56 protein-coding genes (2 of these 56 cut by a window edge) are annotated in these 54,929 nt (G+C 70.0%); 8 read left to right on the top strand and 48 right to left on the bottom strand.

The annotated features are described in order from the left end of the window. From B5F73_RS04900 to B5F73_RS04855, 10 genes are all read right to left on the bottom strand, one after another. Positions 1-601, bottom strand: the 5' portion of a protein-coding gene (locus tag B5F73_RS04900) for a purine-nucleoside phosphorylase (protein WP_087227142.1). 590 nt of this gene lie to the left of the window's left edge; 601 of the gene's 1,191 nt are visible here — the first part of the coding sequence; the start codon lies at positions 599-601; its stop codon lies beyond the left edge, outside the window. Positions 602-605: 4 nt separating this feature from the next. After that, complete coding sequence (locus B5F73_RS04895; RefSeq protein ID WP_087227139.1) at positions 606-1,493, bottom strand: hypothetical protein; 888 nt, start codon at positions 1,491-1,493, stop codon at positions 606-608. Between the two features lie 84 nt (positions 1,494-1,577). Beyond that, positions 1,578-2,141, bottom strand: a complete 564-nt coding sequence (locus B5F73_RS04890) for a hypothetical protein (protein WP_087227138.1) — start codon at positions 2,139-2,141, stop codon at positions 1,578-1,580. A gap of 20 nt (positions 2,142-2,161) precedes the next feature. Further along, positions 2,162-2,944 (bottom strand): NYN domain-containing protein, encoded by a 783-nt coding sequence (locus B5F73_RS04885; RefSeq protein ID WP_087227136.1) that lies wholly within the window; start codon positions 2,942-2,944, stop codon positions 2,162-2,164. 34 nt (positions 2,945-2,978) lie between these two features. Then, positions 2,979-3,410, bottom strand: a complete 432-nt coding sequence (locus B5F73_RS04880) for a hypothetical protein (protein ID WP_239379807.1) — start codon at positions 3,408-3,410, stop codon at positions 2,979-2,981. Beyond that, the gene (locus B5F73_RS04875) at positions 3,407-4,477 is read right to left on the bottom strand and encodes an NAD(P)-dependent oxidoreductase (protein ID WP_087227134.1); all 1,071 of its coding nucleotides are present in this window, start codon (positions 4,475-4,477) and stop codon (positions 3,407-3,409) included. The genes B5F73_RS04880 and B5F73_RS04875 overlap by 4 nt, the downstream gene beginning before the upstream one ends. Before the next feature lie 55 nt (positions 4,478-4,532). After that, complete coding sequence (locus B5F73_RS04870) at positions 4,533-5,588, bottom strand: DegV family protein (RefSeq protein WP_239379805.1); 1,056 nt, start codon at positions 5,586-5,588, stop codon at positions 4,533-4,535. Beyond that, the gene (gene raiA, locus B5F73_RS04865; protein ID WP_204206262.1) at positions 5,578-6,171 is read right to left on the bottom strand and encodes a ribosome-associated translation inhibitor RaiA; all 594 of its coding nucleotides are present in this window, start codon (positions 6,169-6,171) and stop codon (positions 5,578-5,580) included. The genes B5F73_RS04870 and raiA overlap by 11 nt, the downstream gene beginning before the upstream one ends. Positions 6,172-6,287: 116 nt before the next feature. Continuing rightward, positions 6,288-7,229, bottom strand: coding sequence for a transporter substrate-binding domain-containing protein (locus B5F73_RS04860; protein ID WP_087227130.1), 942 nt, complete (start codon positions 7,227-7,229; stop codon positions 6,288-6,290). 353 nt (positions 7,230-7,582) lie between these two features. Then, positions 7,583-8,314, bottom strand: a complete 732-nt coding sequence (locus tag B5F73_RS04855; protein ID WP_087227127.1) for a phosphoribosyltransferase family protein — start codon at positions 8,312-8,314, stop codon at positions 7,583-7,585. Positions 8,315-8,688: 374 nt separating this feature from the next. Here B5F73_RS04855 and B5F73_RS04850 point away from each other — a divergent pair, with 374 nt between their 5' ends. After that, the gene (locus B5F73_RS04850; protein WP_087227125.1) at positions 8,689-9,246 is read left to right on the top strand and encodes a hypothetical protein; all 558 of its coding nucleotides are present in this window, start codon (positions 8,689-8,691) and stop codon (positions 9,244-9,246) included. On the opposite strand, the gene B5F73_RS04845 is transcribed toward B5F73_RS04850, so the two are convergent. The 17 genes from B5F73_RS04845 to B5F73_RS04765 all read right to left on the bottom strand — a co-directional run bounded on the left by B5F73_RS04845 (position 9,243) and on the right by B5F73_RS04765 (position 27,599). Next, entirely contained in the window at positions 9,243-9,674 is a 432-nt protein-coding gene (locus B5F73_RS04845; protein ID WP_143803138.1) for a hypothetical protein, read from the bottom strand. The genes B5F73_RS04850 and B5F73_RS04845 overlap by 4 nt on opposite strands. Positions 9,675-9,689: 15 nt before the next feature. Further along, entirely contained in the window at positions 9,690-10,703 is a 1,014-nt protein-coding gene (locus B5F73_RS04840) for a TatD family hydrolase (protein ID WP_087227121.1), read from the bottom strand. A 9-nt stretch (positions 10,704-10,712) separates the two neighbouring features. Continuing rightward, positions 10,713-11,573, bottom strand: a complete 861-nt coding sequence (rsmA, locus tag B5F73_RS04835) for a 16S rRNA (adenine(1518)-N(6)/adenine(1519)-N(6))-dimethyltransferase RsmA (RefSeq protein WP_087227119.1) — start codon at positions 11,571-11,573, stop codon at positions 10,713-10,715. Positions 11,574-11,579: 6 nt separating this feature from the next. Further along, positions 11,580-13,187 carry a methionine--tRNA ligase gene (metG, locus tag B5F73_RS04830; RefSeq protein ID WP_087227117.1) on the bottom strand — a complete coding sequence of 536 codons (1,608 nt, stop codon included), beginning with the start codon at positions 13,185-13,187 and terminating at the stop codon, positions 11,580-11,582. Positions 13,188-13,272: 85 nt separating this feature from the next. Further along, positions 13,273-14,127, bottom strand: a complete 855-nt coding sequence (rsmI, locus tag B5F73_RS04825) for a 16S rRNA (cytidine(1402)-2'-O)-methyltransferase (RefSeq protein ID WP_087227115.1) — start codon at positions 14,125-14,127, stop codon at positions 13,273-13,275. Next, on the bottom strand, positions 14,127-15,170 hold the full coding sequence (locus B5F73_RS04820) for a cellulase family glycosylhydrolase (RefSeq protein WP_087227113.1): 1,044 nt from the start codon (positions 15,168-15,170) through the stop codon (positions 14,127-14,129). Before B5F73_RS04820 ends, rsmI begins: the two co-directional genes overlap by 1 nt. Positions 15,171-15,282: 112 nt before the next feature. Further along, the gene (locus tag B5F73_RS04815) at positions 15,283-15,705 is read right to left on the bottom strand and encodes a 6-carboxytetrahydropterin synthase (RefSeq protein ID WP_087227111.1); all 423 of its coding nucleotides are present in this window, start codon (positions 15,703-15,705) and stop codon (positions 15,283-15,285) included. Between the two features lie 12 nt (positions 15,706-15,717). Then, positions 15,718-17,181 (bottom strand): regulatory iron-sulfur-containing complex subunit RicT, encoded by a 1,464-nt coding sequence (gene ricT, locus B5F73_RS04810; RefSeq protein ID WP_087227109.1) that lies wholly within the window; start codon positions 17,179-17,181, stop codon positions 15,718-15,720. Continuing rightward, positions 17,160-18,302 (bottom strand): DNA polymerase III subunit delta' C-terminal domain-containing protein, encoded by a 1,143-nt coding sequence (locus B5F73_RS04805; RefSeq protein WP_087227107.1) that lies wholly within the window; start codon positions 18,300-18,302, stop codon positions 17,160-17,162. Before B5F73_RS04805 ends, ricT begins: the two co-directional genes overlap by 22 nt. Beyond that, entirely contained in the window at positions 18,299-18,913 is a 615-nt protein-coding gene (gene tmk / locus B5F73_RS04800) for a dTMP kinase (protein ID WP_087227105.1), read from the bottom strand. The genes B5F73_RS04805 and tmk overlap by 4 nt, the downstream gene beginning before the upstream one ends. A 125-nt stretch (positions 18,914-19,038) precedes the next feature. Next, entirely contained in the window at positions 19,039-20,865 is a 1,827-nt protein-coding gene (locus B5F73_RS04795) for a sugar-binding domain-containing protein (protein WP_087227103.1), read from the bottom strand. Between the two features lie 201 nt (positions 20,866-21,066). After that, complete coding sequence (locus B5F73_RS04790) at positions 21,067-23,568, bottom strand: DNA topoisomerase I (RefSeq protein WP_087227101.1); 2,502 nt, start codon at positions 23,566-23,568, stop codon at positions 21,067-21,069. A gap of 12 nt (positions 23,569-23,580) precedes the next feature. After that, positions 23,581-24,369: a twin-arginine translocase subunit TatC gene (gene tatC / locus B5F73_RS04785; RefSeq protein WP_087227099.1), complete on the bottom strand. Its 789-nt coding sequence runs from the start codon at positions 24,367-24,369 to the stop codon at positions 23,581-23,583. A 3-nt stretch (positions 24,370-24,372) separates the two neighbouring features. After that, entirely contained in the window at positions 24,373-25,011 is a 639-nt protein-coding gene (locus B5F73_RS09530; protein WP_087227097.1) for a twin-arginine translocase TatA/TatE family subunit, read from the bottom strand. 41 nt (positions 25,012-25,052) lie between these two features. Further along, positions 25,053-25,370: an STAS domain-containing protein gene (locus tag B5F73_RS04775; protein ID WP_087227095.1), complete on the bottom strand. Its 318-nt coding sequence runs from the start codon at positions 25,368-25,370 to the stop codon at positions 25,053-25,055. A gap of 25 nt (positions 25,371-25,395) precedes the next feature. Beyond that, positions 25,396-26,166, bottom strand: a complete 771-nt coding sequence (locus B5F73_RS04770) for a tetratricopeptide repeat protein (protein WP_087227093.1) — start codon at positions 26,164-26,166, stop codon at positions 25,396-25,398. 143 nt (positions 26,167-26,309) lie between these two features. Then, complete coding sequence (locus B5F73_RS04765) at positions 26,310-27,599, bottom strand: aminotransferase (protein ID WP_087227091.1); 1,290 nt, start codon at positions 27,597-27,599, stop codon at positions 26,310-26,312. Between the two features lie 97 nt (positions 27,600-27,696). Here B5F73_RS04765 and B5F73_RS04760 point away from each other — a divergent pair, with 97 nt between their 5' ends. Continuing rightward, positions 27,697-27,954: a hypothetical protein gene (locus B5F73_RS04760; RefSeq protein WP_087227089.1), complete on the top strand. Its 258-nt coding sequence runs from the start codon at positions 27,697-27,699 to the stop codon at positions 27,952-27,954. Between the two features lie 104 nt (positions 27,955-28,058). Here the strand turns inward: B5F73_RS04760 and B5F73_RS04755 are convergent, their stop codons facing one another. The 3 genes from B5F73_RS04755 to B5F73_RS04745 form a co-directional block, all read right to left on the bottom strand. After that, positions 28,059-29,066, bottom strand: a complete 1,008-nt coding sequence (locus tag B5F73_RS04755) for a formamidase (RefSeq protein ID WP_087227087.1) — start codon at positions 29,064-29,066, stop codon at positions 28,059-28,061. A gap of 348 nt (positions 29,067-29,414) precedes the next feature. After that, positions 29,415-30,215 carry a YebC/PmpR family DNA-binding transcriptional regulator gene (locus B5F73_RS04750; protein ID WP_087227085.1) on the bottom strand — a complete coding sequence of 267 codons (801 nt, stop codon included), beginning with the start codon at positions 30,213-30,215 and terminating at the stop codon, positions 29,415-29,417. A 368-nt stretch (positions 30,216-30,583) separates the two neighbouring features. Beyond that, positions 30,584-31,225: an ECF transporter S component gene (locus B5F73_RS04745; RefSeq protein WP_239379804.1), complete on the bottom strand. Its 642-nt coding sequence runs from the start codon at positions 31,223-31,225 to the stop codon at positions 30,584-30,586. A 103-nt stretch (positions 31,226-31,328) separates the two neighbouring features. Between B5F73_RS04745 and B5F73_RS04740 the strand changes: the two genes are divergently transcribed. Continuing rightward, positions 31,329-31,754: a hypothetical protein gene (locus tag B5F73_RS04740; protein WP_087227081.1), complete on the top strand. Its 426-nt coding sequence runs from the start codon at positions 31,329-31,331 to the stop codon at positions 31,752-31,754. On the opposite strand, the gene B5F73_RS04735 is transcribed toward B5F73_RS04740, so the two are convergent. From B5F73_RS04735 to B5F73_RS04725, 3 genes are read right to left on the bottom strand one after another with little or no spacing between them, the layout of a single operon-like run. Next, entirely contained in the window at positions 31,649-33,145 is a 1,497-nt protein-coding gene (locus B5F73_RS04735; protein ID WP_087227079.1) for an ATP-binding cassette domain-containing protein, read from the bottom strand. The genes B5F73_RS04740 and B5F73_RS04735 overlap by 106 nt on opposite strands. After that, a complete protein-coding gene (locus B5F73_RS04730; protein ID WP_087227077.1) occupies positions 33,142-34,014 on the bottom strand; it encodes a hypothetical protein in 873 nt (290 codons plus the stop codon). The genes B5F73_RS04735 and B5F73_RS04730 overlap by 4 nt, the downstream gene beginning before the upstream one ends. Before the next feature lie 9 nt (positions 34,015-34,023). After that, entirely contained in the window at positions 34,024-34,470 is a 447-nt protein-coding gene (locus B5F73_RS04725) for a DUF4430 domain-containing protein (protein WP_087227075.1), read from the bottom strand. Between the two features lie 304 nt (positions 34,471-34,774). Between B5F73_RS04725 and B5F73_RS04720 the strand changes: the two genes are divergently transcribed. Together B5F73_RS04720 and B5F73_RS04715 are read left to right on the top strand one after the other, a co-directional pair. Beyond that, positions 34,775-37,834: a hypothetical protein gene (locus B5F73_RS04720; protein ID WP_087227073.1), complete on the top strand. Its 3,060-nt coding sequence runs from the start codon at positions 34,775-34,777 to the stop codon at positions 37,832-37,834. Positions 37,835-37,936: 102 nt separating this feature from the next. Further along, positions 37,937-38,896 carry a calcium/sodium antiporter gene (locus tag B5F73_RS04715; protein ID WP_087227071.1) on the top strand — a complete coding sequence of 320 codons (960 nt, stop codon included), beginning with the start codon at positions 37,937-37,939 and terminating at the stop codon, positions 38,894-38,896. Here B5F73_RS04715 and B5F73_RS04710 read toward each other — a convergent pair. The 11 genes from B5F73_RS04710 to B5F73_RS04660 all read right to left on the bottom strand — a co-directional run bounded on the left by B5F73_RS04710 (position 38,893) and on the right by B5F73_RS04660 (position 47,391). Continuing rightward, the gene (locus B5F73_RS04710) at positions 38,893-39,531 is read right to left on the bottom strand and encodes a helix-turn-helix transcriptional regulator (protein WP_087227069.1); all 639 of its coding nucleotides are present in this window, start codon (positions 39,529-39,531) and stop codon (positions 38,893-38,895) included. The two genes, B5F73_RS04715 and B5F73_RS04710, sit on opposite strands and share 4 nt — an antisense overlap. Positions 39,532-39,802: 271 nt before the next feature. Then, entirely contained in the window at positions 39,803-40,438 is a 636-nt protein-coding gene (locus B5F73_RS04705) for a LysE family translocator (protein ID WP_087227067.1), read from the bottom strand. An 18-nt stretch (positions 40,439-40,456) separates the two neighbouring features. After that, entirely contained in the window at positions 40,457-41,209 is a 753-nt protein-coding gene (locus B5F73_RS04700; protein WP_275531486.1) for an amino acid ABC transporter ATP-binding protein, read from the bottom strand. After that, positions 41,209-41,883, bottom strand: coding sequence for an amino acid ABC transporter permease (locus B5F73_RS04695; protein ID WP_087227065.1), 675 nt, complete (start codon positions 41,881-41,883; stop codon positions 41,209-41,211). Before B5F73_RS04695 ends, B5F73_RS04700 begins: the two co-directional genes overlap by 1 nt. 81 nt (positions 41,884-41,964) lie before the next feature. Continuing rightward, a complete protein-coding gene (locus tag B5F73_RS04690; protein ID WP_087227063.1) occupies positions 41,965-42,774 on the bottom strand; it encodes a transporter substrate-binding domain-containing protein in 810 nt (269 codons plus the stop codon). Positions 42,775-42,913: 139 nt separating this feature from the next. Further along, on the bottom strand, positions 42,914-43,858 hold the full coding sequence (locus B5F73_RS04685; RefSeq protein WP_087227061.1) for a 2-dehydropantoate 2-reductase: 945 nt from the start codon (positions 43,856-43,858) through the stop codon (positions 42,914-42,916). Between the two features lie 13 nt (positions 43,859-43,871). Then, positions 43,872-44,165 carry a HigA family addiction module antitoxin gene (locus tag B5F73_RS04680; protein ID WP_087227060.1) on the bottom strand — a complete coding sequence of 98 codons (294 nt, stop codon included), beginning with the start codon at positions 44,163-44,165 and terminating at the stop codon, positions 43,872-43,874. Further along, positions 44,152-44,433 carry a type II toxin-antitoxin system RelE/ParE family toxin gene (locus B5F73_RS04675; protein WP_087227058.1) on the bottom strand — a complete coding sequence of 94 codons (282 nt, stop codon included), beginning with the start codon at positions 44,431-44,433 and terminating at the stop codon, positions 44,152-44,154. The genes B5F73_RS04680 and B5F73_RS04675 overlap by 14 nt, the downstream gene beginning before the upstream one ends. Before the next feature lie 125 nt (positions 44,434-44,558). Further along, entirely contained in the window at positions 44,559-45,005 is a 447-nt protein-coding gene (locus B5F73_RS04670) for a hypothetical protein (protein WP_087227056.1), read from the bottom strand. A 10-nt stretch (positions 45,006-45,015) separates the two neighbouring features. Further along, the gene (locus B5F73_RS04665; protein ID WP_087227054.1) at positions 45,016-46,017 is read right to left on the bottom strand and encodes an aldo/keto reductase; all 1,002 of its coding nucleotides are present in this window, start codon (positions 46,015-46,017) and stop codon (positions 45,016-45,018) included. A 177-nt stretch (positions 46,018-46,194) separates the two neighbouring features. Then, complete coding sequence (locus B5F73_RS04660; RefSeq protein ID WP_158094764.1) at positions 46,195-47,391, bottom strand: MFS transporter; 1,197 nt, start codon at positions 47,389-47,391, stop codon at positions 46,195-46,197. Positions 47,392-47,575: 184 nt separating this feature from the next. On the opposite strand from B5F73_RS04660, the gene B5F73_RS04655 reads away from it, so the two are divergent. Continuing rightward, positions 47,576-48,574 (top strand): VanZ family protein, encoded by a 999-nt coding sequence (locus tag B5F73_RS04655; RefSeq protein WP_087227050.1) that lies wholly within the window; start codon positions 47,576-47,578, stop codon positions 48,572-48,574. On the opposite strand, the gene B5F73_RS04650 is transcribed toward B5F73_RS04655, so the two are convergent. Further along, on the bottom strand, positions 48,571-50,577 hold the full coding sequence (locus B5F73_RS04650) for a TetM/TetW/TetO/TetS family tetracycline resistance ribosomal protection protein (protein WP_087227048.1): 2,007 nt from the start codon (positions 50,575-50,577) through the stop codon (positions 48,571-48,573). The genes B5F73_RS04655 and B5F73_RS04650 overlap by 4 nt on opposite strands. Positions 50,578-50,754: 177 nt before the next feature. On the opposite strand from B5F73_RS04650, the gene B5F73_RS04645 reads away from it, so the two are divergent. Beyond that, the gene (locus B5F73_RS04645; protein WP_087227046.1) at positions 50,755-52,251 is read left to right on the top strand and encodes an ATP-binding cassette domain-containing protein; all 1,497 of its coding nucleotides are present in this window, start codon (positions 50,755-50,757) and stop codon (positions 52,249-52,251) included. Between the two features lie 4 nt (positions 52,252-52,255). Here B5F73_RS04645 and B5F73_RS04640 read toward each other — a convergent pair whose 3' ends face one another. Together B5F73_RS04640 and B5F73_RS04635 are read right to left on the bottom strand one after the other, a co-directional pair. Next, on the bottom strand, positions 52,256-52,948 hold the full coding sequence (locus B5F73_RS04640) for an SdpI family protein (RefSeq protein WP_087227044.1): 693 nt from the start codon (positions 52,946-52,948) through the stop codon (positions 52,256-52,258). Positions 52,949-53,005: 57 nt separating this feature from the next. After that, a complete protein-coding gene (locus B5F73_RS04635) occupies positions 53,006-53,935 on the bottom strand; it encodes a CorA family divalent cation transporter (RefSeq protein WP_087227043.1) in 930 nt (309 codons plus the stop codon). A gap of 102 nt (positions 53,936-54,037) precedes the next feature. Here B5F73_RS04635 and B5F73_RS04630 point away from each other — a divergent pair, with 102 nt between their 5' ends. Further along, a complete protein-coding gene (locus B5F73_RS04630; protein ID WP_087227041.1) occupies positions 54,038-54,310 on the top strand; it encodes a GNAT family N-acetyltransferase in 273 nt (90 codons plus the stop codon). Here B5F73_RS04630 and B5F73_RS04625 read toward each other — a convergent pair. Next, positions 54,307-54,929 carry the 3' portion of an acyltransferase family protein gene (locus B5F73_RS04625; RefSeq protein ID WP_239379803.1) on the bottom strand. The gene runs 136 nt beyond the window's last position, so the window shows 623 of its 759 coding nt (coding positions 137-759); the start codon falls outside the window, past its right edge — the gene reads right to left on this strand; the stop codon is at positions 54,307-54,309. The genes B5F73_RS04630 and B5F73_RS04625 overlap by 4 nt on opposite strands.

Raw genomic sequence — 54,929 nt, 5'->3', positions numbered from 1 at the left:
GAACGTCGTCGATCGTGCCGACCGTGGCCTCGAAGCTGTGCCCGGCCACGGGGCGCGCCGAGAGCGGGAACCCCTCGATGTCACGATAGTCGATGCGACGCACCGGGCGCACGAGGCTCCCCAGGTGCCCGAGGCCGCTTCCCAGCACGATGGCGACGGGATGCTCCACGCTCGGCTTGCACGCCCGCACGGTTTCCTCGGTGACCACGCAGATCCCCTCCCTCTCGAGCCGCTCGGCGAAGACGCCCTGGCCCGCGACGAGCCTTCCGGAATACGTCCCATCGTAGACGAGGCCGACGCCGCAGGAGGGGCTCTTTGCCTTGAGCACGGCCAACGAGACCGGTGGGCGGCGGACGACGTCCATGCAGCGCTCGGCCCCCAGGGAGAACTCGACGGTCACGTCGCGACCGTCGGCGAGAAGGACGCGCCCGCCCAGCTGCTCCGCGGGCGGTCGCGGCACGGGCAGGCCCGACGCTGTCTCGGGACAGACGCGCACGACGTCGACCTTCTCGGCCAGCTCGAGGACCTCGGAGACAGGCTTGGAGCCCCCGTCGTAGCGGACGGGGGCCCCGAGCAGGCAGGCGCTGATCGCGACGCGCATGGCCCTACTCCGCGAGCGAGCCGATTTGGATGGTCGCCTTGGAGAGCAGGGCGTCGGTGTAGGCGGAGAGCTCCTCGGAGACCTGGTTGTAGGCCTCCTCGTAGACGCTCGACGCGACGCTGTAGGCGGCGCTCGCGGCGGCGTAGGTCGCCGCGTCGTTTGAGATCTCGTACCCGGAGAGCGTGGCGTAGTAGGTGCCGTCCGTGCGGGCCCAGTCGTTGGCGTCGGCGTCCCACTCGTCGCCGAGCAGGCCGATCACGTACTGCGCGTACTCGGCGGTGGGCTCGTCCTCCGCGCCCTCGGCGGGCTCCGACGGGGCGGTGGGCTGCTCGGGGAGCTCGGTCGTGGCGACCTCGTCCTGGAGCTTGCGCATGGTCACGGCGTCAGCGACGACCGAGCGCGCGGCGTCCTCGTCGATGCCCCAGCTCGTTGCCAGCGTCGCGAGGTCGGTGCCGAGGTTAGTCGAGACGAACTCGTCCACCTCGTCGTCGGTGGCGGTGAGGCCGCGCGCGTCGGCGTCGGCGAGGATGATCTGGTTCTGGGCGTAGGTGAGGACGTCACTCGCGGAGGGGACGTCGTAGGTCCCGTCCTCGTTGGCGGTGAGCTCCGCGTCGCCGCTCGACTCCTCGAGGACCTCCCGGGCCGTCACGCTCACGGTCCTGCCGTCCACGGTGTAGGTGGCGACTGTGCTGTCCAGCTCGCCGGCGGAGAGCGTCGTGCGGCCGTTCAGGGAGATCGTCCCCGCCCCGCCGAGCAGGAAGTGCCCGGCGGCCACGCCTATGGCGAGCGCGACGACCGCGATGACGACCCAGGCCGCGGTCGGCAGCTCGCGCCTCGTGCCCACGGCGTCCCCCTCGATGCCCTTCTCGACGTCCCTCTCGTCCTGGCTCATGACTCCCCCATCGCGTCCGGTGCGGCTCGTGCCTCCCCGCCGATTCTATCGTCGGGAGGGCGCGATCCCGGCAACCTCACAAACCTACTCGAGAGCTTGAAGGATCTCGGCCGAGAAGGTCTTGATGTAGCCCGAGCCGCTCTCGGCGTCAAAGCGCACGCGCGCCGCGAGGGCGTCCTTGGTGGCGTCCGACGCCGCGCCGCGCGCGAGGCCGAGAAGGGCCGCCAGCATGTCGCGGTACTCGGCGTCGCCGTGGTAGCACTGGATCGCCTCGTCGAGCAGCGGCCAGACCTGGTCGGAGCGCTCCGGCGAGCTCGCCCCGAAGCGGCACAGGAAGACGAACGCCGACAGGCGGACCGTAGCCGATCCGTCGTCGAAGAGCGAGGCCTCCGCGCCGTCGTAGGCCTCCGCCACGGCATCGGCGCTCACGTCGACGATGGCCGAGAGGGCGTCGAGCACCTCCCAGCGCGTCTGCGCCTCGGGGCGGTAGAGGGCGTCGACGAGGGCGTCGACGTGCGCGAGCATGAGGTCGGGATGCGCCTTGGCCGCGATGGAGAGCTGGTGGGCCACCTCCTGGCGCCTGCGGCGGCTCGCGCCGGAGAGCTCCTCGATGAGGCCCGATACCTGCGTGTCGTCAACGTCTGCCATGTTGGTCGGTTCCTTTCTCGCTACTCGCAGAACCCGTCGACCACGGCGGTGCCGCTCTTGGGGTCCTGGTGAATCTCAATGAAGCCGAGCTTCGCCGCCTCGCGGAGAAGCGCCGTGAACGAACGATACCCGTAACTGGACTCGGAGAACTGCGGGCGCTTCCTCTTCATCGTGTCCTTGAGGCGCGAGGCAAGGATGAAGGAGTCGCTCTCGCGCTGGAGGGCGTCGATCGTCTCGAAGAGCAGCTGGTAGCAGTCCTGCTTGTCCTTGGGGACCTTGGACGAGAAGTCCGGGATGCCCGGGCCGCGCGTGATGTCCTCGTAGAAGATGAACTCGTCGCAGACCTCGGTGAGCAGCGAGCTGGTGGCGTCCTTCATGCCCACGCCGATGACCGTCTTGCCAAACTCCTTGAGCTTGGAGACGAGCGGCGAGAAGTCCGAGTCGCCGGAGAGGATGGCAAAGGTGTCGATGTGGTCCTTCGTGAGGCAGATCTCCATCGCGTCGACCGCGAGGCGGATGTCGGCGGAGTTCTTGCCCGTGTAGGCACGGTCCGGGATCTCGATGAGCTCGATCCCCAGCTCGTGCAGGGGCGTCACGGCCGTCTCGAAGCGCTGCCAGTCGCAGTAGGCGCGCTTGGCGGTGATGCGGCCCTTGTCGACCAGGCGCTCGAGGATGAGCTTGACGTCGGGCAGCGGCCCCGGCTCCTGGTGGCCGTTGCGCTTGCGCCGCCCCGTTCCCAGGGCGAGGTTCTCGAAGTCTATGAGCACCGCGATGGAGCTCTGCGGGTTGTCAGTCGTGTTCATGCATCTCCTCATGACGCGCGGGCGGTCCGCCGCGTCATTTCTTCTTCTTGTCGTTCTTGTCGTCGACGACGCTCATGAGCTCGGGCTCGGGCGTGCCGTCGCGGCGCGCGCGGCGCACGGCCTCGGCGCGCTCGCCGTCCTCGGAGCGGCGCAGCTGGTCCTTGTTGACGCGGAAGTAGCGGTCGTGCGCCTTCCAGGGGCCCACGGACTCGTTGAAGCCCAGCTTGAGCCCGGCGACCGTGCCGCCCACGAGCCCGATGACGAGCACCACGAGCACCGGGAACGGCGTGAGCATGACCACGGCGCACGCGACCGCCCCCACGAGCAGCGCGATGACGTTCGCGATCACGTACTCGCGCTTCGTCACGCAGCGGCCGACGAGGCGCTCGCCCACGCCCACGCCCGTGACGGTCCCGAAGAGGAGGAACATCAGGGCGAATATGGCGCCCGCAAAGCCGTCGGTCACTCTGCGCCCTCCCCGTCGTGGCAGTGGCACTCGTGGCCCTCGCCGTGATGGTGGCCGTGGCCGCCGCAGCACTCGTGCTCGCCGTCGCCGTGGTCGTGGCCGCAGCAGCACTCGTGGTCGTCGCCCTCGTCACCCTGCTCGAGCAGCGACCAGTCGAGGCCGGCGGCGGCGCAGGTGCCCTCCTCCTGGTAGAGCAGGGTGAGCGCCTGCGTGCCCATGCGCGAGCCACCGATCTGGCAGAGCATGTCGAAGAGGGTGAAGGCGGTCTCGGCGCCGGGGAGCGTGATGTCGAGGTCCTCGGAGCGCTGGAGCGCGAGCGCGATGTCCTTGCGCAGATGCTCGGCAAGGAACCCCGGCTTGTAGTCACCGGCGAGCGACTTGGGGGCGAGCGTCCTGGACGCGCCGGAGCCGCCGGTGCCGGACGCCATGACCTCGAGGACCTTCTCGGCGTCGATGCCCGACTGCTCGGCGAGGGCGAGGGCGTCCGCGTAGCCCACCATGCAGGAGGCGAGGCTCACCTGGTTGCAGAGCTTGGCCGTCTGGCCGCCGCCCGGCTGGTCGAAGAAGAAGCGCTTGGACGAGAAGCACTCGAGCAGCGGCATCACCGGAGCCACGTCCTTCTCGGCCGCGCCGATGATCAGCGTGAGGGTGCCGTCGATCGCGCCCTGCTCGCCGCCCGTGACCGGGCAGTCGAAGGCGTGCTTGTCCTCGACCTCGGCGGCGTCGTGGATGTCGCGGGCGAGCTGCGGGGAGCTCGTGGTGAGGTCGATGAGCCAGGCACCCCTCTTGGCGGCGCGGATGAGGCCGTCGGTGGCGAGGTAGACGTCCTCGACGTCGGTGGGATAGCCCACCATCGTGAAGACGACGTCGGCGTCTGCCGCGGCCTCGGCGGGGCTGTCCGCCCAGCGGGCGCCGCGCGCGACGAGGCCCTCGGCCTTCTCGCGCGTGCGGTTGTGGACGGTCAGCTTGTAGCCGGCGTCCATGAGGTGGCCGGCGATGCGCTCGCCCATGATGCCGGTGCCGATGAAGGCGACGTTGTTGATCTGCAAGGGACTTCCTTTCTGCATGCGCGGCGGGCGCGACGGGCGAGCCGGGGCCCGCCGTCGCACCCGCCGTTGGTGACTACTGGCCGCGGACCTTGCGGGCGAGGCGGTCGGTGAACGAGAGGCTCTCGCGGCGGTCCTTGCCCCAGAAGAGCAGGGCGACCATGCCCGGGCCCACGTGGGCGCCGATGACCGGGCCCACGGAGCTGTAGATGACGGGCACGTCCTCGCAGCCGGGCTCGCGCCTCACCTGGTCGGCGAGCCAGCGCGCGTCCTTCTCGGCGTCGGCCGAGACGATGGCCACGGGGAGCTTCTCGTCGCCGCCCTCGGCGCCGAGGTAGTTTGCCTTGAAGTCGGCGATGATGGCGCGCAGGGCCTTCTTGCGGCCGCGGCACATGCCCCTCAGCGTGAGGGCCCCGTTGGTGTCGTAGGAGAGCTCGGGCTTGATGTCGAGCTTGCCGCCCACCGTGGCCGCCGCCGGCGGGATGCGCCCGCCGCGCGCGAGGGCGTCGAAGGACTCCAGCGTGAAGTAGCCGTGGATGTAGTAGCGCGCCTCCTCGGCCCAGGCGGCGAGCTCCGCGGCGGTGAGGCCGTTGGCCGCCTGCCGGACCGCCTCGATGGCGAGGAGCTCGGCCGCGGCGGACGGGCAGACGTTGTCGATGACGTGAATCTCGAAGTCGGGGTGGCTCTCGCGCACCATGTCGGCCGCCGTGCGGGCGGCGTCCACGCTCGAGGAGAGGCCGCGCGTGAAGGCCAGGTAGACCGTCGGCGTCCCCTCCTCCGCGGCGCGCTCGAAGACCTCGAGGTAGCGGCCGGGGGTCACCGCCGAGGTGGTGGCGACCTCGCCGGCGCGCATGCGGTCGTAGAACTCCTTCGCCGTCATGGTCTGCCACAGGTCGTCGGCGTACTCCTGGCCGCTCATGACGTACGTGAAGCTCACGATCTCCACGCCCAGGGCCTCGGCGACCTCGGGCGCAAAGTCCGCGCAGGAGTCGACGATGATCCTGACGTTGGACTTTCTGTGATAGGCGCGGCCCAGGCGCGCAGCCTCCTGCGACGCCTGGGCGTTGTCGGCGCCCGCCTCGAGCGCGGCGCCGGTGCTCATGCTGTTCTCGGTATCCTGGCTACTGCTCATTCTCTTCCTCGATCTTGGGCTTGATGATGCCGTACCCGCCGTTCTTGCGGTGGTAGATGACGTTGACCAGACCCGTGGTGGCGTTGGTGAAGACGTAGAAGTCGTGGCCGATGAGGTCGGTCTGGACGAGCGCCTCCTCCTCGGTCATGGGCACGAGGTCGATGTACTTCTCGCGGACGAGCTGGTCGTCCTCGGTCTCGTCGGGGCCGGGCTCGATGAGGGCGGCGAGGTCCTCCTGGGTGACCGTGCCCGCCTTGGCCTGCTGCATGCGCTGACGGCGGTCGATCACGCGCGTCTTGTACTTGCGGAGCTGCCGGGTGACCTTCTCGGCCGCCTCGTCGATCGCGGCGAACATGTCGTCGGAGCTGGCCACCACACGCACGACGTTGTCGCGGACGAAGACGGTGACCTCGCAGGCCTTGCGCTCGGGGTTGGAGGGGTTCTTGTCGACGCGGAGAACCACGTCGCAGGTCATGGGCTTGATGTCAAACACCTTGAGGGCGTTGCCCACCTTCTCCTCCACATGCTCGCGCAGCGAGTCGGAGACGCCGACCTTGCGGCCCGAGATCTTGATGTCCACCATGCGAACCTCCTTACGGTTGGGACGCGCCGGGGAATCGAGGTGCCCTCCCCGGCCCTAGGACACTCATACCCACTCGGGCGCCGACCGCGTCACGCGACGGCCCCGAGCGGGCAGACCTACTCGGCGGGCGTCTCCGCACCGGTTGCCTCCACGGCGTCGGCGTCCTCGGGCGCCGGCTCGTCCACGTGCTCGACGAGCCCGGTGATCACGCTCTCCGTCGTGAGGGAGGGCAGGTCGCCCACCCAGCGGGCGCGGGCGATGTCGGCGACGCCGTTGGTCTGCACGGCCTCGAGGGCCGTCTGCACGGCGGACTGGAGCTCGGGGACGCTCACGGCGACGCCCACCATCGTGGGGACCTCGAAGACGCCGGCGAACGAGATGTCGGTGTAGGCGGCGGCGAGGTAGGCCCCCGCGTAGGCGTCGCAGGCCACGTACTGGACGGAGCCCTCCTCGAGGGCCTCGAACGCCTCGTTGAGGTTGGTCACGGGCGTGCGCGTGACGCCGAGGTCGAACTCGTCGATCGCGACGGCGGAGACCGACCCCTCCTGGACGCCGAGCGTCGCGCCCGAGAGCGCGGAGGCGTCGATCGGCGCGGTCACGTCGTCACGGGTGAAGAGGCCCGTCGCCGTCTGGGCGTAGCCGCCCACCACGGCGGCCGAGCCGGCCTCGTCGGGCTCGACGCCCATCACGACGTCACAGGTGTCGGCGAGGGCGCCCTCGACGTCGTCGACCGAGACGAAGGCGACCGACGAGAGGCCCAGCTCGTCGGCGAGCGCGTAGGCCATGCCGACGTCGATGCCGGACTGCGAGCCGTCGGCGGCGGTGATGGCGAGCGGCGCGGTCTGCGTGGCGGGGATGCCCACCGTGAGCGTGCCGGCCTGCTTGAGCGCCGAGTCCGCCACCACGGGGGCGAGCTCCGCGCGACGCGCCTCGCGGGCCTCCGCCACGGAGGCGGTCCCGACGAAGTCGTCCAGGTTGACAGGGCCGATCGAGCAGCCCGCGAGACCGCCCGCCACCAGGAGGGCGCCCGCGAGCGAAAGGATGCGCTGACGCGTCATGTCCGACCTCTTCTCTCGTCGTACGTCGTCGTCTCACCCAGCTGACCTGGTCTTTGACCCCACACTCGCGCACCGGGGGCTTCGCTTCCGGCACCGCGGCGCCGCCACTTGAGCCCCTCTCGCCCGCGAGGCCGGATGCCTCATGCGTATGACGGGCGGTGCGGCTTACCTCTAGGACGAGCCATGCTCGCACGGACGCGCGCGCCCGTGCTTACGTGGATCCCTTTGCCCTCGTCTGGCATGGACTGGGGCGACCTGCGCCGCCCGCAACCACAGACCTGGGTTGAGACGGCTTTCAGTATACCTGCCGCGTGGTCGTTTTTCTCGGCACGACAAGCCGCGAAACGAACTGCTCACCAGACGCGTGCGAGCACGCAGGCGGTGACGGGGGCGGCGCCGCGGGCCAAAAGGGCGCGCGTGCCCTCCGCGAGCGAGGCGCCCGTGGTGGCGACGTCGTCCACGAGCAGGAGCCGAGCGCCGCCGAGGTCGTCGAGGGCCCGCATGGTGCCGGAGAGGTTCCTCTCGCGGTCGGCACGACCGAGATCCCTCTGGTCGCGGGCGGTAGGCCGGACGAGGACGTCCGCGAGCGGGACGCCGAGCTCGAGGGAGAGCTCGCGGGCGACGAGCTCCATGTGGTCGAAGCCGCGCCGGGCGTAGGCGGCCGCCGTGGCGGGCACGAAGCAGATGGCGTCGAGGTCGGCGGGCGAGAAGCGCGGGGCGCCGTCGCGGGCGGGCCAGGCGGAGGCCTCCTCGAGGGCGCACGCCATCGCCTGCGCGAGCACCGGCGCCAGGCGCAGCTCGTGGGCGTCCTTGAGGCAGGTCGCCATGCGGGCGGGCGTGCCGCGGAAGTCGAGCGCCGCCACCGTGGCGCGCGGGAGCCAGGTGCCGTCGCACTCCGTGCAGGTGAGAAAGCCGTACGGCGCTCCGCAGCTCGGACAGGCCAGGCGCTGCTCCACCCAGGGGAGCGCCGAGCGGCACTCGTCGCAGAGGAGCTCGCCGGGCTGCTCGCAGCCCACGCAGCGCGTGGGCCAGAGGCCCTCGGCAAAGGCATCCGCCGCACGGCGCGCGATCCCCGCGATCCGCATGCGCACCCCCCCCCGATCCCCGGCCGCCGCACGATGCGACTATCGTTGTAGCACCGCTCCCCCGGCCGGCGCCGTCTAGAAAAACGCAGGGTTGTCCTGGGGGCTTCTAGGAATCGCGGTCCTTGTCGCATGGCCTTCTAGGAAATCGCGCCCTTGTGCGGTGACGCCCGACAGGAGGCCGTTTTCTCGACAGCAAATCTAGAAATCCGGGACCTTGTACGGCCGAGAAGTACAAGGGCGCCGATTACTAGAAGGCGGTATGACAAGAGCCGCGATTTCTAGACGGGGCGCCGACAAGGGCGCGAATTCCCGGACGGGGCGCACAACGGGATCGGAATTGGCGCACAATGTGGGCACAGGACGAGGGAGGTTCGATGAGCGAGGTCGCGGCCAGAGCGCTGCCCGCGCGCGTCGCGCTCGTGAGTGCAGGCGGGGGCGACGCCGCGTCAACGCTGCTCGCGGACGCGACCGAGGCGCTGCCCGTCTACGCGCGGCTCTCGGGCGTGGCCGCGCCGGAGCTCGTGCGCGCGGTCGCGGGCGCAGACGTCGCCCGCTGCGACACGGTCCTTCTCGCCCTCGCGCTGGGCTCCGCCGCGCCGCGCGTCGAGGAGCTGCCCCTCAGCTACGCACCCGCCGGGGCGCGCGTCTATGCGCTGCTCTGCGTGAATGATGACCCGGGGATCGCGACGCACGCCCTCGCCGCGCTCGAGGAGCGCAGCGAGGAGCGCGGGCTCGTCTGGTGCGGCGGCCTCGTGGTGGGCGACGCCGGCCTCCTGCCGGACATGGCCCGCCGTCCGCGCATGGGATGGGCCCGGCGGCGCGTGTCGGAGGCGCTCGACCGGCTGGTCCTCGCCCTCCTCGCCGGCGAGGACGCGGGTGAGCAGTACGTGCGGCCGTCGCGCTACGCGCGCCTCACGTGTCGCGCGCGCTAGGCGAGCACGGCGCGCAGGGCAAAGCCGATCAGCACGAGGACCACGAGCGCCGCGCCGAAGTTGCGCAGCGCGATCGGGTTGACCACGTCCCGGGCCTCGTTTGCGTTGAGGTTCTCGCACCAGGTCTTCTCGGCACACGCGGGGCAGACGAAGCGCTTGGCCACGTAGTGGTAATGCGGCTCGTTCACCAGCGCCACGCCCTTGACGCGCGTCCTGGTGGTCGAGCGAGAGCGCCGCATCCCAGAGCGCGCGAACTCGCGCGGGGAGAGCTCGAACTCATGCCCGCATGACTCGCACCGCATGCGATAGCGCAGCCCCGAGGCCTCGACCTGCGCCAGCGTGCGACGCCATGCGGCCACGAACAGCGCCACCATGACGATGACGCACGCCAGGACGGCGAGAAGGACGACGGCAAGCCAGGCGTACATCGCGGTTCCCATCCCCTACAGCCCGAAGAACGAGCAGGCGTTCTTCCACAGCGCGTCGTAGGTGGACTGGCGGCCGCTGCGACCGGCGGCCTCGCGGACGTCGGCGATGCGGGCGGCCGTGAAGGCCACCATGGCGGGCTCGCACTCCTCGCCGCGCAGGGGCACCGGCGCCATGTAGGGGCTGTCGGTCTCGGTGAGCAGGTAGCGCTCGGGGCAGTAGGTGGCCGCCTCGCGGATGTCGTCGGAGCGGGTGAAGGTGATGGCGCCGCCAAAGGCAACGTGGCAGCCCAGGCGCGTGAAGTCCTCCATCACCTTGAGGTCCGAGGTGAAGCAGTGCAGGTCGCAGCCCGACCCGGGCACGCCCTCCTCGCGCAGGACGCGGGCGGCGAGACGGTGCGCGTTGGCGCGCACGTCGACGGCGGCGTCGCGGATGTGAAGCTCGACGGGCAGCTCGAGCTCGTGGGCCACGCGCAGCTGGCGGCGGAAGGCGGCCTCCTGCACGTCGGGGGCGACCTTGTTGTAGGGGCCGTAGTCGAGGCCGAACTCGCCCACGCCCACGGCGCGGGGGCTGGCCAGCAGCTCACGCAGGCGCTCGATCGCGGCGTCGTCCACCTCGGCCGAGCCGTAGGGGTGCACGCCGGCGACGATGCGCACGTTGTCCAGGAGCTCGGGAGCGTCGTAGCCCTCGAAGACGGGCGGCGTGAGGCCCATCTCGCGCGCCTCGACGAGGCACACGCGGGCGAGGTCGATCTGGCCCTCGAGCCAGGAGTTGAACGCACCCACGCTCTCCCACTTGCGGGGGATGTCGCTCACGGGGTCCACCGGCACGACGAGCAGGCGAACGCCGGCGAGCGCCGCGCGCACGAGCGCCATCGCGGGGTCGTGGGCGCGGAAGCTCGTGAGGTGGCCGTGCGTGTCGGCGAGCGGCGCGAGCGGGCGCGGCAAGTCGCAGACCGCACCCTTGCGGTCGTGGAAGAGCTCGCCGTCGGTGAGCATGAGGTCATCGAGCGCGATCTGTTCTTCGGACATTTCCTCTCCTCACTGGGAAGCTGGCTGCGAGAGCGCCTCGGCGAGGCGCACGAAGTCCGCCGGCGCGAGGGTCTCGGCGCGGCAGGTTGGCTGGATGCCCGTCTCGGCGAAGGCGGCGTCCAGGACGTCGCGCGAGAAGCCGGAGGCGGACATGGAGTTGCGGATGGTCTTGCGACGCTGCGCGAACGCGGCGTCGATCACGGCGGACACCTCCGCCACGCGCGCGGCGTCCACGAGCGGCTCGCGGTCGATCCGCACAACGGCGGAGTCCACGTGCGGCGGCGGCATGAAGTTGCCCGGGCCCACCTCGAAGCGCCCGGTCACGCGGGCGAGAAGGGCGAGCTTGGCCGTGTAGGCGCCGTAGGTGCGGTTGCCGGGGTCCGCGCAGATGCGGTCGGCCACCTCGGCCTGCACCATGACGACGAGGCGGCGCAGGCTCGGAACCTCCTGCAGGTAGCGCAGGATCACCGTGGCGGCCACGTTGTAGGGCAGGTTGGCAACGAGCACGTCGGGCTCGCCGCCCGCGGCCTCGGCGATCTGGTCCGGCGTCACGCGCAGCGCGTCGCCCATGAGGTAGGCGAAGTTGGGGTGCGCCGCGGCGTGCGCGGAGAGCACCGGCTCGAGCTCGCGGTCCATCTCGACGGAGACCACGCGGCCGGCCTCGGCGAGCAGCGCCAGCGTGAGCGTGCCGATGCCGGGGCCCACCTCGAGCACGCGGTCCTTCTCGCCAAGCTCCGCCAGGTCCATGATCTTCTCGATCACGTGGTCGTTCACCAGGAAGTTCTGGCCCAGGCTGTGCTTGGTCGCAAGGCCGTACGCCTCGAGCAGGGCGCGGGTGGCGCCGGGGTTTGCGAGAGGGGAACCCGTCACGCTCGCCTACTTCTTGGTATCCAGGCGCGGGAAGAGCGCGTCGCCCTTGGTCACGGCAACGCCGCCGGCGAGGCCGCCCCAGGCGCAGGCCGCGCGCAGGTCGTCAGTGGCCACCTCGCCCTCGAGCGACATGCGGCGCAGGACCTCGGCCGAGGTCTCGGGCATGAACGGCGCGAGCAGGTGCGCGGAGATGCGGATGGACTCGAGCAGGCTCACGATGATGTCCGCGAGCTCGCCGGCGCGCTCCGGGTCCTTGGCCACGGCCCAGGGCGCGGAGTCCTCGATGAAGTGGTTGGCGGCGTGGACGAGCTCCATGACCGCGTCCTTGGCGCCGGCGTAGTCGAAGACCTCCATGCGGCTCGCGTAGCGGTCGTAGATGCCCTCGGCGACGCCCTTGAGCACGCCGTCCTTCTCGGCCCAGCCGTCCGCGAGCTCGGGCGTCCTGCCGTCGAAGTACTTGGCGCTCATGTTGAGGGCGCGGCTCACGAGGTTGCCCCAGCTGTTGGCGAGGTCGGCGTTGTAGACCTGCTCCATGCGCTCGAAGGAGATGGCCGAGTCGTCGCCGTGGACGACGTCGGTCATGAAGTAGTAGCGGTAGCCCTCGACGCCCAGGAGCTCGATGACGTCGCGCGGGGCGATCGCGTTGCCGCGGGACTTGGACATCTTCTCGGCCTGGCCGGTCTCGGGGTTGCGCACCGTGAGGAAGCCGTGCACGAAGACGTGCTCGGGCAGGGCCTCGTCGATGGCCATGAGCATGGCGGGCCAGAGGATGCAGTGGAAGCGGATGATGTCCTTGCCGATGAGGTGGCACTGGGCGGGCCAGCGGCGCGCGAGCTCGGCGCGCGACTCCGGGTCGTCCAGGCTGTAGCCCACGGCGGTCATGTAGTTGAGCAGCGCGTCAAACCACACGTAGGTGACGTGCTTGTCGTCAAAGGGCACCTTGATGCCCCAGTCGAAGGTCGTGCGGGAGACCGAGGTGTCCGTGAGGCCGCCCTCCACGAAGGAGCGGACCTCGTTCATGCGGAAGTCGGGCTGGACGAAGTCGGGGTGCTCGTCGTAGAGCGCCAGGAGGCGGTCCTGGAAGGCGGAGAGCTTGAAGAAGTAGGACTCCTCCTGGACGCGCTCCAGCGGCCGTCCGCAGTCCGGGCAGAGGTGCTGGCCCCTGGTGCCGCGCTCCTCGTCGGCCTTCTCGACCTGGGTCTCGGTGAAGTAGGTCTCCTCGGGCACGCAGTACCAGCCGTCGTAGGAGCCCTTGTAGAGGTAGCCGGACTCCAGCATGCGGTCCCAGAGGTACTGGACCGCGTGGTGCTGGCGCGGCTCGGTGGTGCGGATGAAGTCGTCGTTGGAGACCTCGAGCTCGCTCCAGAGATCCTGGAAGAGCGGGGCCTGGGAGTCGCACCACTCCTGCGGGGTCATGCCGTGCTCGGCGGCGGCCTCGGCGACCTTCTCGCCGTGCTCGTCCATGCCGGTCAGGAACTTGACGTCGTAGCCTGCCGCGCGACGGAAGCGCGCCTGGACGTCGGCGAGCAGCGTGCAGTAGGCGGTGCCCAGGTGCGGGGCGGCGTTGACGTAGTAGATGGGGGTGGTGACAAAGTAGGACGGCTTCTCTGCCATTGCGCGACTCCTCATGACGGATCTTGGCATGCGGGGTCGATTGTACTATTCCGCGCGGCGGCGCGGGCGAGAGGGACGCGCCGACCTAGCTCGCGGCGGCGACCACCTTGTCGTAGACCTCGGCGCGGGGCAGCGAGAAGGACTTTGCGAGGCGCCTGGCAAGCGCGCTCTTGGGCTCGCCGGCCGCGAGGCCCGCGGCGATCTCCTCCTCGAGCGTGCGCTCGGGGCCGGCGACCTCCGCGCGGCGCGCCGCGAGCTCCTCGGCGGACGGAGCGGCGATCACGATCACGCACTCGCCCCGCACCTCCTCGCGGGCCGCGATGCCCGCCGCGAGCTCGGGGGCGAGGCCGCGCACGACCTCCTCGTGGAGCTTCGTGAGCTCGCGCACGAGCGCGACGCGGCGCTCGGGGAACACCTCCGCCACGTTGGCGAGGGTCTCGGCCACGCGGCGCGGGCTCTCGTATATCACCAGGGTGCTGGGAACCGCGGCGAGCTCCGCGAGGCGCGCGAGCTGGGCGCCGCGCCGGCGCGGCAGGAACCCCTCGAAGAAGAAGTGCTCGCTCGCCAGGCCCGATGCCACGAGCGCGCAGGTCACCGCGCTCGGCCCCGGGACCACCTCGACGCGCTCGCCGGCGTCGAGCGCGGCGTCGACGAGCCGCTGGCCCGGGTCACTCACACCCGGCATGCCCGCGTCGGAGACGAACGCCACCCGCTCCCCCGCCGCGAGGCGGCCGAGCACCCGCTCGGTCTTCTCGGCCATGACGTTCTCGTCGCAGCGCTCCAGGCGGACGTGCAGGCCAAAGGCGCTCATGAGGCGACCCGTCACGCGGGTGTCCTCGCAGAGCACCACGTCGGCCTCGCCGAGCACCCGCCGCACGCGCGGCGAGGCGTCCTCGAGGTTTCCTATGGGCGTGCCAACGACGCTGAGAAGACCCGCCATCAGACGATCATCCCGCGCTCGAAGGTGGCGAGCGCGACGCGCGCGTCCCAGGCGGCGAGCATGCCCGAGGTCTTCCAGGTGTTGAAGAACCACGCCGGGCACTTCTCGTAGGCGCGGAGCTGCTCGGAGGTGTAGACGCGCTCGAGGGCGATGCGGCCCTCCGGCGTCATCTGGGAGTCGGCCACGGGCAGCGACGACGACCACTTGCCCACCATGACCGGCATGTCGGCGCGGCGGGCGTCACGCAGACGCCGCTCGAGCGCCTCGACCAGGCGACGAACGCCCGCGGGCCCGGAGACGTCCACGCGCTCGATCGGGCGGTCGAGCTGGCAGTCGAGCCAGACGTTGCGGTAGTGGCGCTGCGCCATGAAGCGGCCCCAGCCGCTCGTGACCCCGCCGTCGGGCATGATGACCACGACGTCCTCGCCGGCGGCGCTGCGGACGAGCTCGTAGGCCTCGCGGTAGTAGTTGCGCAAGCGGTGGACGGGCACGCCGTCGGTGAGCGTGAGGCCGCGGCGCACCTGGACGACGGGGGCGTCGGCGAGCTCCATACCAAAGAACCCGGCTCGGTGCGCGTAGCGCTTGGCCAGCGCGTAGACCACCTCGAGCACCTCGTCGCGGCTGACGTGGCAGTCCGCGTTGTCGGGGGACGTCCCGCTGTCGCCGTGGGGCGCGCCGGGGCTTATCGCCAGGGCGAAGACCACGTGGAGGCCGATCTCCTCGGCCCACTCGAGGGCCTCGTCCACGAGCTCGATGCAGCCCTGGTAGGGACCGGGCTCGGGGCCCTCCTCCCCGTAGACGTACCACGGGACGGGCAGGCGCACGGCGTTGAAGCCGCGCGCGGCGATGCGGGCGAGGTCGTCGCGGGTGACGAAGGTGGCACGGTGGTTGCGGACGTAGTCGGCGTAGCGACGCCGGCCGAGTGCCCGTACGAGCTGTTCCTCGTCGAGGGCGCCGGCCTCCGCGAAGAGCTCGGGGGTGACCCAGGACTCGAGCGTCAGCCAGCCCGTCAGGTTGACACCGTGCAGGGTGTTGCTTGCCATGACGCACCTCCGCTTCCCCGTCATCTAAGGCAAGTATAGCCACGGGGGCGGACGTTATTCTCGGCTTTGAGCGTTTTGGGCCAGCGGTGCGGGCGAGAGGGACGGCGGCGCGCTACCCCGCCACGTAGGTCGCGCAGTTGAGCGGGGTCTCGTAGACGTCCACCTGCGCGCAGGGCAGGTCTCGGGCGCGCAGCTCGTCGCAGATGTGGCGCGCGAGGTTCTCGGCCGTGGTCCGGAAGGGCAGGACCGTGAGCGAGAAGCCCTCCGCCTCGAGCGCCGCCACGGTGGCCGGGGCGAGCGTCCCCTCCTCGACGAGGAAGGTGTGGTCCAGGCCGTCGCAGACCTCGCGGACCGCGCGCTTGAACGCCCCGAAGTCCATGACCATGTCGCGCTCCGTGCCGGCCTCCCCCAGCGCGTCGGTGCGCAGGTAGGCAACCACACGCCAGCGGTGGCCGTGGAGGTTCTCGCACTTGCCGTGGTAGTCGGCCAGGAAGTGGGCGGAGTCGAAGTGCCACTCGGTCTTGAGTCCGTACATGGGAACCTCCCGCTACTCGCCCGCGGGCGCCCCGCCCTCGGCGCTGCCGCCGCGGCCGCGGCCGCCGCGACGACGCCTGCGGCGCGGCTTGGCGGCACCGTCGGCGCCCTGCTGGGACGACGGCTGGTCGCCGCCGCCCGCCTGCTGCGCGCGCCTCTTGCGCGAGGGCTGCATGCCACCGCCCTTGGGCTGCGCGACCTGGCCGCCCTTGTCGCCGGGGCGGCGCGTGCGCTTGGCTCCCTGCTGCTCGCCCTGCGGCGCGGCATCGCCCTCCGCCGCCTGGTGGTGACGGCGGCGGCGCGTGGCACCCTGGCTCGGCGCGGCCTGCTCGGCCGGCGCGGGGACGCCCCCGTCACCCGGGCGGCGCTTGCGGCGACGGCGCGTGGCGCCGGGGGCCTCGTCGCCGGACGGCGCGGAACCGACCGCGGCGCGACCGTCCCTCTCGCCCGCCGGCGAGCCGCCCGACGCGCGACGACGCTTGCGCTTGGGCTTGACGAAGATGTCGGAGGCGTCCACCTCGGGCTCCGCGAGCACGCCGTTCTTGCGGTCGAGCTCGGCGAGGGCCATCTGGACGTCCGGGGACTCGAGGCGGTCGAGGACCTCGCGCGTCACGGTGTCCGGGCGGCACGGGCAGCCCAGCTCCTCGCTCTTCTTGTGCGCGGCCTCGGAGGCAGTCATGTCGGCGAGGGCCACGCGGATCTGCTTGCCGCTCTCCAGGCGCAGGCACAGCTGCTCCTTGGGCGTGTCGTACTCGATGATCTTGGCCTTGCCGAGCGGGGTGTCGATCACGGCGTTGCGCTTGGGCGCGCGGCTCTTGAAGTCGCGGTAGGCCTCGAACTCGTAGCGCAGGCAGCACATGAGGCGGCCGCACGCGCCGGAGATCTTGGTGGAGTTGAGCGGGAGGTCCTGCTCCTTGGCCATGCGGATGGACACCGGGTCGAAGCCCGTGGAGAAGCGGCGGCAGCAGAGCTCCTGGCCGCAGTGGCCGTAGCCGCCCACGATGGCGGCCTCCTCGCGCACGCCGATCTGGCGCATGTCGATGCGCACGTGGAACTCGCGCGAGAGGTCGCGCACGAGCTGGCGGAAGTCCACGCGCTCCTCGGCGGCGAAGTAGCAGACGGCCTTCTCGCCGTCGAAGAGGTACTCCACGCCCACGGGCTTCATGTCCAGGCCGGACTCGCTCACGTGGCGACGGAAGGCCGGCATGGACTCGTCGCCGCGGCGCGCGAGCTCCTCGGCGCGCTCGAGGTCCTCGTCGGTGGCGATGCGCACGACCTCGCGCAGCTGGGCATGACCGATCGTGGCGGAGAGCTCCTCGGGCGTGACCTCGCGCGCGTCCGCCGTGGCGAGGCCTATCTCGAGGCCGCGCTCGGTGGTGCAGATGACGTGGTCGCCCTCCTGGGCGCCGGTGAGCGCCGGGTCGAACCACAGGTCGCGCGCGGCGTAGGCAAACTTCACCGGGATGACGGATGCCATGTGAGTGCCTCCTTGACGGAAAGGAGCATGACCTCGAGGGTCAGCTGGGGTGAGACGTTGTGGGCGAGGTCGTCGGCCGCCCGCGCCACGGCGTCGAGCGCGCGCACGGCGGAGCGCGTGGTGGCACGCGCGGCGAGCCGGTCCACCACGGCGGCGGCGTCCTCGTTGACGATGGCCTCGCCCGCGCCCTCCGTGCGCACGAGCACGTCGCGCAGAAGGGACTCGGCCGCGGCCAGAGCCTCCATCATACCCGAACGCTCGCGCGCGGTGAGCTCGCGCTTGTTGGCGTCGGCCACCTGCTTGAGGGCGCCGGCCGTGAGGAAGTCGTGGCTCTCCTGCAGGGCCTCCTCCTGGGCCTGCTTGACGTCGGCGAGCGGGACGGCAACCGCCGCCACGATCCTCCGCGCGGCGAGAAGGACGTCCCAGGAGTCGTCGCGGGCGAGCTCGTCCAGGGTGTCCACCATGAGCCGACGCACCTCGCGGCGGCTCGCGGAGGAGAGGAAGTCCACGGCCCGGCCGGGAGAGCCCGCGACGGCGAGGGCGACCCGCGCCTCCTCGGGCGTCGCCGCGCACGAGCGCAGGACGGACGCGACGCCCGACGCCGTGGAGCCCGCTCGGAACGGGACCTGCTGGCAGCGCGAGACAATCGTGGGCAGCATGGCGTCCGCCACGCGCCCGCAGAGGATGAACATCGTGCTCGCCGGCGGCTCCTCGAGGGTCTTGAGCAGGGCGTTCGCCGCGCCTCCGCGCAGGAGCTCGGCGCGCTCCAGCACGTAGACCTTCGACGAGGAGCGTATGGGGGCGAGGCCGGCGTCCTCTATGAGCTCTCGGATCTGGGAGACGAGGTAGCCCGTGGCGCTGCCGGGGGTCAGCCAGCGCACGTCCGGGTGGGTGCGGTGCGCCACGCGACGGCACTCGTCGCAGGTGGCGTCGCCGCCGCTCGGACAGACGACGCACTTTGCGAGCGCCTCGGCGGCCTCGTGCTTTCCCGAGCCCGGGGGGCCCAGGAAGAGGTAGGCGTGGGAGAGCCTCCCCTCGGCGAGCGCCGTGGCGAGGAAGTCGCGAACGCGCGGCTGGTCGACGAGGGCGTCGAGCGCGGCGGGCACGCTCGTCCCGCTCATAGCAGGCCCTCGAGCGCGGCGAGCGCGCGGGCGGCGACCTCGTCCCTCTCGCCCGACGCGTCGATCACGCGCACGCGCGAGGGCTCCTCCGCCGCCAGGCGCAGGTAGGCGTCACGCACGCGCTCCTGGAACGCGAGGCCCTCGGCCTCCATGCGGTCAGCGCCGCCGGCGGTGGCGCGGGCGTAGGCGACGGCGGGCTCGAGGTCGAAGACGAGGGTGCGGTCGGGCACGACGCCGCAGCTGCCGAGCAGGTTGGCGCGGCGGACGAGCGCGTCGTCGAGGGCGCGGCCGCCGGCCTGGTAGGCGTAGGTGGAGTCGTAGTAGCGGTCGCACAGGACGACGGCGCCGCGCGCGAGCGCGGGCTCGATCACCTGACGCGTGAGCTGGGCGCGGCTCGCCTCGTAGAGCATGAGCTCGCACTCGGGGACCATCTCGTCGTTGGCGGGGTCCAGAAGCAGCGCGCGGACCTTCTCGGAGATGGGGGTGCCGCCCGGCTCGCGTAGGCGCACGACCTCGCGGCCGGAGGCCTCGAGCGCGTCGGCGATCAGCGACGCCTGCGTCGACTTTCCGCAGCCGTCGGCTCCCTCGAGTGTGATGAACACCCCGCGCATCCGCGCCTCCCCTCGGTCTCGTAACCCCTCAATGGTACCCTCTCGCGCGCGAACCCGCGAGAAAACCACGTCGGGGACGCTCGACGACGAACCCAAACCGTGCGGGGAGGGGACGGGGCCGCCGCTCACGCGAGCTTGTTCACGCGGCGGTCGTAGGTGAGCAGGCCGTTGGTCTCCTCCTCCACGTCGGAGAGTTGGGTGTACACGAATCCGGTAAGGCCCTCGGCCTCCAGCGCATCCGCCTGTTCGAGCAGGCCGTGCACCTCCGCGGCAAACTCCTCGCCCCCGGCGGCCTGGTCGTAGCCGTATGACGTCGCCAGGCTCACGTGTCCCGGGACCGCCCAGCTCACGCCGCCAAACTCGGAGATGATGAACGCCCGGGCCGAACGCGCCCGGTCGGGCCAGACCTCGAGCGGGCGGAAGTAGTTGTGCACGCTCCAGAGGTCGCCGCAGCCCTGGTCGTACCAGCCGCTCGTCGAGCTCACCGGGCGCGTGGGGTCGAGCGTGCGCACGAGCTCGGTCGCGACGCGGGCGTCGAACTGCCCCCAGCCCTCGTTGAAGAGCGTCCAGCCGATCACGCTCGGGTGCCCCGCGAGCAGGCGCACCATGCCCTCGCAGGTCGAGCGCCACTCCTCGCGGTATGCGGGATCGTCCGCGGCGAGGCGCCGCCACGCGCGCTCCCCGCGGTCGGACACCCGCGTCCAGCTCGCACGCAGGAGCGTGGGCTGGTAGCTCGTCTGCCACGCGCCGTACGCGCCGCCGCCGGAGGGCACGTCCTGCCACACGAGCATGCCCAGGCGGTCGCAGAGCGCGTAGAAACGCGGCTGCTCCACCTTGATGTGCTTGCGAAGCAAGTTGAAGCCCAGCTCGCGCATGGCGCGCACATCGTGCTCGAGCGCCTCCTCGGCAGGCGGCGTCATGAGGCCGTCGGGCCAGTAGCCCTGGTCGAGCACGCCGCGCACAAAGAGGGGCTCGCCGTTCAGGTGCACGCGGGGCGTGCCGGAGGCGTCCGCGCGCACCTCGACCGTCCGGAAGGCGCAGTAGCTGCGCACGTGGTCGCCGCCAAAGGAGACCTCGAGGTCGTACAGGTGCGGGTCGTCCGGGCTCCACGGGCGCACCTCGCCCACGGGCAGCGACAGCTCCACGTCCCGCTCGCCCCTGACGAAGGCTGCCGCGCGTGCGACCTCGACGCCCCCGTCCACGAGCCGGGCCACGAGCTCGCCGGCCCCCGTCGCGCGGGCGAGAAGGACCACGCGTCCCTCGTCTGCCCGGGCGTCAGCCCGCAGCTCCGCGACGTGCGCCTCCGGCACGACCTCCCACCAGACGTCGCGCCAGATCCCGCTCTGGGCGGTGTACCAGATGCCGCCGCGCGCGAGGCGCTGCTTGCCGCGCAGCTGCGTACCGGCATCGGACGGGTCGAAGACGCAGACGGCGAGCACGTTCTTCTCGCCCGGGTGCAGCGCGTCCGTGACGTCGGCCGAGAAGGGCAGGTAGGCGCCCGTGTGCTCGGCGACGCGCATTCCGTTCACGTAGACCGAGCACGCCCAGTCGACGGCATCGAGGTGCAGGACCAGGCGCTCCCCCGCCGCCAGCTCGACGCCCTCGAGCTCGCGGCGATACCACAGCAGCTCGTCCGGTCCGAGCCGGCGCCCCACGCCGGAGAGCGGCGCCTCGGGCGAGAAGGGCACGCGGATGGGGAGCCAGCCGCCCTCGGGGGGCTCGGCGTCGCGCCAGGCGGAGGCGGCGTCGGGCGCGGGGACGAACGCGCACTCCCAGGAACCGTTCAGCGACGCCCAGCGCTCGCGCGCGAACAGCGGACGAGGGTGCGAGACGGCCGCCACGTCCTTGTCGCCCGACGCGACCCTCTCGCCCCACGGCGTCCAGAGCTCGGCGAGCTCGACGTCGGCAGGCGGCTTGGGCTTGCTCGCAAGCACGCGTCTCAGGTCCAGCATCGCGCCTCCCAGGTGACCATCGTCCTTCTCCCCCATCGAGTGTACGAGTTACGTTATACAGCGACCAAAAAGGTTCGTCGACGGTAACTCTTATCTGCGAAAACGTCGCCTTCCGCAACCGCGGGAGGCGACGTGTGCAACGAAACTCGTACACTCGGCGAAAGAGGGCCCGGCACGGACGCGGGCGAGAAGGACCGCGGGCTAGGACCTCTTCCGACGCGTCCCGCCCGTGCGGCGGCCGCGGCGCGGGGCGCTGGCCTTCTTCTCGCGGCCGGGGCAGTCCATGTTGGGGCAGAGCTTCCACGGGCCGCGCGCCGTCGTGACCACGACCAGGGGCGCACCGCAGTCCGGGCAGGTCTCGCCCGTGGCCTCGAGCGCTCCGCGCGCGGGCAGCGGGTAGCTCGTGCCGCAGTCGTCGTAGTTGGTGCAGCGGATGAAGCGCTTGCCGCTCTTCTCGGACTTGTGCGCCACCAGGCGCCCCTCGCGGCCGGCCTCGGCGCACGCGGGGCACGCACCCACGTCCACGTCGGGCTCGCGGTTGGTGGGGCACGCCGGGTTCACGCAGACCTCGTACGCGCGGCTGCGGAACGGCTGAACCTTCACGCGGGGCGCGCCGCACTCCGGGCAGACGGCGGCGTCGCCCTCCAGCGCAGAGATCTTGCCCTGGGGGAGCGGGTAGGTGACGTCGCAGTCGGGCCAGCCCATGCAGCCCACGAAGCTGCCGCGCGTCTTGGCGGAGCTCTTGACCACGAGGTCCTTGCCGCACTTGGGGCAGGTGCCCACCTTGGCGTCGGCCGTGACGGCGTCGGCGATGGCGTCGGAGAGGTCGTCGGTGTGCTCCACGAGCACGTCCATGAGGCCGGCGAGAAGCGCGCGGGAGTGGCTCACGACCTGCTCCTGCGTCTGCGCGCCGTCAGCGACCTTGGTCATGTCGTCCTCGAGCTCGGCCGTCATGTCGGGGCTCGTGATGCGCGGCGCGTAGGTGGTGAGCGCGTCGATGATGGCCATGCCGAGCTGGCTCGGCTCCACCGGGTCGTTCTTGAAGTACTTGCGCTCGTAGAGCGTGTCGATGATGCTCGCGCGCGTGGACTTGGTGCCCAGTCCGCGCTTCTCCATCTCCTGGATCAGCTTGCCCTGGCTGTAGCGCGCGGGCGGCTCGGTCTGCTTGGCGAGAAGCTCCATGTTGTCCACGGAGACGACGTCACCCTCGGCGAGGGCGGGAAGCTGGTCGTCCTTCTTGAGGCCGTAGGGGTAGGCCGCGCGGAAGCCGGGGCTCGCGAGCACGCTGCCCGTCACCGTGAACGGCTCGCCGGCGACGTCGATCGTCACCTTGGTGCCCTCGATCGTGGCCGGGCCCATGAGCGTGGCCAGGAAGCGGCGGGCGATCAGGTTGTAGAGCTTCCACTCCGCCGGCTGGAGGCTGTCCGGGGACGCCGGTGCCGTGGGGTAGATCGGAGGGTGGTCGGTGGACTCCTCTTTGCCGCGGGTGGCGGTGAGCTTGTCCTGCTTGAGGAGCTCGTGGCAGACGGCGCCGTAGGCGGGCACCGTGGAGAGCATGCGGACGGACTCGCGCAGGTCGAGCGACTTGGGGTAGACCGTGTTGTCGACGCGCGGGTACGAGATGAGGCCGTCCATGTAGAGGCTCTCGGCCAGGCGCATCGTGCGCGCGGGGCTGATGCCCTCGGCGGCCGCGGCGGCCTGGAGCGACGTGGTGTTGAACGGCGCGGGCGGGCGCTGCGTGCGGCTCTTGCGCTCGACGGCGGTGACGCGGCCCTCGGTGGCGTCCGCCACGTGGCCGAAGGCCGTCTCGGCGGCCGCATGGTCCCAGAAGCGCGCCGTGGCGTGCGTGATGCGGAAGGGGCCCGCGGCGTCGCCGTCCTTCTCGGCCTGGCCATGGATGACCCAGTAGTCCTCGGGCACGAAGGCGAGGCGCTCGCGCTCGCGCTCCACGACGAGGGCGAGCGTGGGGGTCTGGACGCGGCCGGCGGAGCGCACCGTGCCCAGCCCGCTCCAGCGCGCGGCGGTGAGGTAGCGCGTGAGGACGGCGCCCCAGATGAGGTCGATGTACTGACGGGACTCGCCGGCGTCGGCGAGGTCCTGGTCGAGCTCGACGAGGTTCGCGAAGGCGTGGTCGATCTCGGCGCGCGTGAACGCGGAGTAGCGGGCGCGCGAGACGGGGACGTCGGGCGCGACCTCGCGGATCTGGCGCAGCGCGTCGGAGCCGATGAGCTCGCCCTCGCGGTCGAAGTCGGTGCCGATGATCACCGAGTCGGCCTTCTTGGCGAGGTTCTTGAGCGCGCGGATGATCTCCTTCTCGGCGGGGAGCTTCTCGATGGGCGCCCACACCAGGTACGGGAGGCTGGCGATCTTCCAGCCCTTGAGGTCCACGCCGTCGGCGAGGAAGGGCTTGCGGCGGGACTTGTAGGGCGGGCGGGCCAGGCCGTCGGGGACGTCGGCGGGGATGAGCTCGCCGTCGGCGGTGACGCCGCGCCAGCCCTCCTCCGCGTCGAAGGTCAGCTGGACCGGGAAGTCCACCTTGAGGATGTGACCGCGCAGGCCGATGGTCACGCAGTCCTCGCCGTCCCAGGTGAAGCGGTAGACCGGCGTGTTGTAGACCTTGTCGGCCTTGGGCTTGCCGGAGGTGGAGAGCAGCCGCGCGATCTGGCCGGCGGCGTCGTTCTTCTCGGTGACGATGAGCTTCACTGCGAGACCGTCCTAGAGCTTCTCGAGGTCGCGGTTCTCATAGTCCTCGCGGGACCACTTGAGGGCCTCCTTGCCGTCACGCGCGACGATGATGAAGCGCGACACGGCGAGCGCGGCCTCGTAGAGGAAGATGAGGATCGCGAACATGAGGACCATGGTGACGGGCGAGGCGTCGGGCGTCACCACGGCGGAGAGCACCATGAAGCTCACGTAGACGATGCGCCACTGCGAGCGGAACGTCTTGTACGGGACCAGGTGCAGGATCGACAGGTAGAAGATCACGAGCGGCAGCTGGAACGCGATGCCAAAGCCGATCTCCAGCAGCATGTAGATGTCCAGGTAGTCGCTGGCCTCGGGCATGAGGGCGCCGATCTCGAGCGACTGCTCGAGCAGCCAGCCAAAGGCGGCGGGCTGGATCACGAAGAAGCAGAAGATCATGCCCAGGAAGAACAGGAGGACCATCGCCGCCACGGTGGGCAGGACCCAACGACGCTCCTTGGGCTTGAGCGCCGGAAGGAAGAACGCGAGAACCTCCCAGATGATGATCGGGCAGCAGATGATGACCGAGAAGAACAGCGCGACCTTGAAGCGGATGGTGAAGCCGCCGAGCACCGTGGTGACGACGAGCTCGGCGCCGTTCATGGCCTCCTCGATCTGGCCGATCATGAGCTCGATCAGCGCGGGCGTGGCAAAGTAGACGACGAGCGCGCAGACGACGACGGCCACCACGATGATCGTGAGGCGACGGCGCAGCTCGCCGAGGTGATCCATGATGGGCATGCGTGCGGGACCGATCGGCATGGCTTAGGCCTCCTTCTCGTCGTCGGGAGCGCCGGGGACGACGGGGAGGGCCCCGTCCGCTCCGCGCTCGTCGCTGCGCTCCTCGCTCACTTCGTGAGTCGCGCTGGGGCTGTCCCCAGCGACCCCGCCGGTGCGGGGCTTCGAGGAAGGGGTCATCGCATACAGGTCGGCGGCGGTGGGCTTCTTGGGCTGGGGCTCGTCGGCGGCGTCGGGCGCCGGCTGCGCCGGGGCGTCCTCGGCGTCGGTGGCGTCGGAGTCGTCCGACTCGACCTCTGCCGCGGCCTCCTTCTCGGCGGCCTCGCGGGCGGCCTTCTCCTCGGCCAGGCGCTTCTTGCGCTCGGCGAAGGTCTCGGCGCGCTTGGCGCGGGGCGCCTCCTCGCCGTCGGCAGACTCGAGGTCGGCGTCCTCCTCGAGCTCGGCGGCGTGGTTGCGGTTAGGCCTCTTGGGCGTGTCGCTCAGGGCCTCGGCGGCGGGGTCCACGATGTTGGTCTGGACGACCTCGGTGAAGCCCTCCTGCGCGCTCTTGAACTGGCGAAGAGCGCGACCGAGCGTGCGGCCCATGCCCGGCAGCTTGTCCGGGCCAAAGATCAGAAACGCGAAGAGCACGATGAGTACGAGCTCTCCCTCTCCAATGCCAAACACGGAATCAATCCCCCGTTCGTCGTACGTTGCCTTGCGCGGCTCTAGGCCCCGCGGATGTTGAGGTCAGCCTGCACGCCGAGAAGACCCAGGACGCGCTCGACGTTGCGCTGCGGGCGTGCCACGACGAGCGTGGCGCCCGCCTCGGAGGCGCGGTGCGCCGCACCGACGAGGACGCCGATGCCCGTGGAGTCGATGTAGGGCACCCCGGCGAGGTCGATGACGAGCTCGCCGGCGACCCCCTCCGCGATCTGGGCATCGATCGCCGCCCGAAGCTCGTCGGCACAGGAGACGTCGACCTCCCCCGTGACGCTCAGGAGGCGGTTGTCGCCGTCCGCGCTGGCTGTGATCTCAAGACTCATGGTCTCTCCCTTCTCGCAGGCGGCCCTACTCGGCCGTCTCCGAGGAATCGTCCTCTTGGGTAGTCGCGCCCTCGTCGTCGGAGGACGCCTCGTCCTCGGCGCCCGTGAGCGCGTCGATGCGCGACTGCGCGTTCGTGCCCACGCCCTGCTCGTCGTCCGGGTCAAGCTCGACGGCCTTCTGGTAGGCGGCGCGCGCCTCGTCGGTCAGGCCCTGACCCTCGTAGAGCAGGCCGAGGTCATACCAGGCGGGCGCGTACTCTGGGTCGTCGGTGGTGACGGCCTCGAGGTCGGCCTTCGCCGTCTCGGCGTCGCCGAGGTAGTACTCGCACATCGCGCGCTCGACGCGGGCGTCGGAGGCGTTGTCGAGCGCGAGGTAGCGATCGTAGTAGCCGATCGCCCGCTGCACGAGCTCCGTGCCGTGGCTCGCCTCGTCGTCCGTGGCGGCGAGCATCATGACCGACGTGCCCCACGACGAGCAGGCCCGGGCGGTCGCGAGCAGCGTCTCGGCGTTCTCGGGATCCTCCTCGAGCTGGGACTCGAGGTCGGCCACGTAGTCGGCGTACTGCGAGTCAACGTAGTCGACGTTGTACTCGACGGTCTGGCTGCTCTGGAAGACGGACGCCAGCGCGCCGGCGAGCGTCGAGAGGGCAAAGACGGCGATGAACAGGACGATGACGACCTTCTGGAAGGTGGAGAGCTCGCCGGGCCTGCGCTCGCGCTTCTTGGTCTTGGCGTTCGACGACCGCGCCTGCGCGCCGTCCTTCTCGCCGTTCTGTGCCAGACGCCACTTCGCCATGTGAGTACGCTCTCCCTGCCAGGACGGGCGCCCGCTGCGCCCATGAAATACAAGAGTATGCCACGGCGCGGGGCCCGCGTCTGGGCGGGACCGCGCCGCGGCGATAATAACAGAAGTTCCCCAGAGGAAACCCGCGGCCCCGTCTAGGCCCGCTCGGACCGGGCGAGACGGGCGGAGACGAGCTTGACCGCCACGACGAAGACGTCGAGCGCCTGTCCGAGCTCGTCGAGGCTCGGGTAGGTGGGCGCGATGCGGATGTTGGTGTCCTCGGGGTCGCGGCCGTAGGGCCAGGGCGCGCCGGCCGGCGTCAGCGTGACGCCGAGCTCCTTGGCGAGTTCGACGATCGCCTTGGCCGAGCCGCGCGGGCCCTCGAAGGAGACGAAGTAACCGCCCTTGGGCTTGGTCCACGTGGCGCAGCCCACCTCGCCGAGGCCAGCAGAGAGCTTCTCCTCCACGAGGGCGAAGCGCGGTGCCACGAGCGCGGCGTGCCTCTTCATGTGCTCGGCGACGCCCGCGGCGTCCTTCAGGAACTTCACGTGCGCGAGCTGGGAGATCTTCTCCGGGGAGACGCGCATGGCCGAGAAGGCGCGGCGAAGCTCGGCCATGTCCGCCGGGCTCGCGGTGACCCACGCCATGCCGGAGCTGGGGAAGGTCACCTTGGCGGTGGAAGCGAACTCGTAGACGAGGTTCTTGTCGCCACCCTGCTCGGCGATGGCGTCGAAGATGTTGAGGAGCTCGTCGCCCTCGCCCTCGAAGGTGTGGACGGCGTAGGCGTTGTCCCAGAAGATGCGGAAGTCGGGCGCGGCGGGCCTGAGCGCGGCGAAGGCGCGCACCACGTCGTCGGAGTAGGTCACGCCGGTGGGGTTGGCGTACTTGGGCACGCACCAGATGCCCTTGACCGTGGCGTCCTTCTCGACGTACTCGCGGACGACGTCCATGTCGGGGCCGTCCTCGCGCATGGGGACGGGCACATTCTGGATGCCAAAGCTCTCCGTCACGGTGAAGTGGCGGTCGTAGCCGGGCGCGGGGCAGAGGAACTTGACGACGCCCTGCTGGCACCAGGGCTTCTCGCCGGCGATGCCGTGGACGAAGCCGTGCTCCACGCAGTCGTACATGATGTTGAGGCTCGAGGAGCCCATGACGGAGACGTTGGCCGCGTCCACGCCGAGGAGCTCCGCCGCGAGGGCGCGGGCCGAGGGCAGGCCGTCGGGAGCGCCGTAGTTGTCGGCGTCGACGCCCTGGTCGGAGAGGTCGGAGTCGCTGGTGAGCAGGTCGAGCATGGGCTTGGAGAGCGCGGTCTGCTCGGGGCTCGGCTTGCCGCGGGCCATGTCGAGCTTGAGGTTCAGGGCACGCAGGTCGTCCGCCTGGGCCTCGAGGTCGGCGATGGCGGCGTCGAGCTGGGCGTCGGTCATGTTCTGGTACGCGTTGGGCATGTGTCCTCCTTCGTCGGTCCCGTCTGAGTATAGAGGCAAACGGGGCGCGTGCTGCTACCATGTTCGTCACGAAAACGAACGCTTACAGGGAGGCCACATGGACATGCGCTCGGACGACTACGGCGAGCTGCAGCGGCTGGTTGACTCCGTCTTTCCCCCGGACGTCTCCTCGGCGGCAACGGCGGAGCGGCTCGACGTCGAGATGCGTGCCGAGATCTTGGACCTCGCGACCGACCTCATGGAGGTCGTGGGCGCGCTCCCGCCGCGCACCTACACCCGCCAGCGCCTCTGCGACCAGCTCAATTCGATTCTCACGGCCCGCGGCTGGGGCAACGTCTACGGGACGGTTGAGTAGCCCGCCCGAGGCCGGGGAGGGCAAGGTCCGGCGCTCAGACAGCTTGCCGCAAAGAGCGCGGCAAGAACTCGCGGCGAACCTTGCCCTCCCCGTCCCCCGAAGGCCTACTCTTTGCCGAAGCGGCCGCCCGTCGTGGGGTACCCGTAGATCGAGCCGTCCTTGATGTCCATCTCGTCCTCCCACGGCAGCTTGTAGCGGCCGGCGGCGAGGTCCTTGATGTAGGTGAGGCCGGCGTCCGGCTCGCCGCCCGGGACGGCGACGTAGCCGCGGTGGCCGAGGTTGTAGATGTTGTTCTCCAGGCCCCAGGAGAGGCGCGCGTTGTCCGCGAGCTGCGGGTAGATCTCGGCCGTGACGATCTCCCACGGGTTTCTCTGCCCCTGGACGAGCGTCGTGCCGTCGAAGTTCACCACCTGGCCCTCGCCAAAGTAGTAGAACGTCCCGTCGTAGCCGGCCAGGTTCACCGAGACCGTGTACATGAGGTTTTGCCAGGCGTTGGAGCGGTTGGTGAGGATCCACTGGTCGTTGACCTGCGTGGAGTAGCCGGAGATGCGGATGTAGACGTTGCACCCCTTGTAGGCGGCCTCGCGCGCGAGCTCGGGGATCATGCCGTCGTGGCAGATGCAGACGGCCAGCTTGGAGCCGCCGGGGCCCTCGCAGACCGGCATGCCCAGGTCGCCGGGGTACCACGGCTCGATGGGGTTCCACGGGAAGAGCTTGCGGTACTTGAGGACGATGTCACCTGCGGGGTCGATGATGATCGCGGTGTTGTAGGGGTTCTTCTCGGGGTCGGGGTTGCGCTCCATGATGGAGAAGACGCCGTAGACGCCGGCCTCCTGGCATGCGCGCGAGAAGACCTCGGTCTCGGGGCCGGGGATGTCGCAGAGGAACTCGTCGGTGAGCCACTTGGCAGTGTTCAGGCCCTGCGTGCTGTACTCGGGAAAGATGATCAGCTCGACGCCGGGGTAGCCGGCCTTGGTCGCCTTGAGCGTGCGCACGACGCTCTCGACCTGACGGTCTATGTCGGCACGACTGTTCACCACCGGAGCGGGGAATTGGATCGCCGCCACCAGAAAGCCCATCTTCGGCTTGCTCATGCTACCGATGCTGCCCATGCCATGCTCCTTTCCGTTGGGTAAAGAACACGACTTATGGTAGGTTAGTTTTATTACATACACTATATGTTGTGGTTACATCTGGGAGAGGCCGTGTTTCGACGGTGGGTGGTGCGCTGCAGGCAAAACGCCGCCTCAGACGTGAGCCTTTGTTGAGTGTACGAGTTTGCCTCTTCTCCCTCTTCCATTATGGTTGCTTTGCTTTAATGTCACAACGTAATAGTTTGTTGTTGAGAAAGCAGGGTGATGTAACTCGTACACTCGATGGAGAGGCGGCGACGGGCAAGAAAAACGGCGGCGCCCGGAAACCCGGACGCCGCCGCGTCGTTCAAGCATGAGACGAGCGTCTTACTCGTCGGCCTCCAGGGCCTCGGCGATCTCGTCGGTGATGTTCATGGTGTGGTAGACGTTCTGGACGTCCTCCAGCTCGTCGAGACGGTCGACGAGGCGCTGGACCTTCTTGGCGTCGGCAACGGAGACGTCGGTCGGGGTGGTGGGGACCATCGTGAGCTCGGAGCCCTTGACCTCGATGCCCTGGGCCTCGAGACCCTTCTGGACGTCCTGCATCTTGTCGTAGGCGGTCCAGACGATCCACTCCTCGCCGGCGTCCTCGTAGTCCTCGCCGCCAGCCTCGGCGACGGCCATCATGAACTCGTCCTCGTCGACGGCGTTCTCCTTGTCGGCCACCTTCTTGTCCTCGGACTTGATGACCTTCTCAACGGCGATGGAGCCCTTGCGCTCAAACTGGAACGCAACGGAGCCGGAGGTGCCGAGCGAGCCGCCGGAGTGGGAGAAGGCGGAACGCACGTCAGCCGCGGTGCGGTTCTTGTTGTCGGTCAGGCAGTCCACGTAGACGGCAACGCCGGCGGGACCGTAGCCCTCGTAGGTGATCTCGGCGTAGTTGGCGGCGTCGGCGCCGGAGCCGAAGGCCTTGTCGATGGCAGCCTTGATCTTGGCGTTGGGCATGGAGACCATGCGAGCGCGCGCCACGGCCGCGGCGAGGGTGGCGTTGTTGTCGGGGTTGGGGTCGCCGCCGAGCTTGGCCGCAACGGTGATGTTACGGGAGAGCTTGGAGAACAGCGACGAGCGCTTGGCGTCGATGGCGGCCTTCTTGTGCTTGGTGGTTGCCCACTTAGAGTGTCCGGACATGCACATCCCCTTCGTTGATCCATGGCATGAAACGTGCCTACGATAGCGAAGAGCGGCCGGAATGTAAAGTACCCCGCTCCACTTTGCCCCCTCGCACCCCTCGCCCCGCAAAATGGAGCCGATGATGCACAAAACGGCCGCTCGTGCAGCACAAAGGCCATTTCAAAATCAAAAAGGCCGTTCGTGTAGCGTCATTTTGGCGGAAAAGACGTTTTTGGTTTGTACTTTGATATTGCGACCTGCGACGATGCGGGAGGCGGAACATTTGTGACGCCAAAATCGTGCAAAACCACGCTACACGAACGGCATTTTTGATTTCAAATCGGCCGCTATGCTGCACGAGAGAACGTTTTATGCAGACGCGGGACTCACAGGTCGTACTTGGCCACGACACGGCGAATGGCGCGACCCCACGGCAGCCAGATCGCGGCAAGGAACGCGACCGTCGCCACTCCGTGCGTCACGTCGAGCGGCAGGCTGGCCGCGCAGGCGACAAGCGCGGACTCCCAGGTGAGCGGCTGCACGTAGCCGAGGACGTGGTAGCCGTTCATGATGAGGCCAAAGACGGGACCGGAGAGGAAGCCCCAGACGTAGAGCACGGGCGCGCGGTCGAGCAGGCCGTGCTCGCCCAGGATGCCGCCGACGTAGCCGACGAGCCCCCACGCATACATCTGCCAGGGCGTCCAGGGCCCCTGCCCAAAGAAGACGTTGGAGGCTAGGGCGGCGAGGGCGCCCACCACAAAGCCACTGCGCCTGCCGAGAGCCGCACCCGCGAGGATCGCGATCGCCGAGACGGGCTTGACGTCCGGCAACGGGGCAAAGAGCACGCGCCCCGCCGCAGCCACGGCGGCGAGCACGGCGGTGGGCATGAGCTGGCGCAGGGCGGGTCGGGACGCCTCGAAGCTCGCGAAGAGCAGACCCAGGGAGAGGAGCGCCACGACGAGCGTGAGGCCGGCGGTGGCGCGCACGCCCGCCAGCGCGAGCGCGACCATCGCCACGGGCACCGCCACCAGCGCCGGAACCTCCAACGCCGCCAGAGCCCGAGCCTGCGGTGTTTGTCTCTTCCCCATCATGGGTACCAGTTTGCCATAGGCCCGCGACCGAGGAGGCACCATGCTGTACATCGGCAACTTCAGCTACAACGACGACACCGACAGCAAGGACAACTACTGCCTCATGCCCATCGTCGTTGAGGCGTCGAACGCCGACGAGGCGATGGAGAAGTTCGCGGCCCACCTCCACGAGGTCCGCAAGTCCTCCGACCTGCTCGACGGCGCGCACGAGATCTATCTTGACTCGCTCACCGAGCTCGAGGCCGCCCCCTCCGACCCCGTCATCTGCCAGTGGCAGAAGATCGTCCCCGCCATGGACGGCCTCTGCTCGATCACGAGCGCGCTTCCCACGGTGGACGATGACGACGACGTCGCGAACGCCTACGCCTGGGGCGATGAGGACGACGAGCACGAGCACGTGGACGACCTCGAGGAGCTCGACGAGGACGAGCTCTCCGACCAGGAGCCGTTCCTGCTGTTTGAGTAGAGCCACGAGCCGGCGAGGAACTCGCCCGCAGGCTCGGTTGCCGTGACCTCGCCGTCGAAGACGAGGGATGCCGTGTCGGCGACCGCCCGCACAAAGGCGGCGTCATGGGTGGCGAGAAGGACCGTGGCGCCGTCGCTCGACGCCGTGCGGACGCGCTCGGCCACCGCGACGCGGGCCGCCCGGTCGAGCCCCTTGGTCGGCTCGTCGAGCAGCAGCAGGCGCGGACGCACGAGCAGAAGCTTCTCGAGCGCCAACAGCTGCTGCTGGCCGCCGGAGAGGTCATAGGGATGTCGGTCCGGGCAGCCGGCGAGACCCAGGCGCTCGAGCGCGGCGTCCACCTCTGCCGCTCCGTAGCGGCCCGATGATGCGGACAACTCCATGAGCTCGTCGCGGACCGTCTCGCACGCGAGCACCGCGCGCGGATCCTGCGGCAGCAGGGCCTGGTCGTCGGCGCACGCGTTTCTCGCCCGGCCGCGCCGGGGACGCAGCACGCCGGCCGCCACCTGCAAAAGCGTCGACTTACCACAGCCGTTGGCACCGAGGAGCGCACGGACCTCGCCGACGCTCACCGTAAGGTCGCAGCCGCGCAGCACCCACTCCGCGTCGCGGTCGTAGCGGAACCACACGTCGTCCAGCGAGAGCGCCTGGGCCTCGCCCGTCGTAGTCGGGAGGGGACTGGACGGCAGGAGATCGTCCCCGAGAGGGCGCAGCTCCTCGAGCTCGACCTGGCGCACGCGGCCGTCCTCCAGCGCAAAGGCGCAGGTGGCGTAGTCAATCATCGGGCCGGGCGCGTGCGTCGCCACGACGACCGTCATGCCCAGCTCGCGGTTTGCCCGGAAGAGCAGGGCGAGAAACGCCTGCTCGGTGACGGGGTCGAGCATGCTCGTGGGCTCGTCGAGCAGAAGCGCGCGCGGGCGCATGGCGAGCACCGACGCGAGCGCCAGAACCTGGCGGCGGCCGCCCGAGAGCTCGGCCACGCGATCGCGGAACCACGAGCCCATGCCCAGGTAGGTTGCGGTCTCGGCCACGCGGCGGCGCATCTCGGCCTCGGGCGTGCCCAGGTTCTCCAGGCCGAAGGCCATCTCGTGCCAGACCGTGTCGCAGACCATCTGCGCCTCGGGACTCTGGAAGACGTAGCCGACGGCGCGCGCGGACGCCACGGGGCCGAGCGCGCGCACGTCCTCGTTGAACGCACGCACCGTGCCCGAAAGCTCGCCCGCCGGGGCGACCTCGGGCTTCGCAAGGCACAAAAGCGTTGACTTCCCGGATCCCGTTGCGCCCGAGAGCAGCGCGAACGCGCCCTCGGGCACCTCGAGGCAGACGTCGTCGAGGACGGGCGAGACAGCACCCGCATACGTGAAGCTCACGCGATCGAAGGAGAGCGCGCTCATGCCATCCCCCTCTCGCGCAGGCGCACCGCCAGCTCTGCGGCAGCGGGAAGCAGGACGAGAAGGACGAACGGCACGTGGGCCCACCAGGGGCCGACCCCGGCCATGTGCGGGTAGAAGCGCCACTGCGAACAGAGTCCCCACGCGCAGACAGCGGCCGCGACGAGCAGCGCCGCGACAGCGCAGAGCAGCGCGACGTCGCGGCGGCGCAGGCGCTCCGGACGGTAGGACGTGCGCGGACGCCCCGACTCCCAGCCACGCGAGCGCATGGAGTCGGCACGCTCGAGCGACTCCTCGAGCGACCAGGAGAGCAGAAGCGACGACGTCCGCGTGAGGGCATCGCGCGCAGCAGGACGCGGGCCGGCGGCGGTGCAGGCGGCGAGCGAGGCGCGCACCGCGCGCGAGCGGCGCAGCAGCTGCGGCACGAGCTGGGAGACCATGCCCGCCAGAACCGGCAGCGCACGGGCGCGCCGGGGTGCGAGCGCGAGCAGCCGGTCCTGCGAGAGCACCGCCGCGGCACCCTCGAGCCACAGGACCGACGCCACCAGAAGCGCGCCCATCGTGGCCCCGTAGGCGAGGCTCTCCAGGTAGACGCTGCGCGGCCCCAGCTTGAAAAGGAGCGTGGAGCCGGAGGCCGAGAAGAGCGGGTTGAGCAGGCACACGAGCGCGAGCAGCGGCAGCTGCCAGGCGAGCCCGCGCGCCGTGGCGGCGACGCCGCGCGCGAGCAGCGAGAAGAGCAGCGCGCCGGCGAGCGAGGCCGCCACCAGCGCAGGCTGCACCGCCAGCATCGTCAGCGCGACCACCCCGGCGAACAGTGCCGTCGGGACGGCCGCGTGGACGGCGTCGAAGGCTCTGGCGCGCGGCGCGGCCACGTCGTCTCTCTACTCGGTGAACTCGGTCACGTAGAGCCAGGTGACCACGTCGCCGTCGGCGAGCGTGGCCTCAGAGCAGCTCACGTCCGACATCTCGCCGTTGACCTCGAACATCCAGCCGCTCATGTCGCCGAAGTCACCGCCGGCGAGGCCATCGATCCCCTGGACGTACATGCCGTACTCGGAGTCGGACGCGTTGACGTCGACGCCGGTCGCGACCAGCGCGTCGTAGGCCGTGGCGCCCTCGGGGACGTCCACCTCCGTCGAGGTCTTCTCGCCCTCGCCGGCCGTCGCGTCGATCTCCACGGTGACGGCCATCGTGGCCTGCTGGTCCTGCGCGGGGTCGGCCGCAGGCGTGCCGCCGCAGGCCACGACCGTCAGCGCGAGCGCGCACGCCGCCGCAACGCCGGCGAGCTGCGCGACGAAGGTCCTTCTCGACAGGTTCTCCTGAGACATAAGAGCCTCGCTTCCTCCCTGGGTCCAGGGCGTCGGGAGGGCAAGGCGGGGCCGACGGGAGTCCCGCCGTCCCTGGCACAGCCGTGTGCTGATCCGGAGTCAAACCGGAGCCGTTTTCAACATGACGTAGCAGCTGCAGGAGCCGTGCCCTCGGTATGTGGTTGGCGCCAGTGTAGCATGCGCGCGCCGGCCGCGACCCTTGCAGCTGGGCGTCAGCGATGTGCGCTTCCCGTGGGCGCCGCATGCGGGCGATAAATGCGGGTATAGACGTAGCATTTATCCCCTCCCGCAGAATCGGGGTCCCATGTCTCGCCGCCGCACGTTCCCGCCGGCCCTTCTCGCCCTGCTCGTCACCCTCGCCGTCGCCCTCGTGGCAGCGCCCGCGGCCCGCGCCGGCACCGAGGGCGTCACCAAGCTCGCCGACCCGGACACCTCCGCAAGCTGGCAGGAGGTCTTCCGCTCGGACGCGGGGGCCCTCTCGACCGAGAACGCGGGCCGCATCTGGGTCGACAAGTCCGTCTACGCCAGCGCCGACGACGCGCGCGCCGCCGGCCTCCCCGTGAGGATCGACGTGGACGACCACAGCTTCGTCGTGGGGCTCTCGGCGCTCGCCTCGGCCGTCTCGGTGCGGCAGGAGGGCGGCCCCGCCCACGACGTCGTCTTTGTGGTGAGCACCAACCGCCTGCTCGCCGACGTCACCTACGGCGGCCGGCCCCAGGCGGCCTACCTCGCCGACGCCCTCGACCAGGCGATCGCTCGCCTCATGGCGGAAAACGACGGCGCCAGCGTCCCCACGCGCGTGGCCGTGATCGGCTACGACTCCCAGGTCACGACGCTCATGCCGCTCGGAACCTACGCCCCGGACGCGGGCGGCGACTACGTCACGTACGCCAACGGCGCGCTCTCCGTGAGCGCCACGGCCACGGACGGAGCCGGCGCGACCTCCCCGGCCCGGCTCGGCAGCGGCTCCTACCTGCAGCTCGCGACGCACGTGGCGGGAGAGATGCTGGCCGCCGCCGCGGACGACCCGGGCGCGGAGGGGCGCGTCCCCGTGCTCTGCCTCATGGGTCGCGAGACCCCGCCGATGGCGAGCGTCAACATCACCGACCCGCCCGTCTACACCGGTGACGCCAGCGGCTTTCTGGGCCCGCTGCCGGGCAGCCGCGAGAACGGCTACGGCACCGACGCGCTTCTCGCCACGCTGCTCACGATGCGCAACGAGGCCGAGCGCGTGGGCGCCGCATGGGGCGACGAGCGCCCGCTCACGTTCTTCACCTGCGGCCTGGACACGAGCGAGACGACCGCCTACCTGCTGGAGACCGCCCACGAGCAGGCCTATCACCCGCTGCCCGGGACCGGGGCGGCGGCAGGCACCGACCTGAGGGACAACCTCTCGGCGGCGGCGCAGGCGTTCGCCCAGGCCTCGGCGGCGGGCGAGAAGGACGTCACGCTGCACCTCTTTGGCTCCGGGCCGCGCGGGCTCGTGGCGGAGGACGTCACCCTCCCCTGCATCCCGGGCCTGCTCTCCGAGGCCGACGGCTACGAGGTCACGCCCGTCGACGACTACCTCTCCGCCCGCAGCGCGAGCGCGCTCTCGTGGGCGTTCGGCACCGTGGTGGACCGAGCCCTCGGCGTGACCTACACCGCCCCGGCCTCGGGCGGCCCCGGCGACGAGCGCCCCGGCGGGAGCCGCGTCACCGTCTCCGACGAGGTGGGGCCCGGCATGGAGGTCGAGCGTGTGAGCGGCATCGTCTACGGGGACGCCCTGCTCGACGGCGAGCTGGCGGCACAGGCGGTCAAGATCAGCCTCGAGGGCCCCGGCGACGTCGAGGCCACGCACGAGTTTGGCTACCTCGTGGAGGCCATGAACTCGCGCTACGACCTGGGGTACGCGGTCTACGACCTCTTCTACGACGCCCTGCAGGACGGCCAGTTCTCCTACGCCGGGCCGGGCGACTTCTCCAACCACGCCTCGTGGTACGTTAACGACGCGCACGAGATGGTGCCGATGGGCGGCGAGCCCTTCGCCTTTGCCACGCAGGCCGAGGTGGACGCCGTCGCGGACGGCCGCTGGCAGGAGCGCGCGCCCGAGGACGTGCGCGACAGAATCGAAGCGGCGCAGGACGGCGGCGCCACCGCCGTGTGCGAGACGTACTACTACATAGGCAACCTGCCCAACCAGTACACCGGCGGCGACGTCACGCTCTACGACTTCGCGGTCATGGTGGAGACGAACCTCGCCACCGGCCGGCAGACGCTGCTGCTCTCGGTGCCCGTGGACGCCGTGCCCGCGCGCCGCATGAGCGTGACCGTGGCGGGGGACGGCTCCGCCACGCTCGCGCTCGACGGCGGCCAGGGCACGCTGCCGCTGCGCCTCGCGTACCTCGTCTCGCCCACGCCCGACACCGAGGCGCTGCTCGAGCGCGCGGACGCGGGCGAGGACGTGAGCGACGAGGAGCTCGAGGCGGCGACCGGGGCAGACGTCCGGCGCGTGCCCTCGGGGGCCCGCGCGGTCTTCGCGAGCGACTTCTCCGGGACGGGCGCGGACGCCCAGGCGGGGGCCGTCGCCTTGGCATGGGCGGCGCAGACCAACTCCTACTACGCGTTCTCCCGCGACACGCCGCTCTTCTCGCGCGGCGCGAGCGGCTACGCGCCGCTGACGGGGCTGCCGCAGGCCGGGCAGACCTACTACTTTGAGCAGACCGTCTACACCGCCGACGTCGCCGGTGCGGGCGAGGAGGCCCCAGCGACCGCGGAGCGGGTGATGGAGCCCTACACCGTGGCGCTCGACGCCGACCAGATCCCCCAGCGCTTTTCCGTTCGGGACGGACAGTGCGTGGCGCTCGCCGGCACCCCGCGCTACGTGCGCGCGGCCGAGCTGGGATCTGCCGAGAAGGACCCCAACGCCACGGGGAGCGCCCCCTATGCCGCGCGGCTCGCGCTCGAGGAGGCGGGCGACGGGGCGGTGCGGGCCTCCGCGCGCCTGGGCAACAACGGCGCACTCGTCCTGCCCGACGACGTGAAGGAGCCTCCCGTGGTCGGCCCCGACGATCCGGAGCCCGAGCCGACTCCCGAGCCCGAGCCGGAGCCCGAGCCGGAACCGACTCCCGAGCCCACGCCCGAGCCCACGCCCGAGCCCACGCCAGACCCGGCACCGAAACCCGAACCCGAGCCCACGCCAGAGCCCGCGCCTGACGAGAAGAACCCCTCCGCCAACGACCAGGCGACCGCCGCCGAGACGGGCGAGTCGACCGCCGACATGCCCGCGACCGGCGACCCCACGAGCCCCGTCGTCCTTCTCGCCCTCCTGATCGCAGGAGTGGTGACCGCAACCCTCGCGCTCGTCCTCCGCCGCCGTCGCTGACGGACTTGTGTATTCGGTTGGGAGTCGCTCGCCGACTCGGATTGGGGGAAATCCGGCCATGGAATACTCGATGACGGTATCCCCGATCCGGAAAGGACCGTCGTGCTTCTCAGCCTCATTGTCATCGTGCTTGGATTTGCCCTGCTCATCTTTGGCGCCAACTTCCTCGTGGACGGCGCCTGCAGCATCGCCGCGCGCCTCGGCGTCCCCGAGCGCGTGGCCGGCCTCACCATCGTGGCCATCGGAACGTCGCTGCCGGAGCTCGTGGTCAGCGTCACCTCCGCCGTGGGCGGCCACGCCGACATGGCCTTTGGTAACGTCATGGGCAGCTGCCTGGCAAACCTGCTGCTCATCCTCGGCCTCTCGGCCGTGATCGCCCCGGTCACGCTCTCGCGCAGCACCCAGCGCTTCGAGATCCCCGTGAGCGTGGCGGCCTGCGGCCTGCTCGCGCTCGTGGCCAACACCGACGGCCAGGTGACGATGGTCGAGGGCGTGGTCCTTCTCGCCGCGTTCGTCGCCTTCGTGGCGCGGACCGTCGCCGTGGGCCTCGGCGAGGGCGCAACCGAGAAGGACGGCGCCCCGGAGGACCCCAACACCGGCGCCGTCTCCGCCAACACCTTCCGGGACCTGCTCTTCATCGTGGGCGGCATCGCGATGCTCAAGTTTGGCGCGGACTTCGTGGTGGACAACTCCGTTGAGATCGCGGGCGCCATGGGCATATCCGAGCGCGTCATCGGCATCACCGTGGTTGCGCTCGGCACGTGCCTGCCGGAGCTGGTCACGAGCGTGGTGGCCGCCTTCCGCGGCAATTCCGACATCGCCGTGGGCAACGTCGTGGGCTCCAACATCTCCAACCTGCTGCTCGTCATGGGCGGGCCGGCGCTCTTTGCCAGCATCCCCTACGACCCCGCGTACAACGTGGACCTCGCGCTGCTCGCGCTCTTCTCGGCCGTGCTCGTGGGCTTTGCCTTCATCGGGCGCCGCCACGAGATGAGCCGCGCCAACGGTGTCGTCTTCGTGGTGCTCTACGCAGCCTACATCGCCACGTCGGTGATGCGCTAGGCGACCAGCGCGGGCAGGCACAGCAGCAGGAGCAGCACGACGGCGGCAAGGCTCACCCAGAAGCGCCACATGGGCAGAAACGTCCGGTAGAGGAAGTCGTCCGGCAGGGCGTCCGCGGGGTCGCGCCCCTCGAGGAAGGCCCAGAGCCTGGTGGCGTCCGCAAGGTCGTGCTCGCGCATGAACCGAGTGACGCGCGCGTCGCAGGCGCCGTTCCAGAAGCAGGCCAGAAGCCGGAGGAACGACGCCAGGTACAGCAACCCCCTGCCGGTCGCGGTGCTCGCGTCCAGGAGCCGGGTCGCGTAGATGTAGGCCATCGTGGAAACGAAGAAGACCGCGTACGTGAGGGCCGCCCTAAAGAGCAGCCTGACGAGCTCGTGGCGAGACTCGGCCTCGGCGCGCACCGCGCTGGTGCCGTGCTCGCCGAGCAGCTCGGAGGCGCTGGTCCCCAGCTCGTCCGCCACGAGCGCGAGGCTCTGCACGTCGATGAGGGTCTTGCCGGTCTCCCAGTTGTTGACCGTCTGGCGGCTCACGTAGACGCGCTGTGCGAGCTCCGCCTGCGTGAGGCCCGCCGCCTCGCGCCGCTCGCGGACGCGCTCGCCCACGACCTGCCGTGCGCTCTGGAGCTCCGCTGCCATGGCACGCCTCCTCTCCCTGCAAGAATCGTACCCGCGTCGGGCACCCGCGGCGAGTCAAAACCCTTTGACACGGCCGCCTGAATCGGGCGTGCTCGAGGTTATGCGACATCGCGAAGGTTATGCGCGCCGCTACGGTGTCCCGATCTTCTCGACAAGACGTCTACCTACTAATATATAGAATTCAATTGCATACACAACCAAGTCGACGCCGCATAACCTAGCGAATGACGCATAACCTCAGGAATACAGGGCGCCCGGGCGAGAAGGTCCGCTACGCCGTGAGGAAGATCGTGGCGCCGAGGGCGATGTAGACCAGACCGGAGACCACGGCGGTCACGCGTCCGGCGCGCGGGCTGCGGGTCAGCAGGCGCGAGAAGGGCGCCGCCACGAGCACGATCACCACGGTCCAGAGCGTGGAGAGCGCCACGTAGGTGAGGCCGAGCGCAAGAAACGGCACCGGCCCGAAGGAGTTGGGCGTGGCCACGAACTGCGGCAGCAGCGCCAGGAAGAACAGGATGATCTTGGGGTTGAGGACGTTGGTCAGCACGCCCTGGGCAAAGACGCGCAGGTTGGAGCCGGCTGCGGGCTCGCCGACCCTCTCGCCCACCGAGAAGGACGAGCCGCCGGAGAGGATGCTGCGCACGCCCATCACCGCGAGGTACGCGGCGCCCGCCACCTTGATCACGTTGAAGGCCACGGGAGAGGCGGCGAGCACGAGGGACAGCCCGGCCGCCACGAGGATCGTGTGCACCACCAGTCCCACGTTGATGCCAAACGCACTGGCCAGCCCCTCGCGCCGGCCGCCGGAGACGGTGCGCGTGAGGATGTAGACGGTGTCGATGCCCGGCGTGAGGCAGAGGGCCGCCGCGGACGCAACGAAGCCCCCGTAGCCGACGATTCCCAGCATGAGACGCGCCGCCCGGGCCTAGAGGACCTTGGAGAGGAAGCTCTGGGTACGCGGGTTCTGCGGGTTGCCAAAGACCTCGGCAGGCGTGCCCTGCTCTTGGATTATGCCCTCGTCGACAAAGCACACGCGGTCGGCGACCTCGCGCGCGAAGCCCATCTCGTGCGTGACGACCACCATGGTCATGCCCTGCTCGGCGAGCTCGCGCATGACGTCGAGGACCTCCCCGACCATCTCGGGGTCGAGCGCGGAGGTGGGCTCGTCGAAGAGCATGATGTCCGGGTTCATGGCCAGGGCGCGGGCGATGGCCACGCGCTGCTGCTGGCCGCCGGAGAGCGAGCGCGGCATGGCGTCGGCCTTCTCGGCGAGGCCCACGCGCGCGAGCAGGCGGTCGGCGGTCGCGGAGGCCTCCTGCTTGCTCATGAGTTTGAGCTCCACCGGCGCGTACATGATGTTCTCGCGCACGCTGTAGTGCGGGAAGAGGTTAAACTGCTGGAAGACCATGCCCACGTGGCGGCGGATCTTGTCGACGTCTGCCTTGGGGCCCGTGATGGACTGGCCGTCGATCACGATCTGGCCAGATGTGGCCTCCTCCAGGCGGTTGATGCAGCGCAGGAACGTGGACTTGCCCGAGCCGGACGGGCCGATCACGCAGACGACCTCGCCGGCGTGGATGTCTATGTCGATGCCGCGCAGGACGTGGTTCTCGCCGAAGTCCTTGGTGAGGCTCTCGACGTGGATCTTGACCTCGCTGGTCTGCTTCATGCTAGCCATTACTTGCGCATCCTTTTCTCGAGGACGGACGAGATGATCATCAGCACGCTGGTGATGACGAGGAAGATGACGGCCACCCAGGTGTAGGTGGCAAACGACGTCATGGTGCGACCCACGTAGACCTTGGCCTGGTTCATGATCTCCGGCAGGCCGAGGGCGTACATGATCGTGGAGTCCTTGAGCGTGATGATGCACTGGTTGACCAGCGAGGGCAGGCAGATGCGCACGGCCTGGGGCAGGACGATCTTGAGCATGGTCTTCCCGTGGCTCACGCCCAGGCTACGCGAGGCCTCCGTCTGGCCCTTGGGGACCGACTGGATGGCGCCACGGAAGATCTCTGCGGAGTAGGCGCCGGCGTTGAGGATCAGCGTGATGACGCTTGCCGTCACGATGTCCAGGCGGAAGTCCGGGGCGATCGTCGCCTGCACGAGCTGGGGGACGGCAAGGTAGAGGTAGAAGCCCTGCACGAGCATCGGCGTGCCGCGGATGATCCAGATGTAGAACTTGGCAATGCCGCGCAGCACGCGGAACTTGGACAGGTTCATGAGGCACGTGACGATGCCGAGCGGGATGGCCACGACCAGCGCCACGACGGTCACGTAGACCGTCATCTGCAGGCCGGTCCACAGAAGCGGCCACGCCTCAATCAGCACGTCGATGAGATTTGCGTTCATGGGGTCCCTTACTTACCGTCAGGGGGCTGCGCGACACCCCGGCGTCACGCAGCCCCAGCTTGCTCGTTGCTCGAAAAGGCGCTAGGCCTCCAGGTACTTGGCGAGAATCTCGTCGTACTCGCCGCTCTCCTTGATGTTGGCGAGGCCGGCGTTGAACATCTCCACGAGCTCGGGGTTCTTGCCCTTCATGACGGCCAGGCCGTAGGGGCTCGCGAACTCGTCCTCCTCCTTGGCAACAATCTCCAGGCCATTGCCCTGCGCCACGCCGTACTCCATGACGGGGGTGTCCTCGAAGCAGGCGGCGGAGTTGCCGGTCTGGACATCCTGGTACATCATGTCGGACGTGTCGAAGTAGGTGATCTCGAAGCCGTACTCGTCCTTGATGGACTCGGCCCAGGAGAGGCTCTGGGTGCCGGTCTTGCCGGCGACCTTCTGGCCCTTCAGGTCCTCGAGGCCCTTGACGTCGCTGCCGGCCTTGACCGCCGCGCAGACCGAGGACTGATAGTAGGAGTCCGTGAAGTCGTAGTCCTCCTCGCGCTCGGGCGTGATGGACATGCCAGCAATCACGGCGTCGGCCTGGTTGGACTCGAGCGCGGCCACGGCAGCGTCAAAGCCCAGGGAGTTGAGCTCGTACTTGAAGCCCTGGTCGGCGGCGATAGCGGCGAGAAGGTCCACGTCGATGCCCACGAACTCGTTCTGGTCGTTGGTGAACTCGAACGGCGCGAAGGTGGTGTCGGTGGCGACGAGGTAGGTCTTGCCGTCGGCGTCACCGGAGGCGGCGTTGGCGTCGTCGGAGGCGGCGTTGTTGCCGCCGCAGGCGGCGAGGCCGAGGACGGAGGCGGCACCGCCGGCGATGCCGAGGAACGTGCGACGAGAGACAGAAGCGGACATGGCAACTCCTCCTTAGGAAAACGTGCGCAAAAACGTACACGGGGCCCCGCACGCTGGGCGAGGCTGCCCCTGTACTGTAGCTGAGCGTTATTTCGGTTCCTTTAACACTTTGCGGCATGAACGGCCACAAAGCTGAGAACTACACAATTTCTCTGTGGGTCCCCTTTGCCGCGAAACCGTTCTCGAGCTCGCGAATCCGCTGGTAGAGCCACTGGTTGGTGGGGACGAGAAGACCGTGGCGCCCGGCGAGGCGACAGATGGTGCCGGCAAACTCCTCGACCTCGGTGGGCTTCTGGTTCAGGCGGTCCTGCGCCATCGAGGGCATGCCGGCGGGGTCGAGCGAGGCGATGAGCCGAGCCATCTGCGCGAGGTCGGCCTCGGTGACGTCCACACCCTCGGCGCGCGCCACGGCCAGGGCCTCGCGCATGGCGGCCACGAAGCAGCGGTTCTGCTCGCTTCCCGGCTCACTCGCGGAGCCGTAGGTGCCGCCGTAGACCATGCAGGTCTGGTTGATGCCCACGTTGAGCATCAGCTTCACCCACATGCGGCGACGGATGTCCGCCTCCACCACGTGCGGGATGCCGGCGCGCTCGTAGAGGTCGGCGACGGCGTCGACCACGCCGGGAGCCGTGCCCGGCGCCGGGCCCAGGCGAACCTCACCGGGGTGGGTGTAGGTCATGTCCGTGCCGAGAAACACCGCGTCCATGCCCTGCGCCACGGAGAGCACGGTGCGCTCCCAGCCAAAGCGCTCGGCCACTCGCTCCTCGCTCGTGACGCCGTTGATCAGGGACGCGACGGCCGTGCGCGGCCCCACGAGGCGCTCCATCGTGTCGAGCGCCACGGGCAGGCCCGGTGCCTTGATCGCCAGGATCACCAGGTCGACGGGCGTGGCCTCGCTCGCAGGGATCGTGGGCACGCGGCAGGGCTCGCCGTTCACGGTCGGCATCTCGCCGGCGTGACGGGCGTAGCGCACGTCGTCCATCACGAACTCGACCGCGCCCGGCCCGAGGTTCTTCTCGGCGATGGTGCCGTAGAGTAGGCCCACCGCTCCCCTGCCCAGAATCGCCACGCGGTTGATCGCCATGTTGGTCCTTTCTCTACGCGATGTTGACGAGCGGCGTCACCTGAGGCATCGCGCCTTCGTCGATCGTCTTGAGCCGATAGGTGGCCTCCAGGTTGAGCCAGAACTCGGGCGTCGTCCCCAGCGCACGGGACAGCAACCAGGCCATCTCGGGCGTGATCGCACGGCGGCCGTTCACGACGTCCGAGACGGCGGACTGCGGCTTGCCGATGGCCTTGGCCAGCCGGTACTGCGAGATGCCCAGAGGCCGCAGGAACTCCTCGAGCAGAATCTCCCCGGGAGTAGAGATGTAGGGATTAGTGGTAGTCACAGAACTCGACCTCTCTTGCCTCGCCGTCCGACCACCGGAAGCAGAGGCGCCACTGGTCGTTCACGCGGATGCTGTAGCACCCCGCACGTGACCCCGAGAGCTTCTCGAGATGGTTCCCCGGAGGAGTTCGCAGGTCGAGCAGGCTGTGTGCCGCATCAAGCATCTGGAGTCTGCGGTAGAGCATCTTGCGAACTCCCGGGGGCACCCTGCGCGGTGGACACGCGAAGTCTTCCCAGAACGCAGCCAGGTCACGATCTTTGAAGTCCATCTGACCACTACTTCCGTATCTCAGAATACTACTCTACTACAGAAGCAATGTCGAGAAGAGCGATGCCCCATTACCCCTGTTTCGTCAGTATATAGAACATGTGTTCTTATTTCAAGCGAATTGTTCTACTTGGTTGACGCATCCAGCCCTGCGCGACGACGGAGCTCGGCGGCGAGGGCGTCGTTGTCGGTCACGCTGACGGCGGCGTCGCCGTCCTCGGGTGCCTCGATGAAGAGGGCGTCGAGCTCGGCGGCGCACACGTGACCCGTGAACTGGTCGAAGCCTCCCGTGAGGGGCTCCGCGCCGCGCACGTGCGCATACGGGATGACCACGTGGCTCCAGCCGAAGAAGATCTCCAGACGGTCACCGTAGAGCTCCACGCGGTTGCGCACGACGAGCGGGAACAGGAAGATCGCCCCGAGGACGAGCGCCAGGATGGGCACGAAGACGGGCAGCGTGGTCTGGAGCGCGAGAATCGCCGGAACCACGGCGACCGCGCCGCAGACAGCCCGGTACCACACGGCGACGCGCCCGCGAAAGACCAGATCCGGCGTCTCCCTGCGCACACCCATCGCGACCTCCCTACCGCGGCAGCAGCTCGGCGAGCTCGTGCGGGCGCACGCCGACGAGCGGGTGCGGCACGTACGGCTCCTCGAGATAGGCGCGCTCCTCATCCGTGAGCTCCACCTCGAGCGCACGGCACGCCTCCCCCACCAGCTCCGCTCGCGAGCACCCCACGATCGGCGACTCCACGCCGCGCGCCCACAGCCAGGCGATCGCGATCGCCGCCATCGGCACGTCGCGCTTCTCGGCAAGCTCCGCCACGCGCGCCACGATCTCCATGTCCTGCTCGCGCATGGGGTCGAACTTCTTCTGCGAGATGACGTCCGTCTCGCTGCGGCGCGTGGGCGCGTCCCACGTGGGCCGCGTGAGGCGCCCGGCGGCGAGCGAGCTGTATGGCGTGAGCGCCATGCCAAACTGCCGGCAGACGGGGATCATCTCGTGCTCGTCCTCGCGATAGAGCAGGTTGTACTGGCTCTGCATGGTCGAGAAGGGCGTCCAGCCGTTCGCGGCCGCCACGACCTGCATGTTGTGGAGCTGGTACGCGTACATCGCGCTCGCACCGAGCGCGCGGACCTTGCCCCCGCGGACGAGCTCGTCGAGCGCCTCGAGCGTCTCCTCGACGGGCGCCGCCGCGTCAAAGCGGTGGATGACGTAGAGGTCCAGGTAGTCGGTGCCCAGACGGGCGAGCGTGCCATCGATCTCGCGCATGATGGCCGTGCGGGAGAGGCCTCCGTCGTTGTAGAAGACCTTGCTCGCCAGCACCACCCGGTCGCGCGGAACGCCCAGCTCGCGCAGGGCGCGGCCGATGTATTCCTCGCTCGTGCCGTCCGCGTAGCAGTTGGCGGTGTCGATGAAGTTGATGCCGGCGTCCGTCGCCGCGGCGATCACGGCGCGCGTCTCGTCATAGCCCACGGTCCACGGCCGGGGCTTCGTGGGAACGCCGAAGCTCATGCCTCCCAGGCAGAGGCGCGAGACCTCGAGCCCCGAGCCGCCCAGCTTCACGTAGCGCATGTCCGCCATGCCGCACCGTCCTTCTCGCCTGTCGTTCTCGCTCTGGGAAGAGCATAGCGCGACGGGAGGCTGGATTGCGGTTGGTAACGTTTTGAGCGGCAATTCTGTTACCAACCGCAAGCTCGTCTGCCCCACATTGCGGTTGGTAACGTTTTGGGTGGCAAAAGCGTTACCAACCGCAAGGAGCTACGCAGACGGACGCGCGCGGCGCGGACGCCAGCCCTTGAGCACCATGAGGCTAAGAAACGCCGCGAGCACCACCACGGAGAGCGCGAAGAGCGCCACCGGGAAGAGCCAGAAGCCCACGCGCTCGGCCACCAGGCCAAAGAGCGGCGGCAGCGTGAGCGAGCCCACGTACGAGGCAGCCATCTGCACGCCGATCACGGCCTGCGAGAGGTCGCGGCCAAAGAGGTGCGGCGTGAGGTGCAGCATGTTGGGGTAGAGCGGGCTGTTGCCAAAGCCCACGAGGAAGAGGCCCACCGGCGCCGCGGAGAGCGGCAGCGGGGCGAGAAGGACCAGCACGGCGGCAAAGGTGATCGCCTGTCCCAGACCCACGAGCTGCTTGCTCGTGAGGCGGTTGGCCAGCACGCCGGAGAGGAAGCGGCCCGCCGTCACGCCCACGTAGTAGACCGTCACCATGCCGGCGGCGGCGCCGGCCGCCATGCCTCGCGCGCTCACGAGGTAGCTCGCGCACCAGGTGTTGCAGATGCCCTCGATGGCCACCGACGCCATGAAGACGAGGCAGGCCAGGCGGATGTCGCGGCGCCGGACGAGAGCGAGCGGGCTCGCGGCGCGGGGCGCGGGGTCGTCGTCCTTCTCGTCCGCCGGTGACTCGTGACCCACGCGAGACCAGAGCGGCAGGATCGCGACAGTCGCAACGACGATCGCCGCCTGGATGACCGCCGCGCCGAGATAGCCGTCGCGCCAGGTGCCGCCCGAGAGCGCAAGCGACATGATGAACGGGCTCACCGTGATGCCAACGCCGTAGGCGCAGTGCAGGAAGTTCATGTGCGTCGCGTGATAGTGCAGGGCCACGTAGTTGTTGAGCGCCGTGTCGATGGCACCGGCGCCCAGTCCCAGCGGCACGGCGAGCAGGCAGATCCACGGAAAGCTCGGCGCCACGGCAAAGCCGAGCAGCGCCGCCGCGGTGAGCGCCGTGGAGACGGCGGTCACGCGCCCGGTGCCAAAGCGGCCGATGAGCGCGGCGGAGGAGAGACTCGAGACGATGGTGCCGCAGCACGTGACCATCGTGACGACGCTGCCCCACGAGACGGGGATGCCGAGGTCGACGTGCATGGCGGGCCACGCGGCGCCAAAGAGCGAATCCGGGATGCCCAGGCCCACGAAGGCGACGTAGATGACGACGAGAAGAACGACTGCCATGCCGCAGCTGCCTCCGTTCCGGGAGCGTGGGTGGAAACGTTTCCAGCACATGATAGCGCCCGTCCGTCGCCCGCGCCACCCTCACCTTGCGAAAACGTCACTCAACCGCGAGGAACGTCGATGGCGGAGCGGCCGGGATTCCCTCACAATGTGCCCGGCACCGGAGACGAGAAGAACGGACGACATGAACCTCATCAGGCACTTCCTCGCTGGCTACACCGAGAACTTCATCCTGGCGCTCGTGCTCTGGCCGATGGCGTCATTTGCGCTCACGCTGCCGATCCTCGCCTGGCTCTACCACCGCGACGGGCGCCTACGCTTTGGGTCGGCCGTCTCGACCTACCTCGCCGTGCTCTACGTGCTGGGCCTCGGCTGCTTCACGCTGTACCCGCTGCCGAGCGGCGACTCTGGCCTCGGCATCACGAGGGGCGTCCCCTGGCAGCTCGACCCGCTGGCGTTCGTGGGCGACTTCGCCCGCGAGGGCGTGAGCACGCTGCCGCAGATCGCGTTCAACGTGGTGCTCTTCATGCCGCTCGGCTTCATCGCGGGACGCCTCCTGCGCTGGGGGTTCTGGCGCTCCGTGGTCGCGGGGCTGCTCGTCTCGTTCTGCGTCGAGGCGGCGCAGGGGACGGGGCTCTTTGGCATCTACCCGTACTCCTACCGCACGGCCGACGTCGACGACCTCATCTACAACACCTCGGGCGCGGCGCTCGGCTGGGCATGCGCCGCCGCGCTCGCCCGGGTGCTGCCGCCCGGCGCGCTCGCCGAGGAGGGCGAGGTCACGCACACGCCCGGCTTCGTCCGTCGCTGCGTCGCGTTCTGGCTGGACACGCTGCTCGTGACGCTCGTCTCCACCGTGGTCGCGGGCATCGTCATCCTCGTGCTGCACAACGTGCCCGGCGGGGAGCGCTGGGTCGACGAGCCGTGGGCGCTCTGGGCGGAGTGCCTGGCGTTCGTCCTCGTGGAGCTCGCGTGGCCCGCGCGGCACGACGGCTCCACCCCCGGCGGCGCGTTCGTGCGCATGAGCTGCGAGACGAAGCCGCGGACCGGCGGCCGGCGCACGGCGTTCTACCTGATGCGCCTGGCGGTTCTCGGCGGGGCGTACCTCTTCCTCCCGCTGCTGTGGCCCCTGCTCGTGCTGTTCTACCTCTTCGCGAGAAAGATGCCCTACGACCTCATCTAGCGCGAGAAGAACGCGGCGTCGGCGGGGCGGTACGGGCGCAGGCGCGCGGGGTCCGCGGTGGTGTGGGCGTGCGCGGGGACGTCATGCCACTTGACGGTGTGGCCGGCTCCGTGGCTGCAGAAGACGGAGTCGGGGGTGTTGGGGAGGTCGGCCTCGGGGTCGTAGGCCGCGGCGGCGATGACCTCGTCGGCGTTGTGGCAGGCACGGTAGCCTGCGAGTTCGAGCGACATGCGCCCACGCCCGCCCGTATAGCGCGCGACCTCGAGCGCGTACTCCCCCACCTCGGAGGCGGGGACCTCGCCCGTGACGGTTGCCGCGTCGCCGGACGTCGCCGGCGCGTCGAACTCCGCCGCCATGCGCGTGAGGTCGGTGAGCGCGCGGCCCACGCGGTCGGCCGGCACCGTCAGGCGGAAGCGGTACCACGGCTCCAGGAGCTGGCACTCGCCGCGCTCGCGCGCGCCCATGAGCGCCTGGCGAACGGCGCGGTAGGTCGCCTGGCGGAAGTCGCCGCCCTCGGTGTGTTTGGCATGCGCGCGGCCCGCGAGCAGCGTGATGCGCACGTCCGTGAGCGGCGCGCCCGTGAGCACGCCCAGGTGGTCGCGCTCCATCGCGTTGGTGAGGATGAGGCGCTGCCAGTTGAGGTCGAGGTCGTCCGTGGAGGACCGCGTGCCAAACTCCACGCCGGCGCCGCGCGGCAGCGGCTCCACGAGCAGGCGCGCCTCGGCGTAGTGGCGCAGCGGCTCGAAGTGGCCCACGCCCTCGGCGGGTGCGGTCACGGTCTCCTTGTAGAGGATGCCACCCGGGCCAAAGGTCACCGCAAAGCCGTAGCGCTCGCGCAGGAGCTCCGCGATCACGTCCTGCTGGACCTCGCCCATGAGCTGGACGTGCGCCTCCTGCAGCTGCTCCTGCCATGTGACGCCGAGCATCGGGTCCTCGTCCGCGAGCTCGCGAAGCGCCCGCACCAGGGCGGAGACGTCCGCGCCCGGCTCGGGAACCACCTGGTAGGACAGGACGGGCGCGAGCACCGGGCGCGCGCCCTCCGGCTCCGCGCCCAGAGCGCTTCCCGGCACCACGTGGCTGAGCCCGGTGACGGCGCAGATGCGGCCGGCGCCGACCTCCGCCACGGTCTCGAAGCTCTCACCCTGGTAGAGGCGCACCTCGTTGATCTTCTCGACCCAGGGCTCGCCGCGACGGTCAACACCTGTGAGCTGGTCTTTCGCGCGCAGCGTGCCACCCGTGACCTTCACCCAGGCAAGCCGCTCGCCGCGCGCGCCGCGGCTCACGCGAAAGACGCGCGCCGCGAGCTCGTCCGACCAGGAGCGCTCGGCGAGAAGGTCGCACATGCCGTCAAGCAGCTCGCGCACGCCGTCGCCCCGCAGCGCCGCCCCAAAGAAGACCGGGAAGAGGGCGCGCTCGGCCACCAGGCGCTGCAGCGTGCCCGACGAGAGCGAGCCGGTCTCCAGGTACTCCTCGAGGGCGGCCTCGTCCGTCGCGGCCGTGTCCTCCAGCGCGCCCGCGTCGCCCGCGAGCAGGGCGGACACGTCCACGCAGCCCGGTGAGAGCCGTGAGGCGAGCTCGGCGAGAAGTTCTTCTCGCCCCGGGTTTTCCAGGTCGCACTTGTTCACAAAGACGAAGGTGGGCACCTCGTGACGCGCGAGCAGATCCCACAGGGTCTCGGTATGGCCCTGCACGCCGTCGTTTGCGCCCACCACCAGAATGGCGTAGTCGAGGGCCGCGAGCGTTCGCTCGGCCTCCGCGGAGAAGTCAACGTGGCCGGGCGCGTCGACGAGCATGAGGTGGGCGCCCGCCCAGTCGAGCGACGCGCTCGACGAGAAGATCGTGATGCCGCGGTCGCGCTCCATGGCGTCGGTGTCCAGGTGGGTGGTGCCGCTGTCCACGCGCCCGGGGTTGCGGATGGCCCCGGCCGCCGCGAGCATGGCCTCCGCGAGCGTCGTCTTGCCCGCATCGACATGCGCCAGGAGCCCCACGACAGCCTGTCTCACGCGACCTCCCCCTCTGGCTACAACCAATGAACCCGTCTCATCATAGGGTATACTGGCGGCGTCGTAGCCCCGTCGAAAGGACCCGGAGCCGTGCGCATCCGCTAGACATCCTCGGCCAAGAAACCCCTGATGGCGAGAAGAACGCCCACCCGGCACCTCGCCAGAGAAGAGATGTCTATGCAGCTTGTGCTCTCCGGCGTGCGCTACGCCTATCCCGCGGCCCGCGAGGCCGTGCCCAACAACGTCACCATCACCTTCCCCGCCGGCTGGACCGCGCTTCTGGGCGACAACGGCTGCGGCAAGACCACGCTGGCCAAGATCGCCTGCGGCCTCATTGAGCCGGACGCGGGCTCCGTCACGCGCGGGCTGGTCTGCGCCTACGTGGCCCAGGACGCCGACGAGCCGCCCGAGGGGCTCGCCGACTTTGCGCTGGACTACGGCCGCGAGGCCCGCGAGCTGCGCGAGGCCTTCCGCATAGAGGACGACATGCCCTGGCGCTTTGACGAGCTCTCCTTTGGCGAGCGCAAGAAGCTGCAGGTGGCGGTTGCCCTCTGGGGCCGCCCAGACGTGCTCGTGGCCGACGAGCCGACCAACCACCTGGACGCGGACGCCCGCGCGCAGCTGGGTGCGGCGCTCGGGCGCTTCCGCGGCATCGGGATCCTCGTGAGCCACGACCGCGACCTCGTGGACCTTCTCGCCGAGCGCTGCGCGTCCTTCGAGCCCGGGGGCATCGTCGTGCGGCCGGGCGGCTACAGCGCGGCGCACGGCCAGGCCGAGCTCGAGCGCGCGACGGCCGTGGCGGAGCGGGCGAGCGCCAAGCGCGAGCTGGCCCGCCTCTCCGCCGAGAAGGACGCGCGGGCCCACGAGGCGGCGCGCGCCGACGCGCGGCGCAGCAAGCGCGGACTGGACCCGCGCGACCGCGACGCGCGCGGCAAGATCGACCTCGCGGTCTACACCGGCAAGGACGGGCAGGCGGGACGCCTCTCCTCGCAGATGGACGCTCGGGTGGCCGCCGCGCGGGAGCGCCTGGCAGCCGCGCGCGTGGCCAAGCGCTACGACGGCGACCTCTGGGTCGACGCCGAGCCCTCGCGCCGCCGCACCGTGCTGCACGTCCCCGCCGCAACCATCCCCTGCGGCCCGGAGGGCGCGCTCCAGGTCCCCGAGCTCTGGGTGGGGAGTCGCGACCACGTGGGCGTCATCGGGCCCAACGGCGCCGGCAAGTCCACGCTCCTCGCACACCTGCGGGTTCTTCTCGCCCAGGCGGAGGACGCGGGACAGGGCGTGGAGGTGCTGGACATCCCGCAGGAGCTACCGGCGGAGGCGCGCGAGGCCATGGTGGGGCGCGTGGCCGCGCTGAGCTCGGCCGACCGCGGGCGCGTGCTCTCCACGGTGGCGCAGCTCAACTCCGACCCGGACCGCATCCTCGAGGGCGGCCGCACGAGCCCCGGCGAGCTGCGCAAGCTCATGCTGGCGGAGGGCATCCTGCGCCACCCCGCGCTCATCGTCATGGACGAGCCCACCAACCACCTGGACCTGCACTCGACCGAGGCACTCGAGCGCGCGCTCGCCGCCTACCCCGGCGCGCTCGTGCTGGTGAGCCACGACCGGCGGTTTCTCGATGCCTGCACGGGTCGAACCTGGGAGGTTCGTGACGGGCGCGTGCGGGAGGTGTGAGCGCCTAGCGGACGACGCCCTTCCAGAGCAGGAAGCTGTAGAGCGCGACGAGCGCCACGCCGCCGAGAAGGGCCGCGAGCAGCACGACCAGCGTGAGCTCGGGCGCCGCAGAGGCGAGAAGGGCCGAGACGACCGTGACCACGCCCATGACCACGAAGACCGGGCCCGCGAAGCGATGCGTGCGACGCCAGTTCTCCGGGTCCGCGAGCGTCCAGGGCAGGCGCACGCCGAAGGTGTAGTTGGGCTCGATGCGCGGCATCACCACGCCGAGGCCCACGAACAGGAGGCCCAGGAAGCCAAAGACGATGATGTTGACGACTGAGCCGCCCGTCGTCGGGAGGACGCCGAGCGCCGAGAGCGGTGTGATCCACGCCACGACGACCATGAACACCGTGAAAGCAGCCGAGAATCCCTGGTAGACGCCCTTGAAGCGGTTGAAGCTCGCGCCGCGCGGGTCGAGGTGAGGGACCGCGAAGAGCAGCGCCAGGATCAAAAGCGGCATGAGAGCGCCCATGAGAATCGTGGAACCCTTGCTGTCCCAGCCGTCAGCCGTGCCGTCCACGCCCCAGTGCGTGGGCACCGTCTCCGGCATCGCGGGGAGCGCCCAGAGGACGTAGGCAGCCGCGCTTGCCAGGCACAGGGCGGCCAGCGCGCCCCACAGGGCCTTGTCGCGCGTCGTGTAGTCCAAGCCAGCCATGCGAGCCTCCTCAGACGAACCTGATGCGCGCTGTTATACCCCTCCTGTGGGCGCTTATCAACCTCGCCGCTCGCCGCCCCCGTGGCGCCGCTCGCCAAAGCTCAGCCAGCCATGGTGCCAGAAGAACGCCACCTCGACGGCCACGATCACCACGCACACCGCGATCACCGCGACGTAGCCCCACGGCACGTCAAAGAGCGCCATGTGCGGGAAGTTCATGCCGTACCACCCGGTGACAAAGGTGAGCGGCATCACGATCGTGGTCACCACCGTGAGCCACTGCATGACGTTGTTCTGCCGCACGTCGATGGACTCCTGGTAGAGACTGTGCACCTGCAGGCTGTAGTCCTGCAGCGACTCCAGGCGCGTGGCAAGCCGGCCCAGCAGGCGCCCGAGCGAGCGGAGCCGCGCGCGGTCCGCCGGCGCCACGAGGCCGGAGTCGTCCTCGGCAAGCTCCGAGGCGAGGTCGGACATGCCCTGGTAGAACGTGTCGAGCCCGAGCATGCGGCGCGAGTCCTCCATCATCTTGCGCCTATCCGGGCGCTCGCGGCCCTCCAGGACCTGCTGCTCCATCAGCTCGAAGTCCTCGCGCATGCGAGAGAGACGCACCGGGTGATCGCGCAGCAGCTCGCGGAGAAGCGCGCAGAGGGCGCCGGCAGGCCCCTCGACGTGTGTCCTATCCTCCACGGCGCGGCCGAGCGCTGTGGCACAGACGTCCCCGTCGTCAATGAGCACCAGCTCGGCGGGGGTGAGGATGAAGCCGAAGCGCCTCCGTCCGCTCGGCGTGACCACAAGTCCCGCCGCCCCGGTGGACGTGCGCTCCAGAAAGGGCATCGCGGCGTGCTCGAGCTGCTCGAGGACCTCGCGCTGCGTGTGGGAGAGCGGGCGCGCCTGCGCCTCCTCCAGGCGCAGGAGGGTGGCGACGTGCCCGCCGTCCTTCTCGCCCGTCGCGAGATGCCCGTTTGCGATGTGCCAAGCCCGTGCCATGGTATGCCTCCGCCCGCCGACGCCAATGCGCCCTCGTTGGAGGTTCTACCCGTTGTGGTGTGAGACAATAGCCGTGTTGGACCACTGGCATAAGGAGACGTCATGGACCTTGTGATGGAGCGCGACCGCATTCAGTACCTGGACGACAGCTGGAACGTGCTGGCCGAGGTGACCTTCCCCGTGGTGGAGCCCGGCGTCGTTGAGATCAACCGCACCTTCGTGGACGAGAGTCTGCGCGGGCAGGGCGTCGCGGGCCAGCTCATGGGCCGTGCCGTGGCGAGCATCGCCGCGAGCGGCTACTACGTGCGCCCCACGTGCTCCTACGCCGTGAAGTGGTTCGAGAAGCACCCGGAGCACGCCGGCCTTCTGGCCTAGCCGCGGCCCGCGCCGCCCTCGGGCAGCCAGCGGCGACGCAGGATCCGGTTGAGCCCGGCCGTCAGGGCGGGCACGCTGCACGCCGCGACGATGACGGCAGAGAGGCCCAGGACGATGAGGGTGCCCCAGAGCGGGTCGAGAAGGACGGGCTGCTCGTAGAGGGGCGTCCGGAACGTGAGCCACGCGCGGACGAGCCGGTGCCCCACGTAGATGCCCAGCGTGCGCTCTCCGAGCACGGTGAGCCGGCTGCGGCGCGACGGGACGAGCCGCAGGACCGCGGCGGAGAAGACGAGCGCGATCGCGGTCGCCACCGCCTTGCCGAGGAGGTCGAGCGGCAGCGCGCGGTAGGGGTTGTCGCCGTAGACCATCTGGAAGAACCAGTCGTAGGCGTGTTCGTCCAGCACGCGTGCGAGGGCGATGGCCGCGGCGAGGGCCACGGCGGCGGCGAGGGCCGCACGGACGGCGCGCGAGCGACTCTCCTTGAGGACGACGACGCGCTCGACGGGGCAGTAGAGACCGGCGGCGAACCACGGCAGGAACGCGAGCGAGCGGCTGATCGCCAGCAGGCCGTCAGAGAGGTCGACAAAGCCGCTCGCGTACGAGAGCACCAGGGCAAGCG

The sequence above is a fragment of the Olsenella sp. An270 genome, assembly GCF_002159735.1.
In the GTDB taxonomy this organism is placed as follows: Bacteria; Actinomycetota; Coriobacteriia; order Coriobacteriales; family Atopobiaceae; genus Thermophilibacter.
The sequence above is the reverse complement of the archived record's forward strand: the minus strand, read 5'-3'. Positions and strand labels throughout refer to the sequence as shown.

What these genes read in the sequence shown, in the direction of transcription:
- B5F73_RS04895 (WP_087227139.1), bottom strand. Translation starts at nt 1,493, where the DNA reads ATGAGCCAGGACGAGAGGGACGTCGAGAAGGGCATCGAGGGGGACGCC.
- B5F73_RS04890 (WP_087227138.1), bottom strand. Translation starts at nt 2,141, where the DNA reads ATGGCAGACGTTGACGACACGCAGGTATCGGGCCTCATCGAGGAGCTC.
- B5F73_RS04885 (WP_087227136.1), bottom strand. Translation starts at nt 2,944, where the DNA reads ATGAACACGACTGACAACCCGCAGAGCTCCATCGCGGTGCTCATAGAC.
- B5F73_RS04875 (WP_087227134.1), bottom strand. Translation starts at nt 4,477, where the DNA reads ATGCAGAAAGGAAGTCCCTTGCAGATCAACAACGTCGCCTTCATCGGC.
- B5F73_RS04870 (WP_239379805.1), bottom strand. Translation starts at nt 5,588, where the DNA reads ATGAGCAGTAGCCAGGATACCGAGAACAGCATGAGCACCGGCGCCGCG.
- raiA (WP_204206262.1), bottom strand. Translation starts at nt 6,171, where the DNA reads ATGGTGGACATCAAGATCTCGGGCCGCAAGGTCGGCGTCTCCGACTCG.
- B5F73_RS04860 (WP_087227130.1), bottom strand. Translation starts at nt 7,229, where the DNA reads ATGACGCGTCAGCGCATCCTTTCGCTCGCGGGCGCCCTCCTGGTGGCG.
- B5F73_RS04855 (WP_087227127.1), bottom strand. Translation starts at nt 8,314, where the DNA reads ATGCGGATCGCGGGGATCGCGCGCCGTGCGGCGGATGCCTTTGCCGAG.
- B5F73_RS04850 (WP_087227125.1), top strand. Translation starts at nt 8,689, where the DNA reads ATGAGCGAGGTCGCGGCCAGAGCGCTGCCCGCGCGCGTCGCGCTCGTG.
- B5F73_RS04845 (WP_143803138.1), bottom strand. Translation starts at nt 9,674, where the DNA reads ATGTACGCCTGGCTTGCCGTCGTCCTTCTCGCCGTCCTGGCGTGCGTC.
- B5F73_RS04840 (WP_087227121.1), bottom strand. Translation starts at nt 10,703, where the DNA reads ATGTCCGAAGAACAGATCGCGCTCGATGACCTCATGCTCACCGACGGC.
- metG (WP_087227117.1), bottom strand. Translation starts at nt 13,187, where the DNA reads ATGGCAGAGAAGCCGTCCTACTTTGTCACCACCCCCATCTACTACGTC.
- rsmI (WP_087227115.1), bottom strand. Translation starts at nt 14,127, where the DNA reads ATGGCGGGTCTTCTCAGCGTCGTTGGCACGCCCATAGGAAACCTCGAG.
- B5F73_RS04820 (WP_087227113.1), bottom strand. Translation starts at nt 15,170, where the DNA reads ATGGCAAGCAACACCCTGCACGGTGTCAACCTGACGGGCTGGCTGACG.
- B5F73_RS04815 (WP_087227111.1), bottom strand. Translation starts at nt 15,705, where the DNA reads ATGTACGGACTCAAGACCGAGTGGCACTTCGACTCCGCCCACTTCCTG.
- ricT (WP_087227109.1), bottom strand. Translation starts at nt 17,181, where the DNA reads ATGGCATCCGTCATCCCGGTGAAGTTTGCCTACGCCGCGCGCGACCTG.
- B5F73_RS04805 (WP_087227107.1), bottom strand. Translation starts at nt 18,302, where the DNA reads ATGAGCGGGACGAGCGTGCCCGCCGCGCTCGACGCCCTCGTCGACCAG.
- tmk (WP_087227105.1), bottom strand. Translation starts at nt 18,913, where the DNA reads ATGCGCGGGGTGTTCATCACACTCGAGGGAGCCGACGGCTGCGGAAAG.
- B5F73_RS04795 (WP_087227103.1), bottom strand. Translation starts at nt 20,865, where the DNA reads ATGCTGGACCTGAGACGCGTGCTTGCGAGCAAGCCCAAGCCGCCTGCC.
- tatC (WP_087227099.1), bottom strand. Translation starts at nt 24,369, where the DNA reads ATGCCGATCGGTCCCGCACGCATGCCCATCATGGATCACCTCGGCGAG.
- B5F73_RS04775 (WP_087227095.1), bottom strand. Translation starts at nt 25,370, where the DNA reads ATGAGTCTTGAGATCACAGCCAGCGCGGACGGCGACAACCGCCTCCTG.
- B5F73_RS04770 (WP_087227093.1), bottom strand. Translation starts at nt 26,166, where the DNA reads ATGGCGAAGTGGCGTCTGGCACAGAACGGCGAGAAGGACGGCGCGCAG.
- B5F73_RS04765 (WP_087227091.1), bottom strand. Translation starts at nt 27,599, where the DNA reads ATGCCCAACGCGTACCAGAACATGACCGACGCCCAGCTCGACGCCGCC.
- B5F73_RS04760 (WP_087227089.1), top strand. Translation starts at nt 27,697, where the DNA reads ATGGACATGCGCTCGGACGACTACGGCGAGCTGCAGCGGCTGGTTGAC.
- B5F73_RS04755 (WP_087227087.1), bottom strand. Translation starts at nt 29,066, where the DNA reads ATGGGCAGCATCGGTAGCATGAGCAAGCCGAAGATGGGCTTTCTGGTG.
- B5F73_RS04750 (WP_087227085.1), bottom strand. Translation starts at nt 30,215, where the DNA reads ATGTCCGGACACTCTAAGTGGGCAACCACCAAGCACAAGAAGGCCGCC.
- B5F73_RS04740 (WP_087227081.1), top strand. Translation starts at nt 31,329, where the DNA reads ATGCTGTACATCGGCAACTTCAGCTACAACGACGACACCGACAGCAAG.
- B5F73_RS04735 (WP_087227079.1), bottom strand. Translation starts at nt 33,145, where the DNA reads ATGAGCGCGCTCTCCTTCGATCGCGTGAGCTTCACGTATGCGGGTGCT.
- B5F73_RS04725 (WP_087227075.1), bottom strand. Translation starts at nt 34,470, where the DNA reads ATGTCTCAGGAGAACCTGTCGAGAAGGACCTTCGTCGCGCAGCTCGCC.
- B5F73_RS04720 (WP_087227073.1), top strand. Translation starts at nt 34,775, where the DNA reads ATGTCTCGCCGCCGCACGTTCCCGCCGGCCCTTCTCGCCCTGCTCGTC.
- B5F73_RS04710 (WP_087227069.1), bottom strand. Translation starts at nt 39,531, where the DNA reads ATGGCAGCGGAGCTCCAGAGCGCACGGCAGGTCGTGGGCGAGCGCGTC.
- B5F73_RS04705 (WP_087227067.1), bottom strand. Translation starts at nt 40,438, where the DNA reads ATGCTGGGAATCGTCGGCTACGGGGGCTTCGTTGCGTCCGCGGCGGCC.
- B5F73_RS04700 (WP_275531486.1), bottom strand. Translation starts at nt 41,209, where the DNA reads ATGGCTAGCATGAAGCAGACCAGCGAGGTCAAGATCCACGTCGAGAGC.
- B5F73_RS04695 (WP_087227065.1), bottom strand. Translation starts at nt 41,883, where the DNA reads ATGAACGCAAATCTCATCGACGTGCTGATTGAGGCGTGGCCGCTTCTG.
- B5F73_RS04690 (WP_087227063.1), bottom strand. Translation starts at nt 42,774, where the DNA reads ATGTCCGCTTCTGTCTCTCGTCGCACGTTCCTCGGCATCGCCGGCGGT.
- B5F73_RS04685 (WP_087227061.1), bottom strand. Translation starts at nt 43,858, where the DNA reads ATGGCGATCAACCGCGTGGCGATTCTGGGCAGGGGAGCGGTGGGCCTA.
- B5F73_RS04675 (WP_087227058.1), bottom strand. Translation starts at nt 44,433, where the DNA reads ATGGACTTCAAAGATCGTGACCTGGCTGCGTTCTGGGAAGACTTCGCG.
- B5F73_RS04670 (WP_087227056.1), bottom strand. Translation starts at nt 45,005, where the DNA reads ATGGGTGTGCGCAGGGAGACGCCGGATCTGGTCTTTCGCGGGCGCGTC.
- B5F73_RS04665 (WP_087227054.1), bottom strand. Translation starts at nt 46,017, where the DNA reads ATGGCGGACATGCGCTACGTGAAGCTGGGCGGCTCGGGGCTCGAGGTC.
- B5F73_RS04660 (WP_158094764.1), bottom strand. Translation starts at nt 47,391, where the DNA reads ATGGCAGTCGTTCTTCTCGTCGTCATCTACGTCGCCTTCGTGGGCCTG.
- B5F73_RS04655 (WP_087227050.1), top strand. Translation starts at nt 47,576, where the DNA reads ATGAACCTCATCAGGCACTTCCTCGCTGGCTACACCGAGAACTTCATC.
- B5F73_RS04645 (WP_087227046.1), top strand. Translation starts at nt 50,755, where the DNA reads ATGCAGCTTGTGCTCTCCGGCGTGCGCTACGCCTATCCCGCGGCCCGC.
- B5F73_RS04640 (WP_087227044.1), bottom strand. Translation starts at nt 52,948, where the DNA reads ATGGCTGGCTTGGACTACACGACGCGCGACAAGGCCCTGTGGGGCGCG.
- B5F73_RS04635 (WP_087227043.1), bottom strand. Translation starts at nt 53,935, where the DNA reads ATGGCACGGGCTTGGCACATCGCAAACGGGCATCTCGCGACGGGCGAG.
- B5F73_RS04630 (WP_087227041.1), top strand. Translation starts at nt 54,038, where the DNA reads ATGGACCTTGTGATGGAGCGCGACCGCATTCAGTACCTGGACGACAGC.